This is a genomic window from Listeria booriae (genome assembly GCF_000766865.1).
Lineage (GTDB): Bacteria > Bacillota > Bacilli > Lactobacillales > Listeriaceae > Listeria_A > Listeria_A booriae.
Genome location: NZ_JNFA01000002.1, coordinates 1 through 57,671, shown reverse-complemented (window position 1 = coordinate 57,671; position 57,671 = coordinate 1). Strand labels below are relative to the sequence as shown.

The 57,671-nt window shown below is 42.0% G+C and carries 53 protein-coding genes, 1 tRNA gene and 1 riboswitch (1 of these 55 running past the window's edge); of the genes, 17 read left to right on the top strand and 37 right to left on the bottom strand.

Annotated elements, in window-relative coordinates; translation table 11 throughout:
• Positions 1–23, bottom strand: the 5' portion of a protein-coding gene (locus EP57_RS00910; protein WP_036083300.1) for a TerC family protein. It extends 748 nt beyond the left edge of the window; 23 of the gene's 771 nt are visible here — the first part of the coding sequence; its start codon is at positions 21–23; its stop codon lies beyond the left edge, outside the window.
• Positions 24–50: 27 nt separating this feature from the next.
• Positions 51–218: riboswitch (yybP-ykoY riboswitch) on the bottom strand.
• 167 nt (positions 219–385) lie between these two features.
• Between EP57_RS00910 and EP57_RS00905 the strand changes: the two genes are divergently transcribed.
• The gene (locus tag EP57_RS00905; protein ID WP_052167460.1) at positions 386–1,357 is read left to right on the top strand and encodes a membrane lipoprotein lipid attachment site-containing protein; all 972 of its coding nucleotides are present in this window, start codon (positions 386–388) and stop codon (positions 1,355–1,357) included.
• A gap of 43 nt (positions 1,358–1,400) precedes the next feature.
• Here the strand turns inward: EP57_RS00905 and EP57_RS00900 are convergent, their stop codons facing one another.
• The gene (locus EP57_RS00900; RefSeq protein ID WP_036083298.1) at positions 1,401–2,969 is read right to left on the bottom strand and encodes a peptide chain release factor 3; all 1,569 of its coding nucleotides are present in this window, start codon (positions 2,967–2,969) and stop codon (positions 1,401–1,403) included.
• Between the two features lie 90 nt (positions 2,970–3,059).
• A complete protein-coding gene (gene pulA / locus EP57_RS00895) occupies positions 3,060–6,902 on the bottom strand; it encodes a type I pullulanase (RefSeq protein ID WP_241480692.1) in 3,843 nt (1,280 codons plus the stop codon).
• 276 nt (positions 6,903–7,178) lie between these two features.
• On the opposite strand from pulA, the gene EP57_RS00890 reads away from it, so the two are divergent.
• From EP57_RS00890 to EP57_RS00875, 4 genes are read left to right on the top strand one after another with little or no spacing between them, the layout of a single operon-like run.
• Positions 7,179–8,090 (top strand): ABC transporter ATP-binding protein, encoded by a 912-nt coding sequence (locus EP57_RS00890; RefSeq protein ID WP_036083296.1) that lies wholly within the window; start codon positions 7,179–7,181, stop codon positions 8,088–8,090.
• Complete coding sequence (locus EP57_RS00885) at positions 8,087–8,971, top strand: ABC transporter permease (protein WP_036083294.1); 885 nt, start codon at positions 8,087–8,089, stop codon at positions 8,969–8,971. The genes EP57_RS00890 and EP57_RS00885 overlap by 4 nt, the downstream gene beginning before the upstream one ends.
• Before the next feature lie 26 nt (positions 8,972–8,997).
• Positions 8,998–9,456: a LytTR family DNA-binding domain-containing protein gene (locus EP57_RS00880; protein WP_036083291.1), complete on the top strand. Its 459-nt coding sequence runs from the start codon at positions 8,998–9,000 to the stop codon at positions 9,454–9,456.
• Positions 9,457–9,459: 3 nt separating this feature from the next.
• The gene (locus EP57_RS00875; protein ID WP_036083288.1) at positions 9,460–9,912 is read left to right on the top strand and encodes a DUF3021 family protein; all 453 of its coding nucleotides are present in this window, start codon (positions 9,460–9,462) and stop codon (positions 9,910–9,912) included.
• 50 nt (positions 9,913–9,962) lie between these two features.
• On the opposite strand, the gene EP57_RS16280 is transcribed toward EP57_RS00875, so the two are convergent.
• The 6 genes from EP57_RS16280 to EP57_RS00845 all read right to left on the bottom strand — a co-directional run bounded on the left by EP57_RS16280 (position 9,963) and on the right by EP57_RS00845 (position 15,825).
• Entirely contained in the window at positions 9,963–11,048 is a 1,086-nt protein-coding gene (locus EP57_RS16280) for a S8 family serine peptidase (protein ID WP_052167458.1), read from the bottom strand.
• Positions 11,045–11,827 (bottom strand): hypothetical protein, encoded by a 783-nt coding sequence (locus EP57_RS00865; RefSeq protein WP_036083286.1) that lies wholly within the window; start codon positions 11,825–11,827, stop codon positions 11,045–11,047. Before EP57_RS00865 ends, EP57_RS16280 begins: the two co-directional genes overlap by 4 nt.
• Before the next feature lie 162 nt (positions 11,828–11,989).
• Positions 11,990–13,561 carry a flotillin family protein gene (locus EP57_RS00860; protein WP_036083284.1) on the bottom strand — a complete coding sequence of 524 codons (1,572 nt, stop codon included), beginning with the start codon at positions 13,559–13,561 and terminating at the stop codon, positions 11,990–11,992.
• A gap of 47 nt (positions 13,562–13,608) precedes the next feature.
• Positions 13,609–14,151 (bottom strand): NfeD family membrane protein, encoded by a 543-nt coding sequence (locus EP57_RS00855; protein WP_036083282.1) that lies wholly within the window; start codon positions 14,149–14,151, stop codon positions 13,609–13,611.
• A gap of 132 nt (positions 14,152–14,283) precedes the next feature.
• A complete protein-coding gene (locus tag EP57_RS00850; protein WP_036083281.1) occupies positions 14,284–14,757 on the bottom strand; it encodes a glutathione peroxidase in 474 nt (157 codons plus the stop codon).
• 15 nt (positions 14,758–14,772) lie between these two features.
• Entirely contained in the window at positions 14,773–15,825 is a 1,053-nt protein-coding gene (locus EP57_RS00845; RefSeq protein ID WP_036083279.1) for a M42 family metallopeptidase, read from the bottom strand.
• A 124-nt stretch (positions 15,826–15,949) separates the two neighbouring features.
• Here EP57_RS00845 and EP57_RS00840 point away from each other — a divergent pair, with 124 nt between their 5' ends.
• On the top strand, positions 15,950–17,425 hold the full coding sequence (locus tag EP57_RS00840; RefSeq protein ID WP_036083277.1) for an LM6179_1298 family efflux MFS transporter: 1,476 nt from the start codon (positions 15,950–15,952) through the stop codon (positions 17,423–17,425).
• Positions 17,426–17,647: 222 nt separating this feature from the next.
• Here the strand turns inward: EP57_RS00840 and EP57_RS00835 are convergent, their stop codons facing one another.
• A complete protein-coding gene (locus EP57_RS00835; RefSeq protein ID WP_036083276.1) occupies positions 17,648–18,670 on the bottom strand; it encodes a branched-chain amino acid aminotransferase in 1,023 nt (340 codons plus the stop codon).
• 242 nt (positions 18,671–18,912) lie between these two features.
• Here EP57_RS00835 and EP57_RS00830 point away from each other — a divergent pair, with 242 nt between their 5' ends.
• Together EP57_RS00830 and EP57_RS00825 are read left to right on the top strand one after the other, a co-directional pair.
• A complete protein-coding gene (locus EP57_RS00830; protein ID WP_036083274.1) occupies positions 18,913–19,662 on the top strand; it encodes an alpha/beta hydrolase in 750 nt (249 codons plus the stop codon).
• Positions 19,663–19,678: 16 nt separating this feature from the next.
• Positions 19,679–20,113, top strand: coding sequence for a GNAT family N-acetyltransferase (locus EP57_RS00825; protein WP_036083272.1), 435 nt, complete (start codon positions 19,679–19,681; stop codon positions 20,111–20,113).
• 43 nt (positions 20,114–20,156) lie between these two features.
• On the opposite strand, the gene rpiA is transcribed toward EP57_RS00825, so the two are convergent.
• Entirely contained in the window at positions 20,157–20,828 is a 672-nt protein-coding gene (gene rpiA / locus EP57_RS00820; RefSeq protein WP_036083270.1) for a ribose-5-phosphate isomerase RpiA, read from the bottom strand.
• 468 nt (positions 20,829–21,296) lie between these two features.
• Here rpiA and EP57_RS00815 point away from each other — a divergent pair, with 468 nt between their 5' ends.
• Genes EP57_RS00815 through dltD form a run of 5 tightly spaced genes read left to right on the top strand, consistent with a single transcriptional unit; the run spans position 21,297 to position 25,709 of the window.
• Entirely contained in the window at positions 21,297–21,443 is a 147-nt protein-coding gene (locus tag EP57_RS00815) for a teichoic acid D-Ala incorporation-associated protein DltX (RefSeq protein ID WP_036083267.1), read from the top strand.
• A gap of 21 nt (positions 21,444–21,464) precedes the next feature.
• Complete coding sequence (dltA, locus tag EP57_RS00810; RefSeq protein ID WP_036083265.1) at positions 21,465–23,003, top strand: D-alanine--poly(phosphoribitol) ligase subunit DltA; 1,539 nt, start codon at positions 21,465–21,467, stop codon at positions 23,001–23,003.
• On the top strand, positions 23,000–24,178 hold the full coding sequence (dltB, locus tag EP57_RS00805) for a D-alanyl-lipoteichoic acid biosynthesis protein DltB (RefSeq protein ID WP_036083263.1): 1,179 nt from the start codon (positions 23,000–23,002) through the stop codon (positions 24,176–24,178). The genes dltA and dltB overlap by 4 nt, the downstream gene beginning before the upstream one ends.
• 26 nt (positions 24,179–24,204) lie before the next feature.
• Positions 24,205–24,441, top strand: coding sequence for a D-alanine--poly(phosphoribitol) ligase subunit DltC (gene dltC / locus EP57_RS00800; RefSeq protein ID WP_036083260.1), 237 nt, complete (start codon positions 24,205–24,207; stop codon positions 24,439–24,441).
• Positions 24,438–25,709 carry a D-alanyl-lipoteichoic acid biosynthesis protein DltD gene (gene dltD / locus EP57_RS00795; protein WP_036083257.1) on the top strand — a complete coding sequence of 424 codons (1,272 nt, stop codon included), beginning with the start codon at positions 24,438–24,440 and terminating at the stop codon, positions 25,707–25,709. Before dltC ends, dltD begins: the two co-directional genes overlap by 4 nt.
• 50 nt (positions 25,710–25,759) lie before the next feature.
• Here dltD and glmS read toward each other — a convergent pair whose 3' ends face one another.
• The gene (gene glmS / locus EP57_RS00790) at positions 25,760–27,568 is read right to left on the bottom strand and encodes a glutamine--fructose-6-phosphate transaminase (isomerizing) (protein ID WP_036083256.1); all 1,809 of its coding nucleotides are present in this window, start codon (positions 27,566–27,568) and stop codon (positions 25,760–25,762) included.
• A gap of 496 nt (positions 27,569–28,064) precedes the next feature.
• Between glmS and EP57_RS00785 the strand changes: the two genes are divergently transcribed.
• On the top strand, positions 28,065–28,274 hold the full coding sequence (locus EP57_RS00785; protein WP_036083254.1) for an LPXTG cell wall anchor domain-containing protein: 210 nt from the start codon (positions 28,065–28,067) through the stop codon (positions 28,272–28,274).
• A 21-nt stretch (positions 28,275–28,295) separates the two neighbouring features.
• On the opposite strand, the gene EP57_RS00780 is transcribed toward EP57_RS00785, so the two are convergent.
• The 4 genes from EP57_RS00780 to EP57_RS00765 all read right to left on the bottom strand — a co-directional run bounded on the left by EP57_RS00780 (position 28,296) and on the right by EP57_RS00765 (position 31,447).
• Complete coding sequence (locus EP57_RS00780) at positions 28,296–29,102, bottom strand: hypothetical protein (RefSeq protein ID WP_036083252.1); 807 nt, start codon at positions 29,100–29,102, stop codon at positions 28,296–28,298.
• Between the two features lie 46 nt (positions 29,103–29,148).
• Entirely contained in the window at positions 29,149–29,637 is a 489-nt protein-coding gene (locus EP57_RS00775) for a hypothetical protein (RefSeq protein ID WP_036083250.1), read from the bottom strand.
• 48 nt (positions 29,638–29,685) lie between these two features.
• The gene (locus EP57_RS00770) at positions 29,686–30,084 is read right to left on the bottom strand and encodes a hypothetical protein (protein WP_036083248.1); all 399 of its coding nucleotides are present in this window, start codon (positions 30,082–30,084) and stop codon (positions 29,686–29,688) included.
• Between the two features lie 343 nt (positions 30,085–30,427).
• Entirely contained in the window at positions 30,428–31,447 is a 1,020-nt protein-coding gene (locus tag EP57_RS00765; RefSeq protein WP_052167457.1) for an acyltransferase family protein, read from the bottom strand.
• 239 nt (positions 31,448–31,686) lie between these two features.
• Here EP57_RS00765 and EP57_RS00760 point away from each other — a divergent pair, with 239 nt between their 5' ends.
• Both EP57_RS00760 and EP57_RS00755 read left to right on the top strand, forming a co-directional pair.
• Positions 31,687–32,142 (top strand): GNAT family N-acetyltransferase, encoded by a 456-nt coding sequence (locus tag EP57_RS00760; RefSeq protein ID WP_036083246.1) that lies wholly within the window; start codon positions 31,687–31,689, stop codon positions 32,140–32,142.
• A 201-nt stretch (positions 32,143–32,343) separates the two neighbouring features.
• The gene (locus EP57_RS00755) at positions 32,344–33,036 is read left to right on the top strand and encodes a Crp/Fnr family transcriptional regulator (RefSeq protein WP_036083244.1); all 693 of its coding nucleotides are present in this window, start codon (positions 32,344–32,346) and stop codon (positions 33,034–33,036) included.
• Between the two features lie 52 nt (positions 33,037–33,088).
• Here EP57_RS00755 and EP57_RS16275 read toward each other — a convergent pair whose 3' ends face one another.
• From EP57_RS16275 to EP57_RS00650, 21 genes are all read right to left on the bottom strand, one after another.
• The gene (locus EP57_RS16275) at positions 33,089–33,571 is read right to left on the bottom strand and encodes a thioredoxin family protein (protein ID WP_052167456.1); all 483 of its coding nucleotides are present in this window, start codon (positions 33,569–33,571) and stop codon (positions 33,089–33,091) included.
• A gap of 45 nt (positions 33,572–33,616) precedes the next feature.
• A complete protein-coding gene (glmM, locus tag EP57_RS00745) occupies positions 33,617–34,963 on the bottom strand; it encodes a phosphoglucosamine mutase (RefSeq protein WP_036083242.1) in 1,347 nt (448 codons plus the stop codon).
• A gap of 203 nt (positions 34,964–35,166) precedes the next feature.
• Entirely contained in the window at positions 35,167–36,591 is a 1,425-nt protein-coding gene (locus EP57_RS00740; RefSeq protein WP_036083240.1) for a CdaR family protein, read from the bottom strand.
• Positions 36,588–37,409 (bottom strand): diadenylate cyclase CdaA, encoded by an 822-nt coding sequence (gene cdaA, locus EP57_RS00735; RefSeq protein ID WP_036083238.1) that lies wholly within the window; start codon positions 37,407–37,409, stop codon positions 36,588–36,590. Before cdaA ends, EP57_RS00740 begins: the two co-directional genes overlap by 4 nt.
• 207 nt (positions 37,410–37,616) lie before the next feature.
• Complete coding sequence (locus EP57_RS00730) at positions 37,617–37,820, bottom strand: hypothetical protein (protein WP_036083237.1); 204 nt, start codon at positions 37,818–37,820, stop codon at positions 37,617–37,619.
• 6 nt (positions 37,821–37,826) lie between these two features.
• Positions 37,827–38,477: a class II aldolase/adducin family protein gene (locus tag EP57_RS00725; RefSeq protein WP_036083236.1), complete on the bottom strand. Its 651-nt coding sequence runs from the start codon at positions 38,475–38,477 to the stop codon at positions 37,827–37,829.
• Positions 38,467–39,405 (bottom strand): 1-phosphofructokinase family hexose kinase, encoded by a 939-nt coding sequence (locus EP57_RS00720; protein WP_036083235.1) that lies wholly within the window; start codon positions 39,403–39,405, stop codon positions 38,467–38,469. The genes EP57_RS00725 and EP57_RS00720 overlap by 11 nt, the downstream gene beginning before the upstream one ends.
• Positions 39,402–40,748: a PTS galactitol transporter subunit IIC gene (locus tag EP57_RS00715; RefSeq protein ID WP_036083234.1), complete on the bottom strand. Its 1,347-nt coding sequence runs from the start codon at positions 40,746–40,748 to the stop codon at positions 39,402–39,404. The genes EP57_RS00720 and EP57_RS00715 overlap by 4 nt, the downstream gene beginning before the upstream one ends.
• A gap of 29 nt (positions 40,749–40,777) precedes the next feature.
• Positions 40,778–41,053 (bottom strand): PTS sugar transporter subunit IIB, encoded by a 276-nt coding sequence (locus EP57_RS00710; RefSeq protein ID WP_036083426.1) that lies wholly within the window; start codon positions 41,051–41,053, stop codon positions 40,778–40,780.
• A complete protein-coding gene (locus EP57_RS00705; RefSeq protein ID WP_036083232.1) occupies positions 41,053–41,529 on the bottom strand; it encodes a PTS sugar transporter subunit IIA in 477 nt (158 codons plus the stop codon). The genes EP57_RS00710 and EP57_RS00705 overlap by 1 nt, the downstream gene beginning before the upstream one ends.
• Before the next feature lie 5 nt (positions 41,530–41,534).
• Positions 41,535–43,553: a BglG family transcription antiterminator gene (locus EP57_RS00700; RefSeq protein ID WP_036083231.1), complete on the bottom strand. Its 2,019-nt coding sequence runs from the start codon at positions 43,551–43,553 to the stop codon at positions 41,535–41,537.
• 176 nt (positions 43,554–43,729) lie between these two features.
• Positions 43,730–46,012, bottom strand: a complete 2,283-nt coding sequence (locus EP57_RS00695; RefSeq protein ID WP_036083229.1) for a glycoside hydrolase family 65 protein — start codon at positions 46,010–46,012, stop codon at positions 43,730–43,732.
• Positions 46,009–46,848, bottom strand: a complete 840-nt coding sequence (locus EP57_RS00690; RefSeq protein WP_036083227.1) for a DUF1189 family protein — start codon at positions 46,846–46,848, stop codon at positions 46,009–46,011. Before EP57_RS00690 ends, EP57_RS00695 begins: the two co-directional genes overlap by 4 nt.
• A gap of 38 nt (positions 46,849–46,886) precedes the next feature.
• Positions 46,887–47,738, bottom strand: coding sequence for a sugar ABC transporter permease (locus tag EP57_RS00685; RefSeq protein ID WP_036083226.1), 852 nt, complete (start codon positions 47,736–47,738; stop codon positions 46,887–46,889).
• Position 47,739: 1 nt separating this feature from the next.
• On the bottom strand, positions 47,740–49,044 hold the full coding sequence (locus tag EP57_RS00680) for a sugar ABC transporter permease (protein WP_036083225.1): 1,305 nt from the start codon (positions 49,042–49,044) through the stop codon (positions 47,740–47,742).
• Positions 49,045–49,188: 144 nt separating this feature from the next.
• Positions 49,189–50,451 carry an extracellular solute-binding protein gene (locus EP57_RS00675; protein ID WP_077916734.1) on the bottom strand — a complete coding sequence of 421 codons (1,263 nt, stop codon included), beginning with the start codon at positions 50,449–50,451 and terminating at the stop codon, positions 49,189–49,191.
• A 225-nt stretch (positions 50,452–50,676) separates the two neighbouring features.
• Positions 50,677–52,452 (bottom strand): glycoside hydrolase family 13 protein, encoded by a 1,776-nt coding sequence (locus EP57_RS00670; RefSeq protein ID WP_036083221.1) that lies wholly within the window; start codon positions 52,450–52,452, stop codon positions 50,677–50,679.
• A gap of 148 nt (positions 52,453–52,600) precedes the next feature.
• Complete coding sequence (locus tag EP57_RS00665; protein WP_036083219.1) at positions 52,601–53,566, bottom strand: LacI family DNA-binding transcriptional regulator; 966 nt, start codon at positions 53,564–53,566, stop codon at positions 52,601–52,603.
• Positions 53,567–53,722: 156 nt separating this feature from the next.
• Positions 53,723–53,965 (bottom strand): hypothetical protein, encoded by a 243-nt coding sequence (locus tag EP57_RS00660; RefSeq protein ID WP_052167455.1) that lies wholly within the window; start codon positions 53,963–53,965, stop codon positions 53,723–53,725.
• A gap of 215 nt (positions 53,966–54,180) precedes the next feature.
• Positions 54,181–55,074 carry an arginase family protein gene (locus tag EP57_RS16270; protein WP_052167454.1) on the bottom strand — a complete coding sequence of 298 codons (894 nt, stop codon included), beginning with the start codon at positions 55,072–55,074 and terminating at the stop codon, positions 54,181–54,183.
• Positions 55,075–55,438: 364 nt separating this feature from the next.
• Complete coding sequence (locus tag EP57_RS00650) at positions 55,439–57,262, bottom strand: APC family permease (protein WP_036083210.1); 1,824 nt, start codon at positions 57,260–57,262, stop codon at positions 55,439–55,441.
• A 334-nt stretch (positions 57,263–57,596) separates the two neighbouring features.
• On the opposite strand from EP57_RS00650, the gene EP57_RS00645 reads away from it, so the two are divergent.
• A tRNA-Glu gene (locus EP57_RS00645) sits at positions 57,597–57,668 on the top strand.
• The last annotated feature ends 3 nt before the right edge of the window (positions 57,669–57,671 follow it).

Genomic DNA, 57,671 nt, shown 5'->3' with positions numbered 1-57,671 from the left:
TCTAAAATCATCGCTGTATCCAATAGAATTCCTCCTTCTTTCTTTCAATCGTCACAAGCGTCTGCTTTCAAACAACAAAAAACGAGACCCCTGCCCAAATTGGCAAAGGTCTCGCTGACATTGTATAAAATGTTAATAAAGCCGATGAACGAATTCATGTAATGACGACTTTATCTTAGCCTCCAAAAAGGCTAACGCTACTCCCCCTTGACGAATGTCAAAAGTGATATTTAATTGATAGGGAAATCATAGCATATATTTTAATACGATGTCAATACGTGTCGCTCTATTTTTTCCAGTAAATCACGAATTTATCTTTTTTTCATTTTTCGTTTATGGTGGGTTTATTTTTATTTGCGATACTGAGAGTTGAGGGGGAATTGTCATGAAGAAACTAATTTTAGGACTATTTGCAGCGCTTGTGCTCGTTGGTTGTTCGAATGAGAATAGCAAAGCGGAGCCTGCCAATGAACCAAAAGCCAAGAAAAAGGTCGTTCAGGAGGATGGCCATGACTATCAATATGATGTGGTGACTTCTGCGACGACATCGACATTTGGAACGAAACCGGATGCGAAATTAACACCGGAGCAAAAAGAAAAGCAGATGTTTTGGTCTGTCCAGCCGCCGATTGGTGTGGTGAAGGGCCATTATTATAAAAATGAAGGCTTGTTTGACGGTGGGAATAAAGGGATTTTGGAGTTGGTGACGGATGATGACGGGAAACTGATTCATGTCGAATTTAATGAATTTGCTTCGGAAAATTATTATGAGCCGAAGTACGCCAACGCTTCGAAACGTTTGTCGGATTACGCGTTTTTTCAAGCGACGAATACGCGGACGGATGACACGCTTGTGACTTGGGTGAACGGGATTACGTTTTTGGAAGGTCAGATGTTGCAGGAGAACCGTTTGGACGGGAATTTTGAGACGGTGAAAGGATCTTCGAATAGCGCTAGAAACGGGATGATGCCACTTGCTGCTGCGATGAAGGACTGGGTGAAGAAACCGTTCGGATTTTATTATTACGGAATCGCTGAACCGCTTGGAAATGGGAGTACTGCGAGATTGCAAGTCGTGACGAAAGACGGCAAAATAACGCAAGTCGCGTATGACGAGATTTTTGCGGATAGAAAAACAGATATTACGGATGCTACCTTGCAAAATTTTTACCGCCAGTCGAAATATTATTCACTGGATTATGAACGCGAAACAGGGGATCATTTTGTGGAAACAGTGGATAAAATAACACATCAGGCTTTAAAATCACAGGATTTACTTCGTGCTGAAAAACAAGATAGCGAGACGTATACGAATTATATGCGCCTAGCTGAGAAGTTACAAACTGAAATGAAATAAGATGCCAAAAAACACGAGCCCAATCACGGACTCGTGTTTCGTTTTATAATAGAGATGTTAATTCAATATCTGGATTCTTATCGTGGAACCAGTTTAAAGCAAACTCGTTCTCAAATAAGAACAATGGCTTGTCAAAACGATCTTTTACAAGCATGCTGCGTTGTGTGGATAGTTTCTCATCGACGTCTTCTTCTTTAATCCAACGCGCAATCTTCGAACCGATTGGCTCCATGCGGATTTCGGAGTTATATTCGTTGTTCATCCGATGCTCAAAAACCTCGAATTGCAGTTGCCCAACCGCGCCAATAATGTAGTCATCCATACGCCATGTTTTGAAAAGCTGAATCGCGCCTTCTTGTACTAACTGCTCGACTCCTTTATGGAAATGCTTTTGCTTCATGACATTTTTTGCGGAAACTTTCATGAATAATTCTGGCGTAAATTGTGGTAATTTCTCATATTGTAGTGACTTGTTGAGATCGGTAATGGTGTCGCCGATTTGGTAGTTTCCTGTATCGTACAAACCGATAATGTCCCCCGCCACGGCTGTGTTTACCGTCTCACGGTCATCCGCCATGAATTGCGTAGAATTGCTCAGCTTAATCGACTTACCTGTACGCGTTAAGTTCACGGCCATCCCACGATCAAATTCCCCAGAACAAATGCGGACAAACGCGATACGATCACGATGCGCCGGGTTCATATTCGCTTGGATTTTGAAAATAAAACCAGAGAACTTGTTCATATAAGGATCGATTTCGCCCTCATTCGACGTACGCGGTTGTGGCGCTGGCGCAAAGTTCACATATGTTTTCAAAAACGTCTCCACACCAAAATTGGTCAAGGCGCTTCCGAAAAATACTGGCGTCAACTCACCATCTGCGATTTTTTGTTCGCTAAAATCATTGCCTGCTTCATCTAGCAACATGATTTCTTCCAACGCTTGCTCGTAATAACTTGAATTCTGAATCGCATGCGGCTCAGCCAAATCACCATCTTCACCTAGCGGTAAGAAGCGTTCGTCGCCATCTACACGATATTGTTCCACTTGGCGATGATACCGGTCGTACAAACCACCAAGCTCTTTTCCCATCCCGATTGGCCAGTTCATCGGATAAGACTCAATTCCTAGCACTTCTTCTAGTTCCGCTAACAATTCCAGCGGCGCCTTTCCTTGACGGTCCATTTTATTAATAAATGTGAAAATCGGAATCCCACGCATACGACAAACTTTGAAAAGTTTCAACGTCTGTGCTTCAATCCCTTTCGCGCTATCAATAACCATCACAGCGCTATCTACAGCCATTAATGTCCGATACGTATCTTCACTGAAATCCGAGTGACCCGGTGTATCCAAAATATTAATCCGTGAACCTTCATAATCAAATTGCATCACCGAACTGGTTACCGAGATACCACGTTGTTTCTCGATTTCCATCCAGTCACTCGTCGCAAACTTGCCTGATTTCTTACCTTTAACCGTACCGGCTGAACGAATCGCGCCACCAAAAAGCAATAGTTGCTCGGTAATCGTTGTTTTCCCCGCATCCGGGTGAGATATAATTGCAAAAGTTTTGCGCGAAGCAACTTCTTTTTGTAAATCTTGACCCATTTTAAAATTCCTCCTAGACTAACTCACATTTCACTAGTATATCATATTTGGATGTTTTTGAGATAGTGTTTGGTGAAAAATAATGGTATCTTAATTGCTTCGTTTTCTGCGGGCAATGACAAGATACGTTCCGCTAATTAAGATCAAGAATGCGCCTAATGCTAACCATTGTAGAGAAACCGCTTCGTCTCCTGTTGTCGGTAGATTTTCCTCGTTTGGTGCCTTTTCTTCATCAACTGGTTGAACATCTTGATTGTTGCCTGGTGTGACAATAGTTGTGCCACCATTTATACCACCGTTTGTGCCGTTATTCGTAACGTTTTCTGTCGGATTTGGGTTCGTTCCTGGTACGTTTGGCTCTTCTGGTACTGGTTGTGGCGCCGCTTTTGTCAAGGTAATTTGTACTTGTTTTGTCGTTGCGATTCTCGCTGTCATGTCGCCTGCTAAGCTCAGCGTTCCATCGTATACACCAGCTTTTGGCTCGTCCCAATTGAAGTTCGCTAAGTCGAGCACTACGTCTAAATCATGCGTTTTTGCATCGCCATCATATTGATAGTAGCCATGTGCTTTTAGTTTTTGTAGTAGATAGGCTGTTTTTTCTGCTTTCGTTGCTTTGGCTTGTAAGTCGGCTAATGGCAATGTTATTTTGTCCAAGCTCTCGATGTGATTGGTTTTCGCCAAGCTTTCGAATTGTACTTCGATAGTGTGTCCTGCAGATAACGCTGCGAAAGTATATTGGTTTTCTGTGATAGAAACCGCAGTTCCGTCTACTAGGACTTGAGCCACGCGGTAACCGGTGTCTGCTTGGAAAGTATAGCTTGGTTTCGCGCCAGCATCATAACTTGCGCTACCGCTAGGTGTGATGGTACCGCCTTTTCCAGCCGTTGCGTTGATTGTGAAACGACTCGCCTCACCATTTTTCAAAACGAGCGTGGATAGCGCTGGGACTTCGACGCTGCTTACTTGTGCCGCTAAATTCGTTGTTGTGTCGCCGATTTCCACGTGATATTGGTTCGCTGGAATCGCAACTTCTTTTGCCGTTTTATTCGCATTGAAAAGTACAACATACGACTTGTCGCTATCCTTTAATTCGTAGCCTACAACATCATCGTCTTGCTTGATAATCTTCATTTTTTGATTGATGTCAGCATAATTCGTCAATCTGAAAAGTGGCTCCGTATTGCGAAGTTTCATAACCGCTTCTGTGTTTTTCACAGCGTCTATGTTTTCTGCGTACCGTTCCCAATCGAGCTTATTAATCGCGTCACTGGATTGGTAACTGTTCTCGTCCTGATCTTTCGTACGGAAAAATTCTTGTCCCGCATGAATGAAAGGTACACCTTGTGACAGCAAAACAATATCCGTTGCTAGTTGTTGCATTTTCTTCTTGTCTTGGTCCGTGTCGTTAGGATTTGAATACGATAATTTATCCCAAAGCGTTAGGTTATCATGGGCTTCTGCGTACTGCACAACTTGGCCAGGATTAGAAAAATCGTAAACGCCTTGGCCTTGATCGCGCAAACTGCCGGCTAGTATATTTTCAGCAAGAAGTGCTTCTTTTCCTTGCGCCCCATTGACAAAACCAGGCTCTGCTTCATGTCCGCCCCATGTGCTACCTTTGATAGCATCACGAATGGAGTCGTTAAAGTGCGCGATGTTTGGCATTTTGGACGCATTTTTCTGATCCGCTTTTTTATCAGCATCTAGCGGTGTATTTAAATCCCAGCCTTCGCCAAGCACGATAATCGATGGGTCGATTTTGTTCAGTTCTGCTTTGATGGCATTCATCGTATCGACATCATGAATCCCCATTAAATCAAAACGGAAGCCGTCCATATGGTATTCTTTCGCCCAATACGCAACACTGTCAACCATGTATTTACGCATCATCTGGCGCTCCGAAGCCGTGTCATTTCCTACACCTGTCCCGTTCGAAAGCTTGCCATCGCTGCCATAGCGGAAATAATAACCCGGAACCGTTTTCTCAAACGAATGCGCTCCAGCGTCAAAAACGTGATTGTAAACAACGTCCATAATCACACGTAAACCGTTGCTATGCAATCCTTGTACCATTTGTTTTGCCTCTTGTATACGCGTTGCAGGATTGTATGGATTCGTACTATAACTACCCTCCGGAACATTGTAATTCTTCGGATCATAACCCCAATTGTAAGGCAATGCCCCCAACTGTTCCGACGCGCTTTGATGGTTTTCCTCATTTAAAGAAGCATAATCAAACATCGGCAAAATTTGAACATGGGTAATGCCTAATGTTTTCAAATAATCAATCCCTGTTGGATCACCATTTGCCGTCTTCGTTCCTTCTTGAATGACACCTAAATACTTCCCTTTATTCACCGTATCTTTATTAGCAATCGAAAAATCACGAATATGCATTTCATAAATAATTGCATCCGTTGGGTTCGTAAATGCCGGCATGCGACTCGTTTCCCAATTCGCTGGCACCATTTCCGCCGGATCTAAAATGACAGAACGATTTCCATTCGCCGTTGCAGCTTTAGCATACGGATCTTGCGACACCGTTTTCTTCCCGTCTGCAAAAACTAAATCGTACGTGTACGCCGTCCCAGATGGCACTTTTGCGCTAAATTCCCAAATACCTTGCGCTTTTGGCGTCATATCGTAACTTTGCGCCACAGGACTGTTCGGCATACTATCTTGATACACCGTCAACTTCACTTGCGCAGCCGTCGGAGCCCAGAGTCTCCACACACTTTGTTCCGCCTGGTAAGTCGCACCTAGCGGCTCCGATCCAGTATACGCATATTTCGCATCAAACTCCGGATTCCGCACAATGCTTGTCGTATCAATCAATTTCTCACCGAAGCCATCCACTTTCACCGTCAAAGCCGTCTGAATCGGCAAATCCTGACTCGTCTCTACATAAAACACATGTCCATTCGCCGAATCCTTCCGAATCCCCGAAATCGCAACAGGCGCGCCGTCCTCATCAAGCGTCACCGCATCCGTCAAGTCTAAATCCGTCACATCACGATTCAGCGTCACCTTAATTTCTCTAAAACTCGCCAAACTCGCCGTCTTTATTTGCTTCGTCGCATCCGCAAAATTTGGATTCCGATAATTCGTCTTATCCCCACTCACAATCCAAACTTCCGCCTTGCCATCGTCCGTAAACAAATAAATCATTCGGTCGTCATCTGTCCCGTCCTTCTTCCAATCCCCGTCCGCATTATTCGCAATAATAAAACCGAGGTCAGACAAACTAGCACCCGCTCCAGCATCAAACGTCGCCTTCACTGACTGCCAATCCCCGTCCGTTTCCCCATCCGTAAAATTCACCGTCTGAGTCCCCGTCGCACCATCCGCCCAAGCATGCACAAACCAGTTGTTGTAATCATTATCATCTCGGTGATAATAGAATGTCACATCCAGCGCCTCATGCTTCGGCAAATCCGCTACATTCGCAGGTTTCGTCGCAATATCCGCGTTTCCGTACTCCAGCCAAACTTCCGTAATACCTTCCTTCGTAGAAATGTAGCGATCACTTGGAATATCACGGTCGCCGCCCCATCCAGAGCCATTTTTAATCAAGAAACCAAGTTCATTTTGAATCCCGTCCGCGTCAAGAACGGCAATTTTTGAGTACTCCCCATAACCATTCGTATCCTCAAAAGCCACCTCATGCCCTGCAACTCCGTCATTATTCCACACCCACATTTGCCAATCTTTGCTGGCCTGATCTTTCGGATTGTAGTGAACAATGACCTTCGTTTTACTCGCACGATTCTCCGCTAAAACATCATCATTAACCGAACCCGCAAGCGTTTTAACCTGCTGATTCACATCACTTTTCGGTACACTATTTTCCTCGGCAAATCCCTGTATGCCAACCCCAAAACTCTGCACACCAAATAAAACAACTAAAATGGCGACAAGATACTTACGCAACATTTTCTTCAAGTTTCTAACCCCTTTTCTATTTTTGTAGAAAGCGCTTACTCATGTTAGATTATAGACAGGCCTATCTGTTAAAATCAACCTAAATTAAGCTGTTAACGATAACAGATTGTGATTTCCTATTATATTTCTGAATTTTCTTAGTGGCGTAAAACATGAAAAAACATCAATCGGCTGTAACTCACCCCCCTACAACTGCAACTCATCCAAAATTCATCCACAGCTATCCTGCTCCTTGCTATACTATCTCTAAAAAAGGAGCCAAAAACCATGCAAATACAATGCAATCACATCAGCAAAAACTATCACTCCTTCCAAGCATTAAAAGACATCAACTTCCACGTCGATTCTGGCGCTTTCTTCGCTATGATTGGCGCGAATGGTGCTGGAAAATCCACATTGCTCGATATTTTAACGAAGCGGATTCCCGCAAGCCAAGGCACCGTTCTTATTAATAATCAGGAGATTTCCAAAACCGACGCCAACTACTTCCGCGACATCGGGATTGTCTTCCAAGACCACGTGCTAGACGACGAACTTTCCATCGAAACAAACATGATGATTCGCGCGCAAATGCATTATAAGAAAGCACAAGCCAAAGAACGTGTTCTCGAAATGCTCGATTTTATCGGCATGCGCGAGATTGCAAAACGGCGTTATAAAAAACTCTCTGGCGGCCAAAAACGCAAAATTGATATCGCCGTCACACTCTTGCACCAACCGAAAATCCTTTTCCTCGACGAACCAACAACTGGCGTCGATGTGCAAAGTCGCCAAGATATTTGGAAAATGATTGCTCAAATCCGTAGCGAGCGTCAAGTCACTATTTTCCTAACGACACATTATTTAGAAGAAGCAGAGATCGCCGAACAAATGATTTTACTAAACGCAGGCGAAATTGTTGCCCAAGGAACCCCAACCGAACTAAAACAACAATTTGCCAAAGATACGCTACTACTCGTGCCTAAACATCCGAAAGCTCTAGCCTCCATGCTTCAAAGCTACGCGATTCCTTACACTATCGACCGTGGCAACTACATCATTTCGTTAGCACATGCCAAAGAAAGTATCCAAATCATTAAGCAAGCCGATGCGTTCATCGAAACATTCGAAGTTAAATTAGGCACACTTGATGATGTTTTCGTCCATTTCATCAGTGAGAAAGGAGCTGAATCACTATGAGAGAACTGCTGATTTTAGTAAAACGCCACATGTGTATTTATTTTGCAGATAAGGGAAACATTATTTTCACTTGTTTATCGAGCATTATTGTTGTGATGTTGTACGCCTTTTTTATTTTTGATACACAAGTCGATTCGCTTGTTGCGGCTATGGCTGATACCGATAGAACCGAGGCAGTAACTTTTGTTTGTACGTGGTTCCTAGCTGGGCAAATTACCTTAATTATTTTCGGCGCAACGTTCAATGCGATGGCGATTTTCATTGATGATATGAAATACAATGGTAGCGACGTGCAAATTTTCCCATTAAGCAAAGTGAAAATTATTGTGAGTTACTGTATTCAAGCCGTCCTCATCGCGTTATTATTCGGCATCGGTTCCCTCATTATCGGTACGCTGCTGATTTTGTGTCAACAAGGTTACCTAATTCCCGCAAGTTCCCTATTTGCAGCAGTTGGCGTGATTATTCTCGGCACGATTTTTTCCGCCATTTTAGCGATGTTCATCGTGACTTTCATGAAAACCGCCAAATCCTTCTCTTCCGTGCAAATCGTGTTGAACACCTTGATGGGCTTCCTAATTGGCATGTATATCCCCATCGGCACACTCCCCGACTTCATGCAAAAAATTATTTTCTGGAATCCCTATATGAGTATGAGCGTCTGGCTCCGCGAATTACTGGCCAGCGAGGAATTCCAGCAACTTTTCGCCAAAGCACCGAGCCTACAACAAGATCAATTAGCTGTTTTCTATGGCTTGCGAGCAGAATCCTTCGACACACTCTGGTCCACATCCGATTTGGCACTCTTTATCGCAAGCATCACAGTCATTATTTTCGCATTCCTGCTAGTCTCCTTTGCAAAAAAACGATATACTAGATAACAGAATGAACGGCGGAGGGGAACCTATTGAAGATTAGTATTGAATACACCGATTCCAAAGAAATAGAAGTGCTAATCCGTGGCGGGGCAACAAATCCAGAAGTTTTGCAGATCGTTAACGCACTGCATGCCCTAAATGCCAAAACAACGAACGAAAACCAGATTATTGGTACGCATAACGAAGCAACGTATATTTTAGATTTAGACACGATTCTCTTTTTTGAATCAGAAGGCGAGATCGTTAGCGCGGTGACCTCTGAAAATCGTTACCGCGTCAAGCAGCGCCTCTATGAAATAAACGAACTGGTCGGCGAGACGAAATTTATCCAAATTAGCAAATGGTGCATCGCCAACATTAAAAAAATCGAAAAAGTCGAACTTGGCATTAACGCCACGATGACCGTGTTTTTCAAAGATACCAATTACCGCCAAGTGCTGACGCGCAGTTACATGAAGCACTTCAAAACGAAAGTGTTAGGAGGCTGAGTCATGAAGTTATTTCCGAAAATTATTATGAACGCATTCATCGGCGTCGGCATTAGTTTCACCGTCAAATTTCTACTGCAGAACGTTTTTCAATTAAATATCTGGACCGATGTGGGGCTTACGGATAACTCATTGATGACCTACAGCAGCATGTTGCTAAACCAAGGCATGTATTTTTGGATTGGCTTGTTCTGCGGGATTTCATTCGTGTTTATCTATATCGATTTCAAGAAAGAATATGTCCGATTTCTCCTGATTTATGTGTGTTATTTGCTCTCCATCAATGTGCCGTATTTAATTGGAGTCGCCTTTTATCAGATTGACTTGGCACCGCTTTGGTTTATTAATATTTTCTTCACTGGCCTGATGCTCGTCCTATATTTCTCCATTTATTTCTATCAAAAATTAGAACTGAAAATGATTAATCGGAAGCTCACGAAGATGAATAAGGAGTAGCGCAAAAAGAGCCCAGCTATGTATGAAACATAGTTGGACTCTTTTTTTGATTAGGAACTTAAAATATAAACTATGACGCGTCCGATAACATTTATAAAAACAAGACTCGCAATCACTACCCAGATGATTTTTGTCGACCATTTTTTTGGAAGTGTTTTGCGGCGATACAAAAGGCTGTAGATGACTAAACCAAGTAACGCGCAAACAGTAACGATATTCAGGACAAGTCCAGTGTATACATACCACGGCGTACCATTAATACCTTGATTCAAATCCGCTTTCATTGTTTTAAGCAGACTCTCTCGGCTTATTGACTCGTCGCGTGATAACTTGTCTTCCATCACTAGCGCCGCGTAACCTGACGCGTATGCTGTTGCATAGGAAACGCCTGTATCTAACGTCATTTTGTTATCGAAATAGGTGCTTGTTAAATCTTCACCAGGAGCATAAACATCCACTTTCTTCTCTTTAAATTCATCGGCATAAATCTGGCCGTGTACATTCAACATGCCGACAGAAATAACATCAGGATACGCGCCGGGGTAAGCTTTAAATGTATCTCCTTCTGCGCGAATGTTTCCCGCTGAGGCAACGACAATGATATCATGCTCGACCGCGTTATCAATGGCCTCTTTCAGCGCTTCGTTCCCTTTTCCGAACTCGAGGCTAATATTAATAATATCAACTTTCTGCTGGACAGCCCAATTCAAACCTTTAATTACTTCTTCAAAAGCTACTTTTCCACTGTCATTGGCGACTTTTGCAATATATAGTTCGGAATTAGGCGCGATGCCGATAAGTCCTTCGCCATTTTTACGAGCGCCAATAATACCAGCAATCTTCGTTCCATGGCCATTTCTGTCGGTGAAATCAGCGCTATCGGCAGACGTGAAATTAATCGCTTTTTTGAATGTCAAATCACGATTGGTCGTATCGATACCTGTGTCTAGAATCGCAATTTTAATGTTTTTACCGTTAATATCGTTGTCATGATATTTGGCGAGGCTTCCAGCTTCATCGAGTTGATTGACTTCTCGATCGGATTCGACGATTTTTGAAGCGTGTACTGGTTGAAACGCGAAGCTTCCTGCAAATAGAATTCCAGCTAGAATAATAAGGAGTTGTTTTTTCATCATGGGATGCGTTGCCACCAAGCGTGGGAATGTTTGTATTTGCTATGCCCAATCAGCGGCGAACAGTTTTTGGTGTAGGCTTTACAATATCTGAGATGCGGCCACTTCTTGCCTGCTGTCGAATCCAACATGCACACAAGGACAAAAACAAGCGCCTTATAACAATCCGAAGTAATAAAATTCCGGTAGCCATAGCCATTGTCGTCCAAACAATATGGCCAGCCACCACCAGATATAACACCATCTTTATCATCTTGCTCATGATCTACGTAAACAAGAGATAGCGGAATCTTAAATTCTTCCTGCTCCTCTACAATTTGCGTCACAATCGGATGATCGGCTTCCCCAGCTTCTTCAAATGCTTGCTTAATCTTCGCCAACTCCTCTTGTTCTTGTAAAATGGAAGCTTTGACTTGTTTCATATCTGTTTCAGAAATACCGATTTTTTTAGCGTTCAGCTCTAAAATTTCTTCTTGTGTATATAATTTCTCGCCACGATTTTTGGCTTCTTCAATCATTTCTTCAATCTCGCCCATTGTCTCTTCTTGTTTTAATACCATATCATTCACATATCTGCTGTCGGTGTCTTCTTCCGACACAATCGCTTCTTGCTTGTCATAGTTTTCAATAAGTTGCTCGACTTGCTCTTCACTCATTGTTTCCGAATCACCATGACCTCCCTCATGCTCACTAGCAAACACAGCGACCGAAAAAGAAAAAACTTGTGTAAACAATACAGCGACCAAAGCTAACTTTACAAAAAACATTGCTTTCATTTTCATTAGATGCACTCCCTTATATTTGATATAAAATTCATCGTAACTTTACCAAATATAAAACTAAAATGCAACTATTAGCCTATTTAAATAGTATTTTACACAAATAATGTAAGAAAAAGCCTAGAAATTAGTTGGAAACCAAAAATTTCTAGGCCTAAACGATTATTATTCTACTACTTCTTCTTTATCCGTTGTATCTACTGCCACAACTTCCACTGGTTTTTGCGATTTTACAGCGTTTGTTAAATCTTCAATGCTGTTCTTCACGTTTCCTTTTCCAGAGAAATTCTCAAGGAGTTCACGGATGTCCAAGCCAGTCGTTGCTTTCAGGCTTTCTTGTGCTGTTGCCATCAAGTTCGTCGCGTAACCGCTGACTTTGTTAGCTCCGCCGTTTGATTCGCTACTACCTGTGTCCACGACTGTAATAGAATCGATGTTACCCATTGGTGCGGCAACTTGTTTCGCATATTCAGGAAGCATGCTGACAATCATATCGAGCATTGCAGCTTGGCCGTATAGATCGTAAGCTTCGGCAATTTTGCGTTTGGCTTCGGCTTCGGCAAGGCCTTGAAGTTTGATAACTTCAGCTGCGGCTGTACCTTGTGCGCGTTCTGAATCAGCTTTAGCGATACCTTGTACGCGAACTTGTTCTGCTTCGGCTTTAGCTAGCGTTTCAATGCGATATTGATTCGCTTCAGCTTCGGCATATTCTTGACTCTTTTGCGCTGCGGCTGCTTGTTCAATCGCATAACGATCCGCATCTGCTTTTTTCTTCACTTCTGCATCGTATTGGCGTTCACGACGTTTAATTTCGCGTTCTTCCAGTTCGATTTGTTTCTCACGTTCGATGATTTGCACTTGCATTTGTTGCTCAATAACTTCTTGTTTGGCACGTGCTGATTCCAAATCATACGCCTGATCGGCTACGGCCTTGGCAGTTTCCTGCTCGCTACGATATTCCGCAACCTTCAATTGATTTTGTTTCTCCGCTTCGGCAATTTCGGTTTTGCGCTCTAACTCCGCACGCGTCGCTTCTTTTTCCGCTTCCGCACGCTTCATCCGCGTTTCCTTCGTTGCTTCGGCTTCCGCCACATCGGCATCCCGTTTTACTTGCGCAATCCGCGGTTTACCTAATGCATCCAAATAACCGTTGTTATCGCGAACTTCTTTCAGTGTAAACGATACAATCACAAGTCCCATTTTTGACAAGTCTTGCGTTGCCACACCTTGCACTTCCTGTGAAAACTTATCGCGGTTTTTGTAAATTTCTTCGACTGTCATCGAGCCAAGAATCGCACGTAAATGACCTTCCACGACTTCAATCGCTTCATTTTCACGCTCTTGCGTTGTTTTTCCTAAAAACTGTTCGGCAGCTGTTGCAATTTCGGAAATGGAACCACCAATTTTGATGATTGCCGTTCCGTCCGCCGTTACTGGAACACCTTGCTCTGTATAGATTTCTGGCGTTCTAACTTCCAATTTACTCGATAGCAAGCTAAGTGGAGAAGACTGCTGGAAAACCGGCATAACAAACGTACCGCCACCACGCACAATCTTCACTTTTTTGCCGCCTTCATCTGTAAATACATTCTTTCTACCTAAATAACTCCCTGAAACAATCAACGCCTCGTCCGGTCCCACTGTCTTATATTTCGTAATAAAGACAATTAAAAACAAAACTAAAACAGCCACCGCAACAATCAAAATCAACGTTATTCCATTTGATAGTAAATCCATCTTCGTAATTCCTCCCTGTCGTCTCCGTTTTTAAAACTAAGCTCTCATCATTTCAAAAATGGCTCATATGGCACAACCGTCACAAACGAATCCGTTGCATCTAACACGAGCACCGTCTCATTTTGCGCAATTGGTACATTTTCATCACTTTTGGCAGCTTTTGAAATATTACCAGCGTTCATTTCGATAATCACTTCGCCAAAACCATCTTTTGGAATCGACGTAATGACTGTTGCTGTCTTGCCTTCCAAATCCTTCGTCGCATACGCAATCGAATCACTCGTCCGCGAAAGTGGCAGAAAAATGCCAAAATAAAGAATGGAAGAGAATATAATCCCGATAATAATTGCCGCAATTAGAATTGTCACGCTAGAAAAAGACGTATACCTTTCTCCCAAATACCCCGTCACCGATGCAAAGCCAAGGAAATAAAGCAATACCGAGCCTGGAATCGGCAATAAATCCAATACAAAACTGATAATTCCAACAGAAAAAATAAGCGCTGTCAAAACATCGATCAAAATAATAATCCCGACAACAAGCATCACCGTGAAATAAACCGTCTCGATTGGGTAGCCAAATAGTGTCACACGTCATACCTCCATTCCAAATACGAGAACAATAGCCTCATTACTATTTTACCAAATATTATACTGATGAACAATACCTTTCCAAGAAAACTCCACTAAAAAAGCCGAACCATGAAGATTCGGCTTTGCCATCTATAGTAACTTTTCAATCGCTTCCTTCATCGAAAACGGTGTATCTTTCGGTGCAAACCGCTCAACAACATTCCCGTCACGATCCAACAAGAACTTGGTGAAATTCCATTTGATGCCACCGCCGAGCAAGCCTTTTTTCTGCTTCGTCAAATACTCAAAAACAGGATTTATATCCGAGCCACGCACTTTCGACTTCGCGAACAGCGGGAAAGTCACGCCATAATTTATTTTACAAAATTCCTCAATCTCGTTGGAAGAATCCAGCTCTTGATTCATAAAACTATCCGACGGGAAACCTAAAACCGTAAATCCGCGGTCCTTATAGTCCTGATACAAGGTTTCTAGCTCCTCGTACTGCGGTGTAAAGCCGCATTTGCTCGCCGTATTCACCACGATTAACACATCACCTTTATATTTCTCCAATGAAACCTTATCACCATGCAACGTTTCTTGTTCTAATTCAAATAAAGACATTCGCGTTTCCTCCTTTTATTTCACCATTTCTGAAAATAAATAAGCGTAAACCAGTCTTTCTGTATGATATAAAGAATCTCGATGTGTGCGTTCGTAAGCATGACTCGCATCAATTCCAGGACCAATCAAACCGTGCACGATATCAAACCCAGCCTTAATCGCAGCGCTCGCATCCGAACTGTAAAACGGATAAATATCCACTTTATAATCAATGTCATTATCTACGCAAAGCTGCACGAGATTTTTGCGCAAACCATAGTGATACGGACCACTACCATCCTTGGCACAAATCGAAACCGTGTACTCATCTGAAGTTTGCCCATCACCAAGCGCGCCCATATCCACCGCCAAATACTCCACCGTTTCAGCCGGAATGTTCGAATTCCCACCATAACCAATCTCTTCATTATTTGAAATCAAGAAATTCGTCGTATACGGTAACTGCTCCCCATCTTGCTGCAACTTTTTCAAAAGCGATAGCAAAATAGCAACGCTCGCCTTGTCATCCAAATGACGCGATTTAATGAAAGCATCATCAATAATTTCCACACGCGGATCAAGCGATACAAAATCACCGACTGCAATGCCAAGTTTCGCGACATCTTCCGGATTAAACACTTTTGCGTCTAGTCTGATCTCGATATTTTTCGCATCCCGCGGCGCCGTTCCAGCATCTTGGTACACATGAACCGACGTTTGGTGCATCAAAATCGTCCCCGTATACGTTCTGCCGTCACTCGTTTCAATCGTACAATACTCGCCCTCAATCGCGTTAAAACGATAACCACCAATCAAGTTTATCGCAAGCCGGCCATCGCTTTTCACTTGCTTCACCATTGCCCCGAGCGTATCCACATGCGCCGTCAACATCCGCTGTTTCGAATCATCCTTCCCAGGAACCCGAACAAATAGCGCACCTTTATTATTGCGCGTACTTTCAATACCCGCATCTTTCAAATACTTCTCCACAAAAGCAAGTACCGCCTCTGTATTTCCTGTTGGACTTGGAATCGACGTCAATTCCTTAATCAATTGCATCGTTTCCAACGTGTTCGGTTCAAAACCCATTCTTCCATTCCTCCTCGCACAATTCTTCCTCCTATCCATTATACCTCTTTTTAAAAATAATGCCGCCAATCCTGCTTTTTGTATGTTATAATCGGTTTGGTATGTGAAAGGAGTTTTTATCAAAATGGAACAAACAAATACAAAGAGAACAGCAGTTACCATCGCGGTTTTCGTTGCAACTTTCATGGCAGCCATCGAAGGAACCATCGTCAGCACGGCCATGCCAACAATCGTTAGTTCGCTGAACGGAATCGAGCTGATGAACTGGATTTTCTCTATCTATTTACTTACTTCTGCCGTTACTGTCCCAATTTACGGAAAATTATCCGATTTGTTCGGACGCAAAAAAATATTTATCATCGCAACCGTTATTTTTATCATCGGTTCTTCGCTTTGCGGTTTCGCACAAACGATGGAGCAGTTAATTATTTTTAGAGCGCTGCAAGGTATCGGGGCCGGCGGAATTTTGCCAACAACGATGACGATTATCGCCGATGTCTATCCTTTTGAAAAACGGGCAAAAGTGCTTGGATTCATGGGTTCTGCTTGGGGAATTGCTGGGGTTTTCGGACCGCTACTCGGTGGTTTTTTAGTGGATCAATTATCGTGGCACTGGATTTTCTTTATTAATGTACCTGTTGGCATCCTTACGATTGTGCTGATTTCGATGTACTTGAAGGAACATATCGTGCGAGTCAAGCTGCCCATTGATTACTTAGGGACGACGTTGTTCACCGTCGCCTTACTCGGTTTACTATTTGCGCTACAACGTGCTGGTGAAACGCTAAACTGGCTGGAACCACTTGTAGTCGTATTACTTATTGGCTCGATTGCCTTATTCGTCGGCTTTTATTTCGCCGAAAAACGCGCACAAGACCCGATTATGCCGTTCGTCTTATTTAAAAATCCGGTCGTGTTAATCGGGAACTTGATTGGTTTCTTGGTGAGCGCCTTCTTGATTGGGATTAATGTGTACATTCCGATGTGGGCGCAGGGCATGATGGGGCATGGCGCAATGATTGCCGGCCTGATGATTGCACCACTTTCGGTGAGCTGGATAATCGGTTCGTTTATCGGCGGGCGCTTGTTAATGTCTATCGGAAACCGCCATACTGTTGGAATCGGTGTTATTATCGCGACGGTCAGCGGCTTGTTTTTGGCCTTGTTCCCGAGCACGACGCCTGATTTGTACTTTTATCTCGACAGCGCCTTGATGGGCTTTGGATTCGGTATCATTTTCACAACAACGACGGTAACCGTACAAGACGCCGTGCCAAAAGAACAAACTGGAATCGCGACGGCTTCCAATACACTTTTTAGAACCGTTGGCCAAACCATTGGTGTTGCTGTATTCGGAACCATTTTCAACTCCGTTCTAGCCAGCCAATTCAAAAACGCCGCAACTGGTGTGGACCGTCACAACTTAAATCAACTCATCAGCCCACAGACGTCCGCAAACGTTGACGCCTCGTTAGTTGAACCATTACGCGACGTCCTATACAGCGGCCTCCACATCGTTTTCTGGGCCATGTTCGCCTGCTGTTTACTAAGTTACGCGATTCATTTTATTTTACCGAAGAAACATATTTCAGGAAATTAACTACAACAACATACAAAATAAGCAGAAAACCACGGGCCCCTTTTTTCGGGTAAGACGTGTTTTCTGCTATACACAAATCGAGCGAAAGCGTTTGTATTCAGGGGATTTGGTGGAAGCCGGAAGCGGAGCATACTTGTGTATGTGAGAACTGGAAGTCCGCCAAATTCCCTGAATGCGGGCGCTTGTCGCCGATTTATTTGGGTTATGTTCGGAATTCCTTTTTTATTTTACTTTGTAAATCCAGCCTTCTGGTGCTTCTTTATCACCGAATTGAATGCCGCAAAGTTCGTCATACAATTGTTTTGTCACCGGTCCAACTTCGCTCTCACTATAAAACACGTGGAAGTCGTCGCCGTTTTGAATACCGCCAATTGGAGAAATAACAGCCGCCGTACCACAAGCCCCAGCCTCTTTAAATTCATCCAATTTATCAATATACACATCGCTCTCTTCTGCCTTCAAACCAAGACGATGCTCCGCCAAATAAAGTAGCGAATATTTCGTAATACTAGGCAAAATCGACGGTGAAAGTGGCGTTACAAAACGGTCATCCTTCGTAATACCAAAGAAATTCGCCGCACCAACTTCTTCTATCTTTGTATGCGTCGCAGGATCTAAATAAATACAATCGCTAAACTCGCGGTCTTTCGCAATTTTACCTGGATAAAGACTGGCCGCGTAGTTCCCGCCGACTTTTGACGCACCAGTACCATTTGGTGCCGCGCGGTCATATTCCGAAATAACGAAATTCGTTGGCGTCAAGCCACCTTTGAAATATGGCCCAACCGGACAACAAAATACGGAGAACATAAATTTTGGCGCGGTGCGGACACCAAGATTATCGCCAATACCAATCAAATACGGACGCAAATACATCGTTCCACCAGAACCATATGGCGGCATATAGGCTTCGTTCGCCGCAACCACTTGTTTACACGCATCGATAAAGCGATCTTCTGGGAATTCAGGCATCAATAAACGGTCACAACTTGCCTTCATTCGTTTCGCGTTTTGATCCGGACGGAATAAATTAATCGAACCATCCTTACAACGATACGCTTTCAATCCTTCAAAACATTGTTGACCATAGTGAATCGCCGTTGAGCCCTCTGCGATATGAACGACATTATCTTCCGTTAACGTCCCTTCATCCCACTTGCCATTTTCCCAAATAGACACATAACGCAAATCGGTTTTAATATATTCAAAACCTAGTGTGCTCCAATCAATATCCTTACTGCTCATGCGATTCCCACCTTTTTCTTCTATTATTTGATTTGTCCATTATATCATAATTTCTCCGCATTTTGAAAAAGACATACCGCCTTTCAAAAAAAAAACTGATTATTTAAGCAAAACTTGCCCCATTTCCTATCATTTTATGTTAGAATGTTAATACGTTACTTGAAATTAACGCGAATTGGTTTATTTACAAGATATTGTCTAAAAATTTAGATAATAATAATCAAAGAAGGGGGATTATAAAAATGACAGAAGCAAAAATGTTGGAGAAGAAAATCTGGAGTAATGTTTTAAATGAGGAATTGGACTTATTAATTTATTTACCACCAACGTTTTCGCCCCTTTCGAAATATCCGTTTTTCTTAGTGCAAGACGGCAAGGATTATTTCCAATTTGGCAAACTGGCGCGCTTCGCTGACGAACTGGTGGATGACAAAACCATTCAGGAAGCCATTTTTGTAGGTATCCCTTATAAAACCGTGGAAGATCGGCGTGAGAAATATCATCCAGATGGCCCGCAAAACGAGGCATATATTCGCTTTTTGGCGCATGAATTAGTGCCTTATATCGAGGACAACTTCCCGACATATCATATGGGCGCAAGCCGTTTCTTAATGGGCGATTCCCTTGGCGCTAGCGTTTCTTTGAAAGCCGCGCTGAAATACCCACACGCGTTTGGTAATGTCATTTTGCATTCGCCGCTTGTGACAGACGCGTTAATGGAACTAGCCGAGAAAGCAGACCCAGCGCTAACGAAAATTTTTCATGTCGTTGGTAATGGCGAAACCGAAGTCGAGACGACAGATAATAAAGTCGCCAACTTTTTAGAACCGAATTTAGAACTTCACGAGCTCTTTCAAAACCGTGGATTTGATTATTATTTCCAGGAATTTGAAGGCGGACATCGTTGGAAATACTGGCAACCATTTGTCAAAGAAGCATTGCAATTCATGCTAGATAAAGAGCAGTTTGCAACAGAGAACATGAGTGTTTAAGGAGGAATAAGAAAGTATGACCGTACAACAAGTCACCGATAAAAAAGGCAAACAAGACGCGTTTGACATTCGCAATGAAGTCTTCGTCGTCGAACAAAAAGTAGCACCAGATTTAGAATGGGACGAATTCGACAAACTAGATTCCACAATCATGTTCGTCGATTACGATGAATATGGCACAGCACTAGCGACAGGCAGGTTCCGCGTCTTACCCGAATATGGCAAAGTAGAACGCATCTGCGCCCGCAAAATTGCCCGTAAAAAAGGCAGCGGCCGTCGCATCATGGAAGCCATCGAAAAAGAAGCGATCACACAAAACGTATCCCTTCTAAAACTAGGCGCCCAAACAACAGCGATCCCCTTCTACGAAAAATTAGGCTACGAAGTATGTTCTGATATTTTCCTAGACGCAGGCATCGAACACAAAAATATGCAAAAAAAATTAAGCTAATCAATAAATGAGGCTCCGAGCACAACGCTTGGAACCTCATTTTTTATTTTTCCCGAACCTCGGCATGTCCGTCAGAATAGCCGATAACAATAGAAGAAGCATAATTTAAGAATAAGCCATTTTCCACAACACCTGGCAAGTTATTCAACCAATCGTTCAACTCTTCCGGATTTTCAATCGCTTGTATATGTAAATCTAAAATATAGTTTTGGCTATCCGTTAAATAAATGCTGCCATCTTCGAAATGACGCAGTTCTGGATTGTAGCCACGTTCTTCTAGCTGGCGCTCCACTTGTTTATAACCAAATGGCACGACTTCAACCGGCAAAGGAAAAGCACCCAATGTTTCAACGACCTTGTCTTCCCCAACAACCCAAATACTTTTCTTGGAAGCATGAGCCACTAGTTTTTCGAATAATAATGCGCCGCCTCCGCCTTTAATTCCGCGATACGACCCATCTACTTCATCCGCGCCATCAATGGTTAGATCGATTTCGCCAACATCATTTAAGTCCATCAACGGAATATTGCGTTCTTTCGCTAATTTCTCTGTAGCTTTCGAAGTGACAACACCAGTAACTTGTAGCCCCTCTGCAACACGATCACCCAATTTCTGAATCATGTAATACGCCGTAGAACCAGTTCCTAACCCTACAACCATCCCATCTTCAATAAACTCACATGCTTTTTCTCCAGCAATTTGCTTACTATTCATCTATCCCCGCTCCCCTCAAGAAATATCATACTCTCTCTATTATATAGAACTTTCAACGATTCGCCTAGCAACTTCCTCATTTCCCTTCCAATCCACGTCACACTCCGACACAATTCACCCTTTTATTTCCAAAATAGCCGGTTTTCGCGCTTTTTTAACGATTTTTGCCTCATAAAAAAAATTCACAAAAAGTTCATATTTTCCCGCCTAAAATACTTGAGCACAACATAAATTGTTCCTTCCCACCCTCAAAATATTGTTTTGTCGCACAGATCGATGCAAAAATATGTTTTTTTCCACAAAAATTATACCGAAAAAGTGAAATTCTTCGTCCATTCTCGCTTCCCTTACATAACCTTACAAAAATGTAATTGGACTTTTTATCGCAAATGCGTTACATTATATAAATACAAGAAACTTGTTCTTAATATTTGTAACACGAAAGAAATATAAGAGGTGATGCCCGACATGAAAAAATTAAAAGCAGCGATGTTTCATCCAACAGCGATCTTTATTTGGAAAACATTATTTTACTTAATGATTCTACTCGGATTACTATGGTTTTACGGCTTTAAGAATCCGAATGACACGACCTTTATTTACAACGAATTTTAGAAAGAGAAGAGGCGATTATGAATGAGTGTATCTTTTTTTACAACTTCTATCAATGAACGGATTGATGAATGGGCAGCCAAGACACCGAATAACTCCTGCTATGACTACCAAGGTGAACAACTATCTTACAAAGAATTGAAAGAGCAATCGGACGCATTAGCCACTTTTTTAATGAAGGAATTAAAGAGTGATGCCCCTGTTTTAGTTTATGGTCACATGCAAGCACAGCAAATCGTTGCCTTCGTAGCGTGTTCTAAAGCTGGTCGTGCGTATGTGCCAATTGATCTTTCCATGCCGGCAGATCGGATTAAGCAGATTACAGAAGTTGCGCAGCCAGAGCTGATTCTTTGCACAGAAGTGCTTGAAGAAGACGCCATGACAGCTGGTGTGGGTGTTCTAGCGCCAGAAGAACTGCAGGCTGTGATTAATAACTATCGCGGACATGAACCCGCGCCCTCCCAATGTGTGACAGCAGATCAGAATTACTACATTATTTTCACATCTGGAAGTACCGGCGTGCCAAAAGGTGTGCAGATTAGTCATAATAACTTAGTCAGCTTTACGAATTGGATCTTGCAAGATTTCGGGATTCATGAAGGCGCGCGTTTCTTGAACCAAGCGCCATATTCGTTTGATTTATCGGTAATGGATCTTTATCCTTGTTTACTTGCTGGTGGAACGCTTGTGCCGCTGGATAAGACGGTGAGTGCGAACTTAAAGAGTTTGTATGAAACAATCCCGACACTTGGTATTAATGTTTGGGTCTCAACGCCCTCTTTTGTGGACATTTGCTTGATGGATGCGAACTTTAATGGCGAGACAAACCCGAGCATTACGCATTTCTTGTTCTGTGGTGAAGTTTTGACGAAAGAAACGGCTCGTGCGCTTACGACGAGGTTTCCGAATGCGACGGTTTATAATACGTATGGCCCTACTGAGGCAACGGTTGCCGTGACGAACGTTGTAATTGACGAAACGAACATTGATACGTATCCAAGCTTGCCACTCGGCCGCATTAAGCCTGACACGAAGCTTGCGATTATGGACGAAGATGGCCTGCTCCTTCCTGAGGGCGAGAAAGGCGAGATCGTTTTAATCGGACCTAGTGTTTCTAAAGGCTATCTGAATGAACCTGAAAAAACAACGGCTGTGTTTTACGCCGATGACTTATTCCAAGCTTACAAAACCGGAGATTGCGGTGTTATCATCGACGGAATGCTGTTCTTCCAAGGAAGACTCGATTTCCAAATCAAACTCCACGGTTACCGAATCGAGCTTGAAGATATTGAGAATAACTTGAAAGAAGTAAGCTACATCCGCTCTTGCATTGTCGTTCCAAAGACACGCGAAGGAAAAGTTGATAGTTTAGTAGCCTTCGTCGTTCCTTCTGACCATGATTTTGAAAAAGAGTACAAACTAAGTGCCGCTATCAAAAAAGAGTTAGCAGAATCGATGCCAAGCTACATGATTCCACGCAAATGGGTATACAAAACGGAATTCCCACTAACGATGAATGGCAAAATTGACCGCAAGCAGCTTTCCAGTGAGGTGAACACATGACAACGCCATACGGATCAATACTCTATTTTGCAGTATTGTTCGCCTTTTTAATACCGATTGTGATTGCTGGTTTACTCGGTAAAAGATTACCTGTTTACAATGCTTTTGTAACGCTAGTCTTTATTTACATGATGTTTGCCAGCAGTCCAGTCCAAGCGATTGCCCTCATTGTTTTCGTATTTTGGCAGTTAGCGCTTGTAAGACTGTACTTTAATTATCGGCAGAAGCATAACCATGGAGGTATTTTCGTACTTGCCGTTATTCTTTCTATTCTTCCGTTATTTATCGTCAAAGTTCAACCGTTACTGGCTGAACACACGACAATGCTTGGCTTTCTCGGTATTTCGTACTTAACTTTTAAAGCAACACAAATGATTATGGAAACGCGTGATGGCCTCATTAAAGAGTTGAATTCTTGGGATTTCATTAATTTCTTGCTATTTTTCCCAACGCTTTCTTCGGGCCCAATCGATCGCTTCCGTCGCTTTAAAAAAGATACAGACACACCGCTTGATCCTGACAAATATGCAACCTTACTGAATCGTGGTATTTTCCTGATTTTCCTAGGGTTTCTATATAAATTCATCATTGCTTATCTCGTTCAAAATAACGTGATTACTGGGCTTACGTATAATTTAGAACATCATGTGCAATTTGGCTGGAGTCTGGTTGGTTATATGTATGCATACAGCATGTATTTATTCTTTGACTTTGCGGGCTATAGTGCTTTTGCGGTTGGGGTTAGTTATTTGATGGGTGTGCAGACGCCGATGAACTTTAACAAGCCATTCGCAAGCCGTAATATTAAAGAGTTCTGGAATCGTTGGCACATGACATTGTCTTTCTGGTTCCGCGATTTCATCTTTATGCGTCTGGTTTTCTGGATGACAAAGAAGAAGTTTTTCAAAAGCAAGTTTACAGTTGCTTACATTGCCTATTTTGTGAATTTCATTATTATGGGAATGTGGCACGGACTTCATTGGTATTACATCGTTTATGGGATTTATCAAGCGACACTCATCGTCGGATTTGACCTGTTTGAACGTTGGAATAAGAAAAAGAAATTTTATCCTAAAAATAAAGTCACAAACGTGATTGGTATCTTTATTACATTCCAATTCGTCTGCTTTGGCTTCCTGATTTTCTCAGGTATTCTAGACAAAATTAGTTTTTAAATAATATGATAAGGTGGTAAATAAAAATGGCATTTCGTGACGAGGTATTAGAAATTTTAGAAGAGATTACAGAATCTGAGGAAGTTGTGGAAAACACTTCTGTTCAACTATTTGATGAAGGACTTTTAGATTCGATGGCAACCGTGCAATTATTAATAGAAGTAGAATCACGCTTAGGCATTACAGTGCCTGTATCTGAATTTGATCGCGATGACTGGGCAACTCCAGAACAAATCATTGCACAACTTGAGGCATTAAAATGAAAAAGAAACTTTGGATGACATTTGGGCCTTTGCTTATTGCAGGGGCTGTGTTCTTATTCATCCTCTTTGGCCCAAGCAGCCTTTTTGGCGGTGTTTCAAACGGCACAGTCAAAAAAAGCGCTACTTCTATGAGTCCAACTGTCGTTCAAGGTGTTGCCATTCAACAAAAAATGTTGACGACAGACAAAACGTACTTACCTATTTTCGGGTCATCGGAACTTTCTCGTGTGGATCCGTTTCATCCGAATGTTTTTGCAGAGAAATATAAGCGTGGCTATACGCCATTTCTGATTGGTCGCCCTGGAACGCAATCATTATCGCATTACTTAGATATTAAAGCGATGGGCAATGAGTTAAAAGGCAAGAAAGTCGTTTTCGTCCTATCACCGCAATGGTTCCAACCAGCTGGTGTTGATGACGGGCATTTCGGTGGGAACTTCTCACCTCTGCAAGCTTACAAATTCGCCATGACTGATGAGCCACCAACACCTGAAAGGCGCTACGCAGCCAAACGTTTGCTAAGTTATAAAGTCGTGCAAAACAATACGACATTAGCGACATTACTAGAAAACATCGCGTCTCCTGGTCCTAAAACGGATGTCAGCATGTTTACAAAACTTGCTGCTGAGGCCGAGATGAAAGTTTTACAAAGAAAAGATGATTTGGAATCGAAAGTGATTGAAGGCTCGCGCCAAGACAAAGTAGATAAACAGCAAAAAGATTTGCCAGAAACGTTGAACTACACAGAATTAGACAACTTGGCAGCAGAATATGGTGAATCAAAAGTTGGCGACAATCCATTTTTCATTAAAGATTCTTATTATAAGAAGAAAATCGAGCCGACGATTAATCAATTACAAAATAGTCGTACAAACTTAAGTTATGATGAATCGCCAGAATATGATGATTTGCAGCTTGTCATGGATGCTTTTAAATCCGTTGGGGCTGATGTGTTATTCATTAATCCCCCTGTCAATGGGGCTTGGTATGATTACATCGGTGCATCTAGAGAGAAGTTACAGCTTTACTATGATAAATCGGGTGAACAAGTGAAGAAACAAGGCTTCCATTATTACGATATGTCTCGTTATAGCGACACGCCTTACTTCTTAGAAGATACAATTCACTTATCTTGGCGCGGTTGGGTAGCCATCGACAAAGAAATCGATGCCTTCATGAAGGACAAAACGAAACCAACCTATCACAAAACGCCAAAACAGTATTACATCAAAAAAGCTCTCCCTCCCAAAAAGGAAGAAGATAAATAAAATAAGGATGTAGAAGTTGTACTTAGATACAATCTCTACATCCTTATTTTTTATTCTACTGTCACACTTTTCGCTAAGTTACGTGGTTTGTCGACATCGCAACCGCGGTGAAGTGCTGCGTAATACGCTAGTAATTGGCATGGCACGACACTGGCAAGCGGTGTTAGTAGCTCATGCACTTTCGGAATCACGAACTGATCTCCTGGTTGGTTCACGCCTTCCATCGCTAGAATGCAGGCATTGGCGCCACGGGCTAGTACTTCTTTGACGTTACCGCGGATATTCCAATTGATGCTCTCTTGCGTAATCAAAGCTAGAACTGGTGTACCTTCTTCAATCAGTGCAATCGTTCCGTGTTTCAATTCCCCACTTGCAAAACCTTCTGCTTGGATGTAGGAAATTTCTTTTAGTTTTAGCGCTGCTTCCATCGCTACGAAATAATCGATATGACGGCCAAGGAAGAAAGCGTTGCGTGTTGTTGCTAAATATTCGCCAGCAATGTGTTCGATGATTTCTTTGCTATCTACAAGCGTCTCCATCGCATTAGCGACGATACCTAGTTCTACAGCTAAGTCGAATTGTTTTGCTGTTTCTAAGCCCTTAGCACGGCCTACAACGGTCGCTAAGATAGATAGGGCAGCAATTTGAGCAGTATAGGCTTTTGTTGATGCTACGGCGATTTCTGGACCTGCGTGCAAATGCATCGTATGGTCTGCTTCGCGATCAAGCGTTGAACCTGGTACGTTTGTGATAGTTAATGAGCGGTAGCCCATTTCTTTTACTTTCACCAAAACTTGGCGGCTATCTGCTGTTTCACCACTTTGCGTAATGAAGATGAACAACGGTTTTTCAGAAAGAAGTGGCATGTTGTAGCCAAATTCGCTGGAAACATGAACTTCTACTGGAATCTGGGCTAATTTTTCGATAAGGTTCTTACCGACAAGGCCAGCGTGATAGCTTGTACCGCATGCAACGATATGGATGCGATCGGAGGCCAATACTTCGTTAACAATGGTTCCGTCAACGGTGATTTCGCCTTCTTCGTTTTGATACGCTTGAATAATTTTACGGATAACGGCTGGTTGCTCGTCCGTTTCTTTTAACATGTAGTGAGGGTATGTGCCCTTCTCGATGTCTGATGCGTCTAGTGTCGCTGTGTAAGCTTCACGTGTTACTTCTTCGCCATCTAGTGTTTCGATCGTTACACCGTCGCGTTTTACGATAACGATTTCTTCGTCCATGATTTCGATGAACTGGTTTGTTTCGCGAATAACAGCCATCGCGTCACTAGCAATAACATTGAAATCTTTACCAGTTCCGATAAGAAGTGGACTTTTATTTTTCGCTGCGTAGAGCGTTTCGTTGTCTTGGTTATCAATCAGACAGATCGCATAAGAACCGTGAAGCAGGCTTAGCGTTTTTGTGAAGGCTTGTTTTGTTGTTAGGCCTTGACTCGCAAATAATTCGATAAGCAAAACAATAACTTCAGTGTCTGTATCGCTAGCAAAACCTACATCCGCCAAATACTCATCTGTTAGTAAGGAATAGTTCTCAATGACGCCGTTATGAACAATCGTGTAACGACCTGATTTGCTTTGATGTGGATGCGCGTTGGCGTGACTTGGCTTACCATGCGTCGCCCAACGTGTATGTCCAATACCAATTTCTCCAAAAGCATCAGCTGGTACTTCTTCGCGTAAGTCGGCAATCCGACCCTTTTCTTTAGCGACAAGTACGCTATCCTGAGACTTAAGGGCAATCCCGGCTGAGTCATAGCCACGATATTCTAACTTCTCTAATCCATTTAATAAAACTTCTTTCGCATTCTTCGTTCCAATAAATCCTACAATTCCACACATAAATATACATCCTCCATTGGTTATGAGGGCAGACTTCTACTGTACAAGCCCTCTATTTTCTTGAAAAAGGACAGACTATCCCGTTGCCTGTATTTCCTTTTTACGTTTCCATGGGGGTTAAAAACATGTTCCTTTCCACTCTGTTCACTAGGTCACCCTAATGGTTTGTAGCAAAGGCATTACGATTGCATGTACAACCGAGGGACTCCCGCCGAATTTTCGATTAATCCCTTCCTCGTCAACTAAGCAATACTTAGTTCTGGCGCTTCTATTTAGTTGTCACTATCCTCCTTCCACACTTTTTTTCTAGGAAACAAAATTATCATACATCATAGTTGTATAGTTCGTCAAGCCCCATATACAATACCAATCACAAAATTGGTATACCTGTTGACAAAAAAGTTATTATCCTTGATAATGAATAAGAGAGGTTCGTCCCTTGCGTCGCGGGGATTTTAAGGACTATTTAGAATGATGAAAAAAGGGAGGATACATAATGAAATTTTTTCAGAAAATACTTCTTGGATTTACAGTGCTTTTTGTTGCATGGGCTGTTTTTTGGAAATTCGGTTCATTGCGTGTGGTTAATGCGGTAGATATGAACGCACTGCCAAGCACCGGTGATACGTTCCCAGTTTGGACAATTATTATCGGCGGAATCCTTATCATCGCAGCCATTGTCTTGTTATTACGGAAAAAATGGTAAAAAAAGAAATTCGACCTTATTTCAGGACTCGAATTTCTTTTTTTGTGTAGCGATAATTAAAAATAGACTAGCAAAAATGCCTAGCGTTCCAATGATGAGTTTCAATGCGACGATTGTTGTTTCGTCTTGCCCTAACTGCGAACCGATTTGCGTGCCGATTTTTCGAAGGATTTGGTCGAGCCATAAATATTCGGTCAGGAAATTGAATGATAAACCGAGTAATGGTGCAGTGATGAAAGCATTTGGGCGTTTGAAGCCAAAGATGATGGCGAGCAAGAAGAAGAACGCAATGCCAATCCCTAAGTAAGCGTCAAACGTTGTTGTCAGGAAGAATTCTTTGCCTGATAAAACGATGACAGCAAGCGTAATCGCCGTTCCAAGCCCTAACAATGCAAAAAATACACCTGCCCAGCGCCATTTCTTTTGCCAGTCTTCTGTATTCGCGACAACCGCCGCCTCTTGTTTTTTAACAAAAAGAGACACAATGCCTGCCAATGCAACGATAAACGTTACGATTCGTGAATAGTCCAATACATCGAGTTTGCCCGAATCAATCCAAGGCGCCAACTGATTTTGCCATAACATCCAACCTTGAAAAACAGCAAAGCCTAGCAAAATAACCAAATCAACGATAAGAATTGATTTTCCAACTAATCGTAATACCCCGAAAGCCACTAAAAGCACCGTCAAAATAATTGTTAGCCACAATATCCAACTCTGCTTAAATTCCGAGCCATCTTGCGCCCATGTGTATAAAAAACTGCCCAAATTCGGCAACATTGTCGCGCCTAAAAATAACATAATAAAGCCACTTACTTGTTTTTTCATTGTACAACTCCTCATTCTTTTCTCCATTTGGAGCTGTATTTTTGTTTTATAGCGGATGCATTTTCTTGCCGTCTACAATGTACTCAAGCTCCGACAACCGCCAGCGCGTCTCTTCTTTATAGACATAGCGATACGTTGCATTGAAAACATAGTCATCCGTTGTTCCCGTGCGAAATCCTGGGTTATCAAATGTAAAACGTTGAATAATCCCTGCTTCCGGCTCAATCATGCCGATATCATCTTTTCCCGCATCGAAATAAGCCGTACCAAGCGATCTGCCGCCAACTGTGATATTAAATGTAAACACAATTTGCTGCACCTGCACATCCAAGAAATTAGCCAGAATAATATTAAAATGAATATAATCCTCCGTAATCTCCAGCCCAAACGGAAAAAGTTCCATTTGCCAGCGTGAATCAGCGTTCTCTTGCAACTGCTCCATGATACGTTCGCTCATTGAAATATCTTCCATCGTCGGAAAAGTGCTTACCATTTCTCTTTTCTGTAAATCGTAGAGTGACCAAGTTAGTTCCATAGTAGTTACCTCCATAAAAAATACCCTTTTGTCTATTCTACCAGAAAATCAGTTTTTCAACGACGAAAAAATGTTTTTATCAAAAAGAAATTGCAAAGTTTCCTTATGCCAAGCTCTCCCAAATACCCTTTTACTTACGAAATATTGGGCACGCTCAACGTCTCCTTCTTCATTTTCAGCTTCCATCGAAAGTTTGTGAACAAAACGTTTTTTATCAAGACGAATGGCTCGGATTTTCTCTTTTGGTAAGAAGAACATTTGCGTTTCAGATTTGCTGACGATAGAAAATGAGAACGTGATAAGCCCTACTTCCGTGAAAACAAGAACGAGATTGTGCCGGGTTCGCATCGATGGCCCCGCATATAATAAACGTTGGAAACTCGTGCTCATGTTATTGTCTGCTAAGTATTGATTTACTTCGGTTTCGATTTGGTCTTTCATTGCCATTGTTTGTTTCACCTCGAGTTTATTTTAACATAGAATCACCCAAATAAAAAAAACCCCTTTCTCAAGAAGGCTCAGCGTGTCGACAAACGCCCATTTTCGTCGTTAAAAGCTCCGTTCCGATGCTCTTCTACGCTGCGCTACGCATAACTTCTCACATGGTCGAGGATACGACTCTCTCCCTGTTTTCAGTCAACGTACTCTAGTACGCTCCGCTTTGTTGGAACTGTTCGACGTGTAACGAGTTACAGTTCCAATATAAGCGTGAACGAAGTGAAGGGTTAGTCCTTGCCTAGGAGCTAGACATTTGTCGACACGCTGAGGTTTGGTGACACGGACAAGTTTTTTATTTGAAATATAGCCGAGGCTGTAACAAAACTGATTTTCTTTTCTGCCATGCGTATAATGCTATGAGGTAGGTGAGCAAGACGAGTGATACTTTTACATATAAATAAAAGGCGGTGCCGGAATAGATTCCGAGTATGTGTCCGATTTTATCAAATGTTAGTAATAAAAAATATTGTGTTCCTAGTAGAAGAATGGATTGTCTGCCGAGCACTGTTAATATGTTTAGTCCATAAATCATTTGGAAAATTAGAAATGAGAATAAAATTCCGCAGAGTGCTGTCACTAGGAACAATGCGTAACTGGTGCCGAAATAATTATCATACAAGCTGACAAATCGCGTTCCATTAAGCCAAAGCATGCTGGCAACTAGGAAAGCACCCGAAGCAATCACAATGGAAAAATAAACGCCTAGATGCCTAGACAGTCGTTTCATTATTCGGTACTTCTTCGTGAGATTTCCTAAATAGTAAAAAATAAAGCAGGAAAATACAATCTGTAAGCCGAGCGGATATTTAATCCCAGTTTGACTTAATTGCCAGCCAATAATACAACTCACAACAACAAGGAAAAACTGTAGCCAGCCATGCTTTTTGAGTTTATTAAAGAAATAAAATAATATATCCATGATTGCCAAAACAATTAAAAACCATAGTGGTGCGTTCCAGCCTACATTGCCATTTAAATAAAAAATGCTTAGTATCGCGCTGATTGGGTCGCGTTCTAATTGCCCAGTTGTCACATAGTAGAAGGCATTGATGAAAAGCACAGAAATAATTTGAAAAATAAAGTAAGGAAGCAATAATGACTTCCATTTCCTGCTGAAGTAATTTCCTCTTGCTTTACTAGAAAATAAAAAACCCGAGATAAAAAAGAACAAAGGCATATGAAAAGAGTAAATCAGTTTCATCAATAGCGCCGAATATTCATACGTTATTGGCTGCACGATAGAATGGCCGATGATAACAAGGATCACCCCGTAAGCTTTTAAATTATCAATCCATATTAGTCGCCGATTCATTGAATAACTCCAATTCTATTAGTTTATTCCACTTTTAGATTGTTTTGCTCCTCTTTATTCTATTTTACGGCAGATTTTTTTATCATGATGAAAGAATTCCCATATGTGTAGCGGTGTTTTATGAAAATCTTGTGAATTAATGGCGGGAATTTCAGTTATTAGGGGTAATTATGTTTTTAAACGACGTATTCATTGTATTCATTCGGTATAATTGCTAACATGGATTTGGAGGTGATTTTATGCAAATTGTGCAATGGACGGAAAATGATGCGATTCCTTATGCGCTTTTATTTTTGGCGGACCCAGACAAGGATATGATTGATCGCTATTTCTTCCAGTCTGATGTATTTTTACTAAAAGTAGAGAAAGACATTGTCGGAGTTGTTTGTATACAAAGTCAGGGGAAAACAGCTGAAATCATGAACATCGCCATATCTCCAACGTATCAGGGTGCTAGGTACGGTACAAACTTAATAAATTGTGCAATTAAGCACGTAAAAAAGTTACACAAAGACACATTATTAGTTAAAACGGCTAATTCAAGTATTCAAGCTCTTACTTTTTACAAAAAGAATGGCTTCAAAATCACTAAAATTGTGCCTAATTATTTCGTCGAAAATTATGCTCAACCGATATGGGAAGACGGGATTCAAGCGCAAGATCAGATCATTTTATCATTAAACCTGCATGAATAAAGGACTTTCATTTTTGAGATACGCTTTTAACGAACAAAGAATATATTTCCATATGTAGTGTGTTTTTTTAACATTTTCATTAATCTGTAACATATTGCACCTATTTTTCTTGTTGAAAGTATACTATATGACTTTTTTTTATTCTGAAACATCTTTATAATAGAGGTAAGACCAATCGTTAAAGAGAAGGGGAATAAAAATATGTATGTTGCCGATTTAGTAAAGAATTTTAATGGTGAGAAATTAATCGAGAAAATTACTGAGTTAGACATCCCGTATAAAACAGCTAGCTACAAGAAAAATGAACTCATTGTTGAGGAAGGAAAGATTGACGCACATTTTTATATTGTGGATTCTGGACTTGTCTCTTTTAGTGTGACAAATTCTGATAAGTTGCAAGTCATTACGCGCTTTTTAAACAGTAATTCTTGGTTTGGTAGTGCGAATTTTCTTTTAGACTCTCCTTTTCAGTTTAATGTGACAGCTTTACGAGATACAAAAATCAGAATTTATAACCGAAATGATATTCTTCGCCTTTTTCAGTCAGATTCGGATGGTTTCTGGTTCTTGTATTTTGATGGATATACGCAAATGCATGAGCGTAATGCCCTGGTTGAGATTGCGCATCATGATCCGCGTCGTCGTTTGATTTCGGCATTACTTTATATTGCGAACACGGTAGGTATTAAAACGGATGATGGCATTAGTTTCCCACGTGGAATTACGCAAAATCATTTGGCTTTAGTGTCGCAAGTGCCAAGAACGCGGGCTAATGTGGAATTACAGAAGTTACGTGAGCAAGGGATTATTCGATTGAAGCCTAAGCCAACTGTGATTCTTGATATTTTAAAACTACGCGAGCAGTTAGAGATACATCGTACGCCTCGCCCATAATAAAAAATAGAGAACAAAGTGTTCGATTTTCGAAAAATCGATGCTTTGTTCTCTATTTTTGTTTTTGTAGCCATTCTTTTATTTGAGTGGTGTCGTCTAAGTCGCCTTTGTAGCGGTCTGTCTCAAGGCCTCTTGTGAAGTAAATCAAGGTCGGGACTACGCGGACGTTCATTTGTTTGATGATTTCTGTGTAGTTCTTGTCGGCTTTGCGGGCGGCGTCGGTGTTGTAATAGTAGCCTTGACGATCGGTTTCTTTTAGGGCGTTGCGTAATTTCTTTTGGAATGGATCGCAATCTGGGCAACTTGGACGGCCGACATATACGTAGCCGGTTTTCTTGTCGGATAGGATTTGCTTCATTTGGATGTTGGTGATTTCACGCAATGCTTGTTGGTTTGCTTCTGCTTTCGTGTCGGCTAGATTTTTGGCATGGATGTCTACAATGAGTTGGACGCCGACGATGAATAGGGCTAAAGCGACGATGGTGAGTAAGATGACTTTGTATTTCTTGATTTCTAATGCCCCCTCTTTTTGCAAAATAAAAACGAGCAGTGAGAAAAATTGCTCGTTTTTATTTGTTTTTTATAAGCCCATTTCGTCGACTACGACTTTGGCGATGCTGTCGCAGAAACGTTCTGTGTCTTCTGCTGAAGCGGCTTCTACCATGACGCGAACAAGTGGTTCTGTTCCTGATGGGCGAACCAAGACGCGACCATTGCCGTTCATTTCTGCTTCTACTGCTGAGATAGCTGCGTGAACTTTGGCATTTTCGGTAACGCCGTTTTTATCGGTAACGCGAATATTTACTAATTTTTGGGGGAAGGTTTGCATTTCTGCTGCTAGTTCGGATAGTTTCTTCCCTGTTTCTTTCATGACATTGACTAGTTGGATACCTGTTAGCAGGCCATCACCAGTCGTGATATGGTCTAGGAATACGATGTGACCGGATTGCTCGCCGCCGAGGCTGTATGAGCCTTCGCGCATTGCTTCTACGACGTAACGGTCACCTACTGCTGTTTGGATGGCTTTAATGCCTAGTTCTTCAAGACCTTTGTAGAAGCCTAGGTTACTCATCACTGTGGATACGAGTGTGTCGTTTGTTAAGCGTCCTTGTGCTTTTAGGTGTTTCGCGCAGATGAACATGATTTTGTCGCCATCTACGATTTCGCCATTCTCATCTACTGCAATGACACGGTCGCCGTCGCCATCAAATGCTAAACCGACATCGGCATTCTTCTCTTTCACAAATTCAGCCAGTTTCTCTGGGTGTGTAGAACCTACGCCTGCATTGATATTTAAACCGTTCGGAGATGCGCCCATTGAACTTGTATCGGCATCTAAGTCGGCAAATAAATGTGTTGCAAGTGATGAAGTGGCTCCGTTTGCGCAATCAAGTGCTACGTGTAAGCCAGTGAAGCCATTATCTACTGTTTGTTTTAGATATTGTAGGTATTTCTGTTTGCCTTCGAAATAGTCGCTGACTGTTCCAAGACCTTCGTCGCTTGGACGTGGTAATTCGTCTGCGCCACCGTCAAGAAGTGCTTCGATTTCTAATTCTTGGTCATCGGAAAGTTTAAAGCCGTCTGAACCGAAGAATTTGATACCATTGTCTTCTACTGGATTATGTGAAGCAGAAATCATGACGCTTGCTGCTGCGCCTTGTGCTTTCGTTAGGTAAGCCACTCCTGGTGTGGAGATAACGCCTAAACGCATCACTTCGATTCCTACTGAAACAAGACCTGCGATTAACGCTGATTCTAACATTTCACCGGAGATTCGTGTATCTCTAGCAACTAAAACTTTTGGGTGTTCACCAACGTGTTTTGTTAGTATATAACCTCCAAATCTGCCTAAACGAAAAGCTAGTTCTGGAGATAATTCTTTATTTGCGACTCCTCTAACACCATCAGTACCAAAATATTTTCCCATTTTATAATTCGCTCCTTCTTTCATTGCAGGGTTGGCTTTGTTTTCATTTGCGTACGGTTACATGGTAATGGCCAACCTTCTTATGTCATTGCTTTTTCCTTGTGTATCTTTCTATTATACCTTTTTTTCACGTAATTTACACGTAATCTTATGTAAATGCCCGATGAAAAGGCTAGTTGTCTAGGAAAATCATCGGGCTTTGTTTAGCTGAGGTCTTGATTTGAAGCGTCTGCAACCTTTTTCACGATTTGGATTTCTGCTTTTGATTGTGTCAGTGTAAATGTAAAATTAGCTGCTAAACCGTGAACGGCAAGTGGCACTGTGTGGATGCCTTCTTGCAAATTGCTTAGATTGGCTACGATATTAAAATCGCTGCGCTCTACTGTGTCGATTTCTTTTTGTGTACCGTTAATGGTGATATTGACTTTCCCGCTTACCGGATCAATGAATGTTGTATTGAATGATTCTGAGTTGTTTAGTCCAGTAATCGTAATTGGTACATCTCGAAACTCGGTGGATACTTGTTTGTCTTCGGTGTCGGAATTGTCATCACTGTTTTCGTCCTTATCATTGTTTGCTGGAGGTGTTGTGGTGTCTGTATCTGGTGTTGTCGTTGCTGGTGCTTCCGGTGTTTGACCAGAGCTCTTGTTAGCATCGTTGTTTGAACTCTGGTCATTCTGCTTTTTTGTGGTTTTTATGTTCACTTTGACAGATGTTGGGTTCACGGATGTTGCGCCTGTTGGAACTGGGACTTTGACTTCTACGGTTTTGTCGCCAGTTATTTGGGTCACGTCAATTGGAATGGTGATCTGTTCAATGCTGTCGGTCACGCTTTCTGGTGCAATGACGGTAACTTTGGTGTCATCGGATGTAAGGCTTGAGATGGTGACGGTTTTGTCAGCCGGATTGCCGCTTTGTTGGAAGCGTAGTGGTACTGTTTTTCCTATTTTGGAAACTGGTACGCTCACATCGACTTGGCCAGGATCTATTTCTACGTCCAATTTATTGAGATTCGCATCAAAGGCGCTGACTGTCGCTGTTGTGTCGAAGTCGCTCTTCTGGTCTTTCTCATCTGAGACTGTTGCTTTGACGTACGCAATTTGATTCAGCACTTCTTGGGAACCTGTAATCGATACTTTTTTCGGTTTAACTTTGGCGGTTCCTGCTTGGTAACCGTCGGCAATGACTGATTTATTGAGCTCGACATCAACAGTATATTTCTTCGTTACTTTTTCTGCGATGGTTACTTTTGCTGTTGCTGGGTTGATCGTTGCTTTCAAGCGATCTGAGAGGCCTTTGATCTGGATTTTGGCGTTTTGTGTTCCTGCTTTGGCTTTTTTCAAATCGATATAGGCTACTAGGTTTGACTGTGATTTGGCAAGTTGCACGAGGCCTTTGGAACCTGTTACGGTAACGTCTACGGTATCTGGGGCGCCTGAAACGGTCATCTTGTCTTTGTCATAGTAGACTTCTACGGGGACATTATTGATAACATCTACGTAAGTGCCGCTTTCTCCCATGCTAAGCGTTTTGTCGCTTGATGATGTGATATAAGTGAATAGGACAGCCGCGAAAATAAGTGAGATGATGCGGACAGACCATTTATTTGATAAAATGCGATCCATCATTCCTTACGACCCCCTTTCCATTTTGCAAAGACTGAGGGTTTCTTTTGAGCTGGTACAACTAGTTCTTTCTCCAAAATTTCATGTAGGCGTTCTGGTGTTACTTCGCGGAATAGTTCTCCGCCTTTCGTTATTGAAATGCCGCCTGTCTCTTCGGAAACAACGACTGTTAATGAATCGGTAACTTCACTAATTCCTAGTGCCGCGCGATGTCTTGTTCCAAGTTCTTTCGAAAGGAACGGACTATCTGATAGTGGCAAATAACCTGCCGCCGCTGCGATTTTATTGTTCTTAATAATCACTGCACCATCGTGAAGTGGTGTGTTCGGAATGAAAATATTGATAAGCAGTTGGGATGAAATATCCGCATCTAGCGAAATCCCAGTCTCGATATAATCGTCAAGCCCAGTGCCACGCTCAATCGATATTAGCGCACCAATACGGCGTTTGCCCATGTAGCTCACTGACTTCTCAATCGAATCAATCAAGAACCTTTGCTCTTTCTCACGTTTAGAACCAGCTTTCGAGATGAAACTACCGCGCCCAAGCGTTTCTAGCGCACGACGTAATTCGGGTTGGAAAATAATAATAATAGCTAAAAATCCCCACGTCAATATTTGATCGGTAATCCAGCCCACTGTTTGGAGGTTCAGGAAAATACTTAGTAATTTGACAATGATAATGATAAAAATACCTTTTAAAAGCTGCACCGCTTTCGTGCCACGGATTAACATAATTAATTTATAAATAACAAACCATACTACCAAAATGTCAATTACATTCGATAAATAATGAAAAATTGATCCATCTGGAAAGGACATATATTCGCCTCCAATTTCAAAAAGCAAGTCTACATTTTTAGTTACTGCTTTACATAATTAAGCTAAAGAAAATGCTTATACTTGCCATTATAGCACAGATTCTGTAGGGGAAAAAGATTTGAGTCACGTAAAAGAGAGAAAGATTTCCTAAAGAAATGTTAAAGCAAAAAGCCGCAGAAACAATTATTGCTTCTACGACTTCGGAATTTATTTTTGTTTTAATGCTTCGCGTTCTTCTAGTAATTCTTTGAAACTCCGGTTGCGTTTCGGATATTTCTTGCGATAGAAATGTTGGGCCATTATGGCGAATACGAGAGCAAGACCTGTTAGTAGAAACTGGCTTTGCAAAGAACCCACAACCAATAATGCCGCGCTAATGAAAATGCTTAGATTAAAAAGCCATTTATCCATTGGAATCTACTCCTCTAAATTGTAATGTAGCGCTTTGTCATGTTCGATTTTTTGAATATTGAGGGCATCGAAAACGAGTGCTTTTTCTGCGATGTAGGCGTTGTATTCGATTCGTTCCAGCAAGTCGTATGCTTTGTGTAAGCTTGTGTCAAGGACTACGATGCCATGTTTGTTGAGTAGGCTTGCACTTGGAACGGCTTTGTCGCCGAGTTCAATCACATGTGCGCGAACAATTTCGGCTAATTCTGGACTTGTCGCGGGCGCAAAGTCAAGCGTTGGGATAACGCCTAGTTTTTGCGTTGCTTCGGTTAGGTTTGGCAGTTCCATGCCGAGTGTTGCAAATAGCATCGATTCTTTCGGATGCGCGTGAAGCACACAGCCAACGTTTGGATTTTCTGTGTAGCAAGCGCGGTGTAGGTTGATTTCACGCGTTACCCGTCCGTCGCCTTCCACTACTTCATTATTATTATCGACAACAAGAATTTCGTACGGTGACAAATCACATAGGCGCGCCTGACTCATCAACGTTGGCGTCATAATAATGTGTTCTTCATTCATGCGAACCGACACGTTTCCTCCTGCTGCATTCGTTTCGAAGCGGTCAAACATAACCTTTACTATTTTTGCTAAATCGGCACGTTCTTTTTCATATAACATCTATTGACATCTCCTTTATTTCTACTTGTTCTTGCAAAATTTCTGCTTCTACTAGGCTAAACGTCGAACTATCGGCGTGCATCACTTTGCTAGCAGAGCATCCTGTGGCTCTTTTCAAAACTTCACTTAGTGGCAATTGCTTGGCGAGACCTGCGATAAAAGCTCCGACAAAACAATCACCAGCTCCGGTATCGCTTTTTTCTGCGACTTGTGGGGCAGTGATGCGATACAGTTTGCCGTCATGCGCGCAGTAGGACCCGTCCTTTCCGAGTGAAACGACTAGATAGCGAATTTGCTTGGCAAGTCGCCTAATAGCCACTTCCAAATCTGCCGTCTCATCTGCGAGCAATGCCTTAATCTCATCCTCATTTGGCTTGATAAAATCAACACCACGCTTGGCGGCTAATTGCAAAAAGTCTCCCGACACATCACAACCAACGAAGCATCCCGTGTGCTGTAAAGTCTTCAGCAACACCTCGAAATCTGCCAGCGTAAAGCCCGGCGGTGGCGAACCCGCGATGACCACCATATCATTTGGCGTCACCTTCTCCCTGATCTGCGCCAGCATCGCTTGTTTATTCGCCATGCTCACGTGAAAACCGGCTTCCGGCATCATAATACTACCACTCGACGTCTCACTAATAATGACAAAACTAGTCCGTGTCGCCACACCATCTTCCATCAGAAAATCATGCGAAATCCGCTTTTCGGCAAGAATCCGGTATAGCTGTTCTTTGTTTTGCGAACCGATGAAACCGAGCGCTTCGTTCGGGACGCCGAATTGGCTGAGAACGCCAGAAACATGAAGGCCTTTCCCGCCGCAATCCCATGACGTTTTTACAATCCGATTCGTTTTCCGTTTTTGCACATCTTCTTTTACAAACAATAACTGGTCGATTGCAGGATTTAGCGTAATCGTATAAATCATCCTAGTTGCTCCAATTCAGCCGTACGTTTGCGCATCGCTTTCACGTAGAAAACAAGAAGTACAATCCAACCCGCGAGCATGAGCAGTCCCGCAATCGAGAAGCGGCTCGCCTCCGCCATGATATAGCGGAAAACAGGATATTCAATCGTGCTCCATGTAATTTCCTGACCAGTTTTTAAAGAAATTGCTTTGGTTGAGTTGGCCAAATCCGTAATTGTCCCTGCGAAAAACGTGGCGACGTATAAGAATACTGGTGTTGTAATCACGCCTAAAATAATCATTCGCAACAAGTTCCCGCCCGTCACAACAAGCGCCGGCGCACAAAGAGAAATATTTAAAATTCCCGCAAAAGGTAACACGCCGTTTCCTGGTAAAATAAGTGCAAAAATGAGCGTCACAGGTACCATCACGACAATCGCGACCCAAACTTCACTACATCCTGCTAAAATCGGCCAATCTAGTCCAATAAACAACTCTCGATTCTTAAAACGTTTTTTCATAAACTCGGAAATACCGTCTGATAACGGCGACAACGCTTGCATGAACAACTTAGCAACCATCGGAAATAGCGTCAGCGCAGCCGCAGCCTGCATCGCGAGCATCAATGATTTCGCAACATCGTATCCCGCTGCAATCCCAAGTAGCAATCCGACGATGAATCCCATCACGTGATTCTCCGCAAAAATACCGATTTTGTCCTTCAATGCGTTGGCGTCCATGTTTTTCCGTAACGCTGGAATTTTCTTAAGCAGCCAGTCAATCGGCATCAACACCACACAGAAAATCATCATACTATGCGACACCGTCACACCTGGAATACCGTTTAGCTCCTGAATTTGGCGCTGGTTCGCATCACACAAAATCAGTTCCACAACGACCTGCACTGCCGCCACGATAAACGCCAAATACACATTATGCGTCACACCGACAATCAGAACCGCCGTCAAAATTTTGCCCCAAACGTTCCATAAATCCACGTTCAGCGTCTTCGTTGCATTAAAGGCGAGCATCACCGCGTTAATTCCAAGCTGTAGCGGGAACATCAAGAACGCAAGCGGCCAAGCCCAAGCAAGCGTCGCCATCGAAGTCCAGCCGCCATCTAGAATCGTTAACTGAATCCCCGTTCGTTCTGCCAAGCCTTGCGCAGCCGGAGTTAACGCCTCAATCATAAAGCCAATCACGACATTCATCCCAAGGAAAGCGACCCCAAGAATAATCCCCGCGCTAACCGCATCCTTCACTTTCATTCGCACAATTAAACCAATAATAATCATCAAAGCCGGTACAAAAACAGCCGCACCTAAGTTCAATATAAATTCAACAACCGATTGCAATGATCCCATTTTGTCACAACTCCCTGTTCCTTATATTTTTATTGTAGCGCTTTAATCAGCTTCTCTGTCTCCTCGTCCATCCCCATGCCTGTCAAAAACGCAATGCCATTAAACGTTGGAATATCGTACTCCTTGTTTGGTTTCGTAATGGCCACATACGCGTCACTTGTCCGAATATGCTGTTCTAACGACTTGATATCCACAGCCTCAACATTCACTTTTACACCACGTTCTTTCAAAATTCGGTCTACCTTAGAAGCTACCGTTTGGCTTGTTGCTACTCCAGATCCACATGCTACGATTACTTTTTTCATCATTTCGTCACCCTTCCAAATTGTTTTTTCAAAAAAGTTACTAGTTCTTGCGGTTGTTCTTGTTGTCTTAGCGTCTCAACAAACATCTCATCGGCAAACTTCTCCATCATCGTCGCCAAAAGAGGCACTTGTCCTGCCGCATCTTTAATTCCTAAAATAAAAATCATTTCCGCGTCCACCCATTTATCCGTTGTCCCCATCTGAACGAACGAAAGCGGTTTCGCTAGCTTGCTCACTGCCACAAACGGGCGCTTCACATGCATCGTGTCCGTATGTGGAATCGCAATGGTGATGCCATTCATCTCTAGCCCAGTCGGAAAAACACGTTCTCTTTCTATAATCGCTGTTTCAAAAGACGGTGCCACATAGCCTTCACGCGTTAATATCTCGGCAAATTGCTTAAAGAAAGCCGCCTGACTATCACACACCACCTCCGTCAACGTAATCTCCTCCTGAAACAAATCGTCAAACACCAACTGTCTCAACCCCTCTCCATGATTTCATTAATTTCAGCTACATTTTGCGCTCCTAAAATACATTGCAGTTTCTCTGGATGCAAAAAGAGCTCATTTATTTTTAAAAGTAGCGGAATATGGTGGTTTAATTCAGAAGGTGCCAGTGCTACTACCATCCTTACTTGCTCGCCATCTGGATTTAAAAGCTGCGACTGAATTACGTTTATTTGAATATCTGGTTGCAAAACGCCTTCTTGTGGCTTGGCATGCGGTAAATAAATCGCCGGACCAATCACCATTTGCTGATAGTTCTCATAAAAAATCCGTTTACAAGCCGCTACATAATCAGCCGTCACACTTCCTCGCTCCAATAAAGCTTGAAATCCCAGCTCCACCATGTCTTCCCAAGCCATCACATCCTTCCATATCGACATATTCGCCGTCCCAATTTGCAGTACTTCATGCTGCGTTTCGCGCTCCACTTGCTGCTCATCCACCTGCTCCCGCTCAAAAAAGTGTTCCAATTGCGCCGTCACACGCGGAATATTCTCCATCGGAATCGCATCACCAATCATCGCCAGAATCGCCTTCGTCTTCTTACGACTGTCCATATCAATCGCTTTCTCCACTTGTTCGCGAAGCAACTGCCTGCTTTCCTTATCCAAAATCGAAGGAATAACAAACACGACTGCATCCGTCTGAATTGGCACTGTCGTAAACAAGAAATCCACATCCTGCTCGACTTGCGCCAACTGCCTCACCGCAAATGCCCCACTAAAATCAATCATCGGAAACATGCCTTTCAAATTCTCCAGCAGTAGTTTTGAAATCGAGGTCCCACTTTGGCAGAGTACGGCGGCTTTAAACACCGTCTCCCCAGACTCTTCCGTCTGATACATCCACCCAAGCACGATCATCGATAAATAAACAATCTCTTCCTTAGACCAACTGTGACCGACAAGCGTCGCGAATGGCGTTGATGCCTTCTCTACGATTCGAAAAGTCGTTGTATACTCTGCGATGAACTGTTCTGTTAATACATTGTTAATTTGGAAACCTAATAAATTACGATAAATAGCTGGTCTGATATGCAAAATCAATTTCTCTTTAAACTCGGCCTTACGCACAATTTCCGTCGCAAAATAATTCTCTAACCGCACGATAAAAGCATCCACCGCAATGGCTATCTCCTCACCATCTGAAAATCGCAACGCCGACTCAACAAGGTTTGACGCTAACACTTGCAAGGATAAGTACAATAAATCCGTCTCTGTCAAGAAATCATAACCCCAAAACATCTCTTTAATAATCGGGTATTCGCGGGTATTTTTAATATCGTATTTCTCAATCTTGAATGACCAATCAACATGCGCGGTTTCGGCTCGTTTGATAATCGCGTAAAGAATGTACGGCAGCTCTTCTAACTGCTCATCTGTGAACGTAATCTGCAATTCCTGTTCGATTTTCTCCAGCCGTTTCTTGAGCAAGAAAACCTCGCTAACCGTTATTAATCGCTTCTCGTCCAAAACAAATTTCCCATACGGCGTTTTGATAACATCGCGAATCAACTCTGCCAACAAATTCCGAATTAAAAACTCTGACCCAAAAATGGCATAACCGTCCTTGCGCGAATAATCGAGCTGCATCTGTTGCCCATGCAAATAAGCTTTAATTTGCTTCACATCACTCAACATCGTATTCTTGCTGACAAACACATAATCCGCCAACGCTTGTAGCGACGCATAGCCTCCAGTCATCAAAAGCTCAATCATAATTAACTGCCTTCTGAGACTTGCTTCATAATAGGAAAATAATTGCTGTTCCTTCTCTGTCAACAAGCGGTAACAATGCTCGCGACAACGCTCCGTCAAGGAAATCATCTGATGCTCTACTAGAATTGGCTCTGTTTTAAGCGATTGATTAATTTCCTGAATATGCGCCTCAATCTCATCTGGCGTTTGACGGAAATTCTTCGAAACATGGGCGACATCGACATGGTGATTCCATAGTAAGTACGTCAATAATTCCTTTGTGCCACGTTCCATTTTCCGATCCCCTCCTCACTTCTATATTAAATGATAACCCTTACATTTTTTCGACAATTGGTCACAATTTGAAAAAGCAATACATTTTGTGTTGTGATGATCCGTTGGTCGATGCGATATTCTATCATATTTAAACACAAAAAAATAGGAGCCCTAAAAAGGACCCCCATCGTTATTTATTTGTGATAATCATGTTTTTCTAACGTATCTACTAACTGTACAGCTTCGCCGAATAAGTCGAGCTCAAGCGCCTCACCAGAAAGTAAAGCAATACTTACCGTTTTCGCAGTCACCGTCACTTCGATTAGGCGATCACGATAATTGATTTTAAACGCGTATTTATCCCACGTTTTTGGTAGGAACGGTGCAAAAGCGAGGCGACCATTGAATGTCCGCATTCCCGCAAAACCTTGCACAATCGCAATCCAGCTCCCAGCCATCGACGTAATATGCAAACCATCTTCGGTATCATTGTTGTAATTGTCCAAATCAAGACGCGCCGTCCGATTATACAATTCCACCGCTTTATCTTCACGACCAATCTCAGCCGCCAATACCGTATGCACAGCTGGAGAAAGACTTGATTCATGCACCGTCAGTGGCTCATAAAACTCGAAATTCCGCTGCTTCGTCTCGAAATCAAACTCATCGCCAAACGTGTAAATCCCTTGCAACACATCGGCTTGTTTAATGAAACACGACCGCAAAATTTTATCCCAAGACCAGTTCTGATTAATCGGTTTATCCGCATCCGTCAACGTGTCTGTAGAACGTAATTCCTTGTCTAAGAATGTGTCATGCTGCACAAATATTTGCCATTTCTCATCATAAGGGAAGTACATGTTGTCGATAATGTCTTGCCAATGATCGATTTCTGCGTCAGTAATTTGCAACTCCTCGCGTTTTGCTGGAGTAATTTGTTGTAACGACTCGATTGTGTAGCGAAGCGTCCATGTTGCAATATAGTTCGTATACCAGTTATTGCTAACATTATTATCGTACTCATTCGGTCCCGTCACACCATGAATCATGTATTTATCTAAACGCTCCGACATATGCACCCGATCCGCCCAAAAACGGCTAATCTCAGTCAATACATCAATACCATCGTTCACTAAATACGTCGTGTCTCCTGTATAGTTCGTATAATTATAAATCGCATGTGCAATCGCGCCATTACGGTGAATTTCTTCAAACGTAATTTCCCATTCATTATGACACTCAATCCCTGTAAATGTCACCATTGGGTAAAGCGCGCCTTTCATCCCAATTTTGCCAGCGTTGACTTTCGCGCCATCCAGTTGGTCATGACGATATTGCAATAAATTCCGCGATACTTCTTTATCCGCCAGTGACAAATAAAGTGGTAGCGCAAATGCCTCTGTGTCCCAATACGTTGCGCCGCCGTACTTCTCGCCTGTAAAACCTTTTGGTCCGATATTCAGACGTGCATCTTCGCCGTAATATGTTGCGAATAGTTGGAAAATGTTAAAGCGAATACCTTGTTGCGCAGAATCATCGCCACTAATTAACACATCGGCCTTCTGCCAACGCGTTTGCCAAGCTTCGGCGTGCTCTTTACGCAATGCTTCATAATTCAGTTCAGCCACATTCGCTAAAAATTGTTCGGACGCCCCAGCCAGTTCATGCTCCGCATAATCACGCGATGTTGCAACAGCCACACGTTTTTCCAATTTCGCCGTCTCGCCTTTTGCCACTTGAAAACGGTACTTGTTTTCCACATATAATTTCTTCGCTTCCGCAGTTGATTCCTTCGCATTCTCCGTACGGTTTTCCATCGAAGCCGCAATCGTGAAACGCGGAATATCAAAGTTATTCTCAATCGTCTTCGTCACGATAGTCGCCTTGTTCTCCGTCGCGTCCTGCGCTACTTCCAGCCAGAACATCTCGTCATAATTCGCATCCTCATTCGTCACATTCCCGTCCACATAAGGCGTCAAAACAATCTCCGCCTCCGCATCAAGCGCCGTCACATGATAGCGAATCAAACACAGTTCCTGCTTCACAATACTCAAGAAACGCTCCGTCTCCACCAAAAACGATTTGCCGTTCTTCTTCACTTGGAAACGCCGACGCAAAATCCCCGTCTCCATATCCAGCTCCAAAGCAAAGTCTGCCGTCTCATCCACAAACAAATCCAGCGTCTCACCGTCAATAGTCACATCAATCCCGATAAAGTTCAGCGCATTAATCACTTTCCCGAAATAATCAGGATAGCCGTTTTTCCACCAGCCGACGCGCGTCTTATCAGGGTACCAAACACCAGCAATGTACGTGCCTTGATGCGTGTCTCCCGAATAGCGTTCCTCAAAGTTACCGCGCATTCCCATATAGCCATTTCCAAGTGAAGTTAAGCTCTCCTGCAAACGCTTTGCATCCTTTTCCACTTGTTTCGACTTTAATTTCCATTCATCGATTTCAAATAAGCGTTGAATCATCCTGTTCGTCCCCCCAAATCCAAAATATCATCCGTCTGTCTAAAGCGTGTTTTAATGAAAGTAAATGCAATCAGAAGCACCATCCCAAGCGACTGAATCGCCATCATGACTGTTATATCAAAATAAATCGTACCAATCACCGCTGCAAGAATCGTCGGTAACCCGAGCGCAAGCAACGTAAGCGATAGCGCCTCCTTGTATGAAGCAATCTCCGACATCTGGTTTCGTTTCGTGAACCAAATAAATAACGCGGCAAACAACGCCAACATCAGACTACTAGCAAAAAGTACCGAGCCAAGCATCGCAACCATTGTCAAAAAGACAAATGCCTTGTTTTGCACATACCACTGACCGCTAATAAAAGCTTGCATATCAGCCATGCTGGATACATCCGTAAGCGTCGCGTCGTCCGTATACTTCACAGTGAAAGCATACCCCGAACTATCACGAAGCTCCATGCTACTTTTCCCTAATACTACCATGTTTTTCACATCCGGCAAAGTCGTACCATCCAAATTCACCATCGCCACACCCGTTTTCGTTGCTACGTCCATGTTGCCTTGACCAGACAGCGTTCCGTTTTTCAACGCATAATTCGCCGTCAACTCATCCACGAACCCGTCACTCACCTGGTTCATCATATTTGGCATCAACGACTCCAAGTCAAACGAATCCTGTTTCGCAAAATTTAACGACACCGGAATCATCAAACAAGCCGTCAAAAACACAAATATAATTACCAGCTTGCCCCAGCCAAACAATTTTCGGCTAGCAAACATTCGCTTTGGCGAACACATCCCCCAGAAAAAATCCATCGGAAATCCACGCTTCATCATTATCACATCACAATCTTCAAATCTAAACTTCTAAAAAATTAACCCTTCGTGCCCCCTGCAGTCAAACCAGATACGAAATTCTTTTGTAGGAAGAAGAACAGTAAACAAATCGGTAATGCTGCCAAAATTGCCCCTGCTGCAAACAACGCCACTTTTTGTTGTTGAGGATTCGCGATAAAGCTTTGCAAACCAACAGCAATCGTCAAGTTCTCCGGTGTACGCAAAAGGAATTTAGCAAGCAAGAAATCACCGAATGGTCCCATAAACGCCCAGAGCGCCTGAACCGCAATCATCGGCCGAACGAGCGGTAAAATAATTTGTCCGAAAATCCGGAAATGTCCCGCACCATCAAGCTTCGCCGACTCATCCAAATCACGCGGTACCGTATCAAAGTACCCTTTCATCAGCCAAATATTCATCGGAATTCCGCCACCGATATAAATCAACGTCAAGAACCAGAACTGATCTAGCGCACCAAGCAACATCGCCAACACGTAAAACGCAGTTAGCGCAGCCATCGTTGGTACCATCTGAATAATCAAGAAGAAAATCAAACTGTTCTTGCGTCCTTTGAACCGATAACGACTATACGTGTAACCCGCAATCGTTACGATCGCTACTTGGAAAACCATCGTCGTTACAGCAATAATCAACGTGTTCCGGTACCAATCCAAATATAGCGTATCATTAAACAATCTCGAGAAGTTATTCAGCGTCCAATTATCGCTCCACTCCAACGTAAATGCCGCAATGTTCCCCGGCTTGAATGCCGACGATGCCGTAATTAAAATCGGATATAAAATGACGACGGACAACGCAAGCAAGAACAAATACGTAAAGAATTTTGTCAAGAAACCACTTGTTCGCTGATCTTTAAAAAACGCCTTCATCCTACATCATCCCTTCATTGCCAAAAGCATTTGTTTTCTTAAACGCAATCATGGATACCGAGATAACAACAATTGAGATAAGGAGCGTCACGGCGGCTGCAACAGCATATTGCGGCGATGTCCCTGTCGTTAACTTATAAATCCACGAAATCAAAATATCCGTTGAACCCGCGCCTGCACCAACGCTTCCCGGTCCACCTTCATTGAATAAGTAAATAATAGAGAAGTTATTAAAGTTAAATGTATATTGCGTAATAAATACTGGTGCGGTTACAAATAAAATCATTGGCATCGTAATTTTGCGGAAACGAGCGATTGCACTTGCTCCGTCAATACGCGCTGCCTCGTATAGTTCACCTGGAATCGCTTGAAGCACCCCAGTAACCATTACGTAAATATATGGGAATCCCAACCAACCTTGAATCGAAATCAACGCTACTTTTGTCCAGAACGGGTCTGTTTTCCAAGCAAGCGACGGAATATCAACAAACGGTAAATGGTTTAATAATGGGATAACTTGCATATTAATCGCACCAATACTGTCATTAAACATATTGGAGAAACTCATAATCGTAATGAAAGCCGGTACAGCCCAAGGAAGTAAGAAAATAACTCCGAAAAGACGTTTTCCTTTAATAAAGCTTTGATTCGCCACAACAGCTGTAAATACTCCGACCACAATTTGTAATGTCGTTGCGCAAAGCGTCCAAACAAGCGTCCATGAGAATACACTCAAGAAAGTATCTCGATACGAGCTAAGGAAGAAAATACTAAAGAAATTCTTAAAACCTACCCAGTCAATCAGATTCGCCGGTGGAATGTGATAGAAATCATAGTTTGTAAAAGCCATGAAAAGCGTAACTAACACTGGGAAAATAATCACAAATGTCATTACAAGATATGCTGGCAGTGTGAAAAGATATGGAAAACCTTTCTCTACCATATTTTTTAAAATATCGATCGTTTTTGTATTAACCGTCTCTCCCAAGTTCCACGTTATCGCCACACGTCTAGCATCAAATATATTAATGATATAAAAGCCGATAAAGAGAACCGTAACGATAAGTTGCAATGTTCCTTCAATCATTAGAAACAGGGAATGATCCACACCCGGCACAGAACCAAGCGTAATCAAGCCAACAAATGCATTAATACCAACTGCGATAAATTCAATAACAAAAGCAACGAATACAGCGAGAAAAACAATCCCTTTAAAAACCTGCCCGTTATAAAATTGTCCCAGTCCTGGAATGATCGATAACAGCGTCGCTTTCCGAACATTTTTAATTGGTTGTTCCTTATTCATCGCGTTACCCCTACCTTTTATAGCTTAGATATTATACATGACTCAGATAAATCGGCGGCAAGCGTTCGCATTCCACAAGTTGTGCGGAATACAAACACTTTCGCCCGATTTGTTCGAAGCTCTGTATCAATCCAATTGCTTTATTTATTTTTGATATTTTTGGTCAATGTTGTCTGAGATTACTTTTACTGCGTCGTTGGCAGATTGTTTTGGTGTTTTGTTGCCAGATGCTGCGTCAAACATTAAGTTCTCAGCGCCTGTCCATACTTCAGCCATTTCTGGAATGTTTGGCATTGGTGTTGCGTTTGCATATTGTGCAATTACTGCAGATGTTAGTTCGTCTTTCTTAGCTGCTGCTACGTCACGTGATTCGTGGTTTGCAGGTACTTCATTTGTCATGTCGTACAATGTGTTTTGGTTGTCAGTATCTGTTACGTAATCCAACCATTTTTGTGCTACATCTTTGTTCTTAGAGTAGTTTGAGATAACCCAGCCTTTACCACCAGCGAATGGAGAGTAAGGTTTGCCGTTATCCAATGTTGGGATTTCTGCCACACCATAGTTTAATTTCGCTTCTTTATAACTTGCTGCTGACCAAGGACCACCGATGATTGCGCCTGCTTTACCTTTTACAAATTGATCTTGGATAAAGTCGTCTGCACTCTTATTGTCTTGCATTCCTTTTGGCCAGTAAGTTTGGAACCATTTCGTTGCGTATGTGATACCTTCTACAGATCCTGCATTGTTTAGACCGATATCTTTAGGATTTGTGCCGTTATCGCCAAATACATAACCGCCGTAACCTGCTAGTAAACCATAAGAGAAGTAGAAATCTGTCCATTTAGCTAAGAAAGCCGTAGATTTTCCTTTTTCTGTTGCAAAATTGAAGCGAGGATCTTTTGTTAAAGCTTCTAATTCTTTAAATGTTGTTGGTGCTTTGTCTAGTAAATCTTTATTGTAATACAGTACAAGCGTTTCGATAATTGCTGGTGCACCGTATACTTTGTCGTCAATTGTTACTTGTTTCACGTCGTTGTCATCTAGTTGATCTTTATTTCCTAGTTTCACTTCGGCTAAATGTCCTTGTTGTCCCAGACTTCCGATTCTGTCGTATGCTGACATCATCACGTCTGGCGCTGTTCCTGCTGGACCGTCTAATGGTAAAGCTTCTAATGTTTCGAACATATCTTTCTTCACAACTTTTACAGTTACATCGTTATCTTTTTCGAATTTAGATTTAATTTTGTCTACATATTTTGCATAGCCTTCATCGACTGAAACCGTCAATGTTTTCTTACCATCACTGCTTGAACTGTCTTTAGAAGAACTTCCGCCACCACATGCTGCTAACATTAAAACCATTACTGCTACCATTGCTAATAAGCCGAACTTTTTGAATGAACTCATTACCATTTTTCCTCCTCTTTTTTGAAAAGCGCCTGTGTCGACAAGTGATGCCGCACATTCGATTTTCACACCCTATTTTGAATTGAATTGTGAAACAGGTTAACCTCTAGCGCTATTATAGACTTAGAACGAAAACGTTTTCAAGGTATATTTCTGTGTTACCGATAACAAGATTTTTAACGAACGCTGTACTTATTTGTTTGTGAAATAAGTACAGCTCATTGCTTAATCCTCCAATACTACGAACGATTTTGCAGGTACATTAACTTTCTCAAGTGCTTTTTCGGACCAGGCATCTTGTAATGCCGACATGTCTGTGAAATCTGCTTTCGTTAGGGTTATGGCTTCTTCGGCTTGGTTAAATACGAACGTTAGGCGAGTACCGTTATGTGTTCTGGAGAAAATAACACGACGGTTCTCATCATCGACTGTATGCCAAACTAGGTCGCCGTATGTGAGCGTTTGTTGATGTTTTTTGCGGAAAGCGATGAGGTGTTTCATGAAGCTGAACATCTCTTTGTCTTGTTTTGCTTCGTCCCATTCCATACATTTGCGGCAAAGTGGGTCATCGGCGCCATCCATGCCGATTTCTGTACCGTAATAAATACACGGAGAACCAGTGTGGGCAAACATGAACGCAAGTGCCAGCTTAGCTTTGTCTTTATCGCCATCACAACGTGTGAGTAGTCGCGCTGTGTCATGTGAATCAAGCATATTGAACATGACGTGGTTGACTTGTTCTTGATAGCGCATCAACTGGTCGCTAATTCCTGATACCATTTTAGACGGTGTAATGCGCTCTTCTACGTAGTTTTCAATGATTGTTTGTGTGAATGGGTAGTTCATTACGGAATCGAACTCGTCGCCAAGCAACCAAAGCCAAGAGTCATGCCAAATTTCGCCGAGAATGTATAAATCGTCCTTTTCAGCACGAACGGCTTTGCGGAACGATTTCCAGAAAGCGTGATCGACTTCATTAGCTACATCCAAACGCCAGCCGTCAATGTCAAACTCGCGAACCCAATACGTTGCAATATCAAGCAAATACTTTTGTACAGCAGGATTAGCCGTATTTAATTTTGGCATATGCATAGTGTATGCAAATGTATCGAATGAAAGTGTGTTTTTCCCTTCTATATTTCCGTTTTCACCCGGAGTTACTGGGAATGAATGCACATGGAACCAGTCTACATACTCTGATTTAGCGCCATTCTTCAGCACATCTTGCCATTCTGGAGATTTATCGCCAATGTGATTGAAAACAGCATCCAGCATCACTTTTATGCCACGTTTATGCGCTTCTTGGATAAATTGGCGGAACGTTTCTTTGTCCCCAAAATGCGGATCAATTTCAAAATAGTTCAGCGTATCATACTTATGATTCGTCGACGCTTCAAATACTGGCGTCAAGTAAATACCATTGATTCCAAGCTCCACCAAGTAATCTAAATGCTCGATAATCCCCGCAATATCCCCACCGAAAAAGTCATCGCGCCCTGGATCTTTGCTACCCCATGGCAAGACATTTTCTGGTGAAATATCAGGGTTTCCATTGCCAAATCGCTCTGGGAAAATCTGATACCAAATCGTTTCTTTCACCCATTCAGGCGCCTTAAAAACTTCCGATTCATGCAAAAATGGAAATTTAAAATAATAATCCATCACCGCACGATTGTCTTCTGTATTTTCGTAAAAACCTCGTCCACCGTAGAAAACTTCTTCTCCTGTTGTGTCTGTTAATACAAAGCCATATTGCAAGCGACGTTGCGCTGGTTTGACTGCGACCATCCAGTAGTCATGTTCTTCTGTCGTTGCCACTTTTTGAAGCGGAATGTTCTCGGATTGCCAGCCAGCTTTTGTGTGCAAATAAGGATCTGCACCAATCATGACAACCTCTTTTATATCGTCTTTCTTGCTGCGAACCTTGATATGTAGCGTTTCCTTGTCGTAACCATACGCATAAGCGCTGAATGGCTGATGATAAATTGCTGCTCTTTCCATCTTTAAAAAACCACCTTTCGATTATCTCTCTTTACGTTAGCATGCATTGAAAACACTTACAATAGAATAAAGCTCGTTAACGGTAACAGAATATTTACTTCGTGGCAGCATAACAAAAACAAGCCTAGTTGCAGCTTGTTTTTGTGTTTTATTCTCGACCAACTACTGTTGATCCACGGATGATAAGTTCGGGTGGGAATAAAATGGAACCTTGTTGTGCTCCACCTTCATTGATTTTCTTTAGTAATAACTGGGCACACGTTTCGCCCATTTCGATGACTGGTGAACGGACTGTTGTGATTTTTGGAGAGGAAATACGATCGAGGAATACACCGTCAAAGCCAGTCACCGCGATATTTTCTCCAAAATTCATATGCAGAGCCGTTGCTGCGCGGACAACGCCAATCGCCATTCGGTCAGAGGCACACACGATTGCGGTTGGTTTCTTTGCGTTTTGCAGTATCTCGAATGCTTTTTTCTCGGCTATGCGGGAACTGTTTTTCATGAAATAGCTTTCTTCTATTAAATCATGCGCCTTCATAACGCTCGAATAACCCGTTAAACGTGAACGCATGAACTCTTCTTCTAACAAATTTATACCAAAAAAAATAATCTGTCGGAAGCCAATATCGTATAAATGCTTCGTTGCGAGCTCAGCGCCTAGCCTGTTATCCACATCAATCGCATCGATGTTACGCCTGTTCTCCCCATAAGCAATCACTGGTTTCTCCAGCCCTGCAAGCACTTTATCAATTTCTTGGTCACGCATGCCGGTTACAATTAATCCATCATAAGGTCCAATATTCTTGGATTTCTGCGTTACTAACTGCAATGAATAGGAATGCTTATCTAATTCTCTGCTAATTCCTGTCAATAAATTCATGTAGTACGGCTCCACCGTATCGATTTCTTCTAAAATCAAGAATTTCACGACTTGTGTCCGATTTTGAACCAGTGCTCTTGCCGCATAATTAGGTACGTATTCTAGCTCTTCCATGGCATGATATACTAATTGCTTTAACTCGTCAGAAACTTGATCTGGATGATTTATAACACGTGAAACAGTCATTTTAGACACATTTGCTTTTTTTGCAACATCCGCTAATGTAGCCATCCATATCCTCCCTTGCTCCTTCTTTCTCTCTTTCATTGTAGCATTTTTTTTAGAAAAAGGTAGCCTTATTTATTTTTTTCATAATCCTAAAAATAGGATTTGGCGCACAAAAAAACATCTTTCCACTAAAGGAAAAATGTTTGTAAGCTATGTAATTTAGCGTTTTGAAGCCACTGCAACTTTTTTTACAGCATGGTGTTCTTTCCGCGTTTGGAACCATTTGACAAGCAATCTGATACCTACAGCAATCCAACCGCATACTGTACCTGCAAGGATAGCGATTAGACCCACGATGACAAATTGGACTACAGGAAAAATAGGTGCACTAATACCAGCAATACCTAGAATAAATACAACTATCATCGGAATAACGAAATACCGTACCTCATGCTCCCCCACACCAAACGCTCCTTTACTGAAAAAATTACTTTTGTCAAATCTATAGTTTCAGTATACTCCCAAACGTACCTTTTTTCAATATAGATAGCGCTTTCAATTATAAATTAATTTATAGTCTTATTTTCTACAAGATGTTGCTATGACTTACTTTGTATTTAAGCTTCTGCCTACTTTACATAAAAGTAACATTTGTTCGCAAAATGTAACACACATTTTTAGCCATTTTGGATGCTCTGAATTTGAAAAAACTCTTCTAGTAAGGAGGCTACAAACTTAGATGTTTTGTTTTTTTCGTCATTTAATGGATTAATTCCTGTGAATGTCATCGCCTGAATTTGATTGCTTAGTGCTAGATTTTTCATGAAATAACGAATTTCGCGCCAATAAATACCACCTTGAGATAGGAAATCGGTCCCTGGTGTGAATTCTGGATCAATCGCATCGACATCTAGGACTAAATGTACATGGCCTTTCTTTTTCGCCATCCATTGAATAATTTCATCCGTCACCATGCTAAAACCCATTTTATCAATCGTAGTCATTTCGTAATGCATGATTTTTTCGTCTTGAATTAGATCTAATTCTTTCTGATCAATGCGCCTGGTTCCTACAATACAAATGTTTTCACCCTTAATAAACCGCTGATTCATTACGGTTTCTAAGGCTTTAGGCCCCTTGCCAATAACTGTTGCCATCACATTGTGACACAAATCTCCGCCTTGAAGTACTTGTCCCATATCTGCATGAGCATTGACCCAAATCACCATCTGTTCCGTATCATCCGTCTGCATTCCGGCAATTGTGCTTAGCGAAATAAATTGGTCGCCTCCAAACACAATCGGCATCGCATTCTCTAAACGAATATCGGCAATAATATCTCGCAGTTCTTTCGCTTTATATGTAATCGCTTTCATATCCTTCGATTTTAAAATGGCTTCCTGCTCCATTTCCGTAAAAAAGGCCATATTATGATAATCAATTACGTCATTCTCCATCTTTTCTAGTGCGCCTATAATTCCTGTATAACGAATCGCATATGGCGCTAATGCTACACCTTGACGCTTCTCATGAAACGTCCATGGTACACCAAGAATCCCGAGTTTCTCCATCCACATTCACCTTTTTCTAAATTATATCTTACATTCTACCACAAATCCGCGCCTATGTTAAAAAATAAACTTTATTAAATTTAACTAAAATTGTTTTTTTCAGGTAGGTTGTGGTATTAAAAAGAGTTTTTCACCTAGAGTAAAACGCTAATTTGGGTAACTTCTATCCATACAAAAAAATATTTTGTCCGTTTTACGCTTGCTTTATTTTTTGGTAGGATGAGCTTAGTCCTCCTGTACAATCATTTTGTATAGTTGTGAATTGCTGAGAATACGCAAAGAGATGTCACAGTCATCCCTTTTTTACCTGAGAATCTCTCCCCCAGATTTTTTAGGCTTCCATTGTGGCATCTCCGCGCTATTCTTATTCTTTTAAATGATATGGATAGGTCGATACGACCACATCTTTTTTAAATAACAGTTTTGTTCTAATTAGTAAGCTTGTTTGGTTATGCAAGACATTTTGCCAGCCTTTTTTCGGTATAAACTGTGGTATTAGAACGGTTAATGAATAATTATCTTGATTGGCTTTTTGTTGTGCTGTATCAATAAACTTCATTAGAGGCTCGGTGATTGAACGATATGTGGAATACAAGTCAGCGATTCTTACTTCTGGATGTATTCTATTCCAACGCTCGACAAATTCTTTTCCTTCTTGACGATCTAATGAAACATGGACTGCAATAACGGTGTCGCCGATTGATTTAGCATAACGTAGCGCACCTTCTACCACTTTTGTTGTATCAGACACACAGATAACGACGGCATTTCCTTCGAAAGCTGGTAAATCCATCTGTTCATCGATACGGAGTTGTGGTGCTAATTTGGCATAATGCGTTCTTGTTCTATGGAACACATAAAGCATTGCTGGCATCAAGATGAATACTGGCCATACTTCACTCATTCTCGTAATAAAGAGTACGATAAGAACTGTGAAAGATATAAATGCACCTAATAAGTTAGCAGATAGCTTGCTCTTGTAGCCCTGCGGTTTTTCTTTTAGCCACTTAATAATCATACCTGTTTGCGATAGTGTAAATGGAATGAATACCCCTACAGAATAGAGTGGGATTAGCGATTCTGTTTTACCTTGGAATAAAATAATTAATAATATTGACCCTAATGCTAATGTGATAATCCCGTTTGAATAACCCAGTCTGTCTCCCCTATCTAAGTACATGCGCGGCATGAATTTATCTTTGGATAAGTTGAAAGCAAGAAGTGGGAAAGCAGAGAATCCTGTATTAGCAGCTAAGACTAGAATAAGTGCAGTTGTTGCTTGAATGAAGTAATAGAAGAAATTTCGTCCGAATATATTTTCAGCAATTTGTGAGAGTACAGTTGATTTAAGTTCTGGTACAACGCCATAGAAGTAAGCAAGTAACGTAATTCCTACAAAGAAGAATCCTAGAATGGATGCCATAAGAATTAGTGTTCTAGAGGCGTTTTTGGCTTTTGGATCTTTAAATAGAGGAACTGCATTGGATATCGCTTCAATCCCTGTTAAGGAGGCAGAACCTGAGGCAAACGCCCGAAGTAATAAGATCAATGTCACACCAGATACGTGTGTCCCAACAGAAGCTGTCTCATGTGTGACATCTTGGCCTAACGCTAGTTTGATTAAGCCTGTGACAATCATTACTATCATAGAGAATACGAATAAATAAACTGGAATTGCTAGTATGGTTGCTGATTCCGTTACACCACGAAGATTGATAACAGTAACAACGATGACAAGTATGATAGCTAATGGTACTGTGAATTGATATAAAGATGGTATTGCTGCAACAATTGCGTCGGTACCAGATGATACACTTACCGCAACGGTCAACATGTAATCGACTAGTAACGATCCTCCTGCTAGTAATCCTGCATTCTTACCTATGTTCTCTCTAGAGACAACATAAGCGCCACCGCCTTGTGGATATGCGTAAATAATTTGGCGGTAAGACAAGCTGAGTGCAAATAATAGTACTAGTACGCATATAGCGATTGGTAAGGAGTACCACATTGCAGCGGCTCCAACCGTGATTAGTACTAGTAAAATTTGTTCTGTACCATAGGCAACAGAGGATAGTGCATCTGATGATAGCACCGCCAAAGCTTTTAATTTCCCTAGTTTTTGCTCCCCAGCCTCTGATGATTTAAGAGGCCTACCGATTAACATTCTTTTCAATGGAGATGCCATTTTTGGTCCCTACCTTTTTTCACTAATTTTTACGTGCTTATCTGTATAAAAATAGCATACGTCACATTATAACACAGCATTTTGAAAATGGAATAGCCTTTTTCAGCGGAATAAAAAATACGTGTTAAATTGATTATATCAACTCATTTTTTTGTATAAATATTGATTTTTGTATAATTAATGTAAAGTAATATAATCCTCTATTCCCTTGTTGCTCTAAGGTTTAAACTCATTTTGTATTTATCTGAATAAAAAGAATTTAATTTAAGTATTTACAAACCACCCATTCTCTTTATATAATAGTTTTCGGCTGGTAAATTTGCTAGCCAAACATGGCCCGTTGGTCAAGCGGTTAAGACACCGCCCTTTCACGGCGGTAACACGGGTTCGAATCCCGTACGGGTCACTT

What these genes read in the sequence shown, in the direction of transcription:
- EP57_RS00860 (WP_036083284.1), bottom strand. Translation starts at nt 13,561, where the DNA reads ATGGATTTACTATCAAATGGAATAACGTTGATTTTGATTGTTGCGGTG.
- EP57_RS00900 (WP_036083298.1), bottom strand. Translation starts at nt 2,969, where the DNA reads ATGGGTCAAGATTTACAAAAAGAAGTTGCTTCGCGCAAAACTTTTGCA.
- EP57_RS00845 (WP_036083279.1), bottom strand. Translation starts at nt 15,825, where the DNA reads ATGGGTTTTGAACCGAACACGTTGGAAACGATGCAATTGATTAAGGAA.
- EP57_RS00725 (WP_036083236.1), bottom strand. Translation starts at nt 38,477, where the DNA reads ATGTTATATGAAAAAGAACGTGCCGATTTAGCAAAAATAGTAAAGGTT.
- EP57_RS00665 (WP_036083219.1), bottom strand. Translation starts at nt 53,566, where the DNA reads ATGGCTACATTAGCGGATGTTGCAAAAAAAGCAAATGTGTCTAAAATG.
- EP57_RS00905 (WP_052167460.1), top strand. Translation starts at nt 386, where the DNA reads ATGAAGAAACTAATTTTAGGACTATTTGCAGCGCTTGTGCTCGTTGGT.
- EP57_RS00865 (WP_036083286.1), bottom strand. Translation starts at nt 11,827, where the DNA reads ATGAAAATGAAAGCAATGTTTTTTGTAAAGTTAGCTTTGGTCGCTGTA.
- EP57_RS00680 (WP_036083225.1), bottom strand. Translation starts at nt 49,044, where the DNA reads ATGAATAAGGAACAACCAATTAAAAATGTTCGGAAAGCGACGCTGTTA.
- EP57_RS00775 (WP_036083250.1), bottom strand. Translation starts at nt 29,637, where the DNA reads ATGGAACTAACTTGGTCACTCTACGATTTACAGAAAAGAGAAATGGTA.
- glmS (WP_036083256.1), bottom strand. Translation starts at nt 27,568, where the DNA reads ATGTGTGGAATTGTAGGATTTATTGGAACGAAGAATGCGAAAGAAGTT.
- EP57_RS00760 (WP_036083246.1), top strand. Translation starts at nt 31,687, where the DNA reads ATGCAAATTGTGCAATGGACGGAAAATGATGCGATTCCTTATGCGCTT.
- EP57_RS00715 (WP_036083234.1), bottom strand. Translation starts at nt 40,748, where the DNA reads ATGGGATCATTGCAATCGGTTGTTGAATTTATATTGAACTTAGGTGCG.
- EP57_RS00740 (WP_036083240.1), bottom strand. Translation starts at nt 36,591, where the DNA reads ATGATGGATCGCATTTTATCAAATAAATGGTCTGTCCGCATCATCTCA.
- EP57_RS00650 (WP_036083210.1), bottom strand. Translation starts at nt 57,262, where the DNA reads ATGGCATCTCCATTGAAAAGAATGTTAATCGGTAGGCCTCTTAAATCA.
- EP57_RS00785 (WP_036083254.1), top strand. Translation starts at nt 28,065, where the DNA reads ATGAAATTTTTTCAGAAAATACTTCTTGGATTTACAGTGCTTTTTGTT.
- EP57_RS00875 (WP_036083288.1), top strand. Translation starts at nt 9,460, where the DNA reads ATGAAGTTATTTCCGAAAATTATTATGAACGCATTCATCGGCGTCGGC.
- EP57_RS00695 (WP_036083229.1), bottom strand. Translation starts at nt 46,012, where the DNA reads ATGATTCAACGCTTATTTGAAATCGATGAATGGAAATTAAAGTCGAAA.
- EP57_RS00765 (WP_052167457.1), bottom strand. Translation starts at nt 31,447, where the DNA reads ATGAATCGGCGACTAATATGGATTGATAATTTAAAAGCTTACGGGGTG.
- dltA (WP_036083265.1), top strand. Translation starts at nt 21,465, where the DNA reads ATGAGTGTATCTTTTTTTACAACTTCTATCAATGAACGGATTGATGAA.
- dltB (WP_036083263.1), top strand. Translation starts at nt 23,000, where the DNA reads ATGACAACGCCATACGGATCAATACTCTATTTTGCAGTATTGTTCGCC.
- EP57_RS00780 (WP_036083252.1), bottom strand. Translation starts at nt 29,102, where the DNA reads ATGAAAAAACAAGTAAGTGGCTTTATTATGTTATTTTTAGGCGCGACA.
- EP57_RS00825 (WP_036083272.1), top strand. Translation starts at nt 19,679, where the DNA reads ATGACCGTACAACAAGTCACCGATAAAAAAGGCAAACAAGACGCGTTT.
- dltD (WP_036083257.1), top strand. Translation starts at nt 24,438, where the DNA reads ATGAAAAAGAAACTTTGGATGACATTTGGGCCTTTGCTTATTGCAGGG.
- cdaA (WP_036083238.1), bottom strand. Translation starts at nt 37,409, where the DNA reads ATGTCCTTTCCAGATGGATCAATTTTTCATTATTTATCGAATGTAATT.
- EP57_RS00690 (WP_036083227.1), bottom strand. Translation starts at nt 46,848, where the DNA reads ATGATGAAGCGTGGATTTCCGATGGATTTTTTCTGGGGGATGTGTTCG.
- dltC (WP_036083260.1), top strand. Translation starts at nt 24,205, where the DNA reads ATGGCATTTCGTGACGAGGTATTAGAAATTTTAGAAGAGATTACAGAA.
- EP57_RS00885 (WP_036083294.1), top strand. Translation starts at nt 8,087, where the DNA reads ATGAGAGAACTGCTGATTTTAGTAAAACGCCACATGTGTATTTATTTT.
- EP57_RS16270 (WP_052167454.1), bottom strand. Translation starts at nt 55,074, where the DNA reads ATGGAGAAACTCGGGATTCTTGGTGTACCATGGACGTTTCATGAGAAG.
- EP57_RS00770 (WP_036083248.1), bottom strand. Translation starts at nt 30,084, where the DNA reads ATGGCAATGAAAGACCAAATCGAAACCGAAGTAAATCAATACTTAGCA.
- EP57_RS00720 (WP_036083235.1), bottom strand. Translation starts at nt 39,405, where the DNA reads ATGATTTATACGATTACGCTAAATCCTGCAATCGACCAGTTATTGTTT.
- pulA (WP_241480692.1), bottom strand. Translation starts at nt 6,902, where the DNA reads ATGTTGCGTAAGTATCTTGTCGCCATTTTAGTTGTTTTATTTGGTGTG.
- EP57_RS00815 (WP_036083267.1), top strand. Translation starts at nt 21,297, where the DNA reads ATGAAAAAATTAAAAGCAGCGATGTTTCATCCAACAGCGATCTTTATT.
- EP57_RS00675 (WP_077916734.1), bottom strand. Translation starts at nt 50,451, where the DNA reads ATGAGTTCATTCAAAAAGTTCGGCTTATTAGCAATGGTAGCAGTAATG.
- EP57_RS00830 (WP_036083274.1), top strand. Translation starts at nt 18,913, where the DNA reads ATGACAGAAGCAAAAATGTTGGAGAAGAAAATCTGGAGTAATGTTTTA.
- rpiA (WP_036083270.1), bottom strand. Translation starts at nt 20,828, where the DNA reads ATGAATAGTAAGCAAATTGCTGGAGAAAAAGCATGTGAGTTTATTGAA.
- EP57_RS00890 (WP_036083296.1), top strand. Translation starts at nt 7,179, where the DNA reads ATGCAAATACAATGCAATCACATCAGCAAAAACTATCACTCCTTCCAA.
- EP57_RS00730 (WP_036083237.1), bottom strand. Translation starts at nt 37,820, where the DNA reads ATGGATAAATGGCTTTTTAATCTAAGCATTTTCATTAGCGCGGCATTA.
- EP57_RS00670 (WP_036083221.1), bottom strand. Translation starts at nt 52,452, where the DNA reads ATGGAAAGAGCAGCAATTTATCATCAGCCATTCAGCGCTTATGCGTAT.
- EP57_RS00835 (WP_036083276.1), bottom strand. Translation starts at nt 18,670, where the DNA reads ATGAGCAGTAAGGATATTGATTGGAGCACACTAGGTTTTGAATATATT.
- EP57_RS00685 (WP_036083226.1), bottom strand. Translation starts at nt 47,738, where the DNA reads ATGAAGGCGTTTTTTAAAGATCAGCGAACAAGTGGTTTCTTGACAAAA.
- EP57_RS00850 (WP_036083281.1), bottom strand. Translation starts at nt 14,757, where the DNA reads ATGTCTTTATTTGAATTAGAACAAGAAACGTTGCATGGTGATAAGGTT.
- EP57_RS16280 (WP_052167458.1), bottom strand. Translation starts at nt 11,048, where the DNA reads ATGATGAAAAAACAACTCCTTATTATTCTAGCTGGAATTCTATTTGCA.
- EP57_RS00840 (WP_036083277.1), top strand. Translation starts at nt 15,950, where the DNA reads ATGGAACAAACAAATACAAAGAGAACAGCAGTTACCATCGCGGTTTTC.
- glmM (WP_036083242.1), bottom strand. Translation starts at nt 34,963, where the DNA reads ATGGGAAAATATTTTGGTACTGATGGTGTTAGAGGAGTCGCAAATAAA.
- EP57_RS00710 (WP_036083426.1), bottom strand. Translation starts at nt 41,053, where the DNA reads ATGAAAAAAGTAATCGTAGCATGTGGATCTGGAGTAGCAACAAGCCAA.
- EP57_RS00755 (WP_036083244.1), top strand. Translation starts at nt 32,344, where the DNA reads ATGTATGTTGCCGATTTAGTAAAGAATTTTAATGGTGAGAAATTAATC.
- EP57_RS00700 (WP_036083231.1), bottom strand. Translation starts at nt 43,553, where the DNA reads ATGGAACGTGGCACAAAGGAATTATTGACGTACTTACTATGGAATCAC.